57 protein-coding genes and 1 other RNA gene (2 of these 58 only partly in view) are annotated in these 55,668 nt (G+C 60.9%); 36 read left to right on the top strand and 22 right to left on the bottom strand.

Annotated elements, in window-relative coordinates; translation table 11 throughout:
• Window positions 1-309: the 3' end of a gamma-glutamylcyclotransferase gene (locus PSH66_RS28720; protein WP_003176821.1), read on the top strand. 345 nt of this gene lie to the left of the window's left edge; only the last 309 of its 654 coding nucleotides appear in the window; its start codon lies off the left edge, out of view; the stop codon is at window positions 307-309.
• Here the strand turns inward: PSH66_RS28720 and glpT are convergent.
• Window positions 306-1,643, bottom strand: coding sequence for a glycerol-3-phosphate transporter (gene glpT / locus PSH66_RS28715; protein ID WP_003176820.1), 1,338 nt, complete (start codon window positions 1,641-1,643; stop codon window positions 306-308). The genes PSH66_RS28720 and glpT overlap by 4 nt on opposite strands.
• Window positions 1,644-1,870: 227 nt before the next feature.
• Window positions 1,871-2,848: an NADPH:quinone oxidoreductase family protein gene (locus PSH66_RS28710; RefSeq protein WP_305428074.1), complete on the bottom strand. Its 978-nt coding sequence runs from the start codon at window positions 2,846-2,848 to the stop codon at window positions 1,871-1,873.
• 150 nt (window positions 2,849-2,998) lie between these two features.
• On the opposite strand from PSH66_RS28710, the gene PSH66_RS28705 reads away from it, so the two are divergent.
• Window positions 2,999-3,406: a flagellar basal body-associated protein FliL gene (locus PSH66_RS28705; RefSeq protein ID WP_003176818.1), complete on the top strand. Its 408-nt coding sequence runs from the start codon at window positions 2,999-3,001 to the stop codon at window positions 3,404-3,406.
• On the opposite strand, the gene PSH66_RS28700 is transcribed toward PSH66_RS28705, so the two are convergent.
• Both PSH66_RS28700 and PSH66_RS28695 read right to left on the bottom strand, forming a co-directional pair.
• The gene (locus PSH66_RS28700; RefSeq protein ID WP_305428073.1) at window positions 3,396-5,399 is read right to left on the bottom strand and encodes an acyltransferase family protein; all 2,004 of its coding nucleotides are present in this window, start codon (window positions 5,397-5,399) and stop codon (window positions 3,396-3,398) included. The two genes, PSH66_RS28705 and PSH66_RS28700, sit on opposite strands and share 11 nt — an antisense overlap.
• Before the next feature lie 123 nt (window positions 5,400-5,522).
• Window positions 5,523-5,972 carry an EVE domain-containing protein gene (locus PSH66_RS28695; protein WP_003176816.1) on the bottom strand — a complete coding sequence of 150 codons (450 nt, stop codon included), beginning with the start codon at window positions 5,970-5,972 and terminating at the stop codon, window positions 5,523-5,525.
• 195 nt (window positions 5,973-6,167) lie between these two features.
• On the opposite strand from PSH66_RS28695, the gene PSH66_RS28690 reads away from it, so the two are divergent.
• Entirely contained in the window at window positions 6,168-6,314 is a 147-nt protein-coding gene (locus PSH66_RS28690; protein WP_003176815.1) for a hypothetical protein, read from the top strand.
• Window positions 6,315-6,321: 7 nt separating this feature from the next.
• Here PSH66_RS28690 and PSH66_RS28685 read toward each other — a convergent pair whose 3' ends face one another.
• From PSH66_RS28685 to PSH66_RS28670, 4 genes are all read right to left on the bottom strand, one after another.
• On the bottom strand, window positions 6,322-6,951 hold the full coding sequence (locus PSH66_RS28685; RefSeq protein WP_305429664.1) for a 5-formyltetrahydrofolate cyclo-ligase: 630 nt from the start codon (window positions 6,949-6,951) through the stop codon (window positions 6,322-6,324).
• Window positions 6,952-7,010: 59 nt separating this feature from the next.
• Window positions 7,011-7,189: non-coding RNA, 6S RNA (ssrS, locus tag PSH66_RS28680), on the bottom strand.
• Between the two features lie 30 nt (window positions 7,190-7,219).
• Window positions 7,220-7,537 carry a cell division protein ZapA gene (locus tag PSH66_RS28675; RefSeq protein WP_003176812.1) on the bottom strand — a complete coding sequence of 106 codons (318 nt, stop codon included), beginning with the start codon at window positions 7,535-7,537 and terminating at the stop codon, window positions 7,220-7,222.
• Window positions 7,534-7,743, bottom strand: a complete 210-nt coding sequence (locus PSH66_RS28670; RefSeq protein ID WP_007982902.1) for a TIGR02449 family protein — start codon at window positions 7,741-7,743, stop codon at window positions 7,534-7,536. Before PSH66_RS28670 ends, PSH66_RS28675 begins: the two co-directional genes overlap by 4 nt.
• 139 nt (window positions 7,744-7,882) lie before the next feature.
• Between PSH66_RS28670 and PSH66_RS28665 the strand changes: the two genes are divergently transcribed.
• From PSH66_RS28665 to gcvH, 9 genes are all read left to right on the top strand, one after another.
• The gene (locus PSH66_RS28665; protein WP_003176809.1) at window positions 7,883-8,440 is read left to right on the top strand and encodes a YecA family protein; all 558 of its coding nucleotides are present in this window, start codon (window positions 7,883-7,885) and stop codon (window positions 8,438-8,440) included.
• A 20-nt stretch (window positions 8,441-8,460) separates the two neighbouring features.
• On the top strand, window positions 8,461-9,783 hold the full coding sequence (pepP, locus tag PSH66_RS28660) for a Xaa-Pro aminopeptidase (RefSeq protein WP_003176808.1): 1,323 nt from the start codon (window positions 8,461-8,463) through the stop codon (window positions 9,781-9,783).
• A complete protein-coding gene (gene ubiH, locus PSH66_RS28655) occupies window positions 9,780-10,967 on the top strand; it encodes a 2-octaprenyl-6-methoxyphenyl hydroxylase (protein WP_141062878.1) in 1,188 nt (395 codons plus the stop codon). Before pepP ends, ubiH begins: the two co-directional genes overlap by 4 nt.
• Window positions 10,960-11,445 (top strand): DUF4442 domain-containing protein, encoded by a 486-nt coding sequence (locus tag PSH66_RS28650; RefSeq protein ID WP_003176806.1) that lies wholly within the window; start codon window positions 10,960-10,962, stop codon window positions 11,443-11,445. Before ubiH ends, PSH66_RS28650 begins: the two co-directional genes overlap by 8 nt.
• Before the next feature lie 9 nt (window positions 11,446-11,454).
• Entirely contained in the window at window positions 11,455-12,672 is a 1,218-nt protein-coding gene (locus PSH66_RS28645; RefSeq protein ID WP_003176805.1) for a 2-octaprenyl-3-methyl-6-methoxy-1,4-benzoquinol hydroxylase, read from the top strand.
• Window positions 12,673-12,792: 120 nt separating this feature from the next.
• A complete protein-coding gene (locus tag PSH66_RS28640; RefSeq protein ID WP_003176804.1) occupies window positions 12,793-13,797 on the top strand; it encodes an extracellular solute-binding protein in 1,005 nt (334 codons plus the stop codon).
• A 67-nt stretch (window positions 13,798-13,864) separates the two neighbouring features.
• Complete coding sequence (locus PSH66_RS28635) at window positions 13,865-15,481, top strand: iron ABC transporter permease (protein ID WP_305428072.1); 1,617 nt, start codon at window positions 13,865-13,867, stop codon at window positions 15,479-15,481.
• A gap of 157 nt (window positions 15,482-15,638) precedes the next feature.
• Window positions 15,639-16,721 (top strand): glycine cleavage system aminomethyltransferase GcvT, encoded by a 1,083-nt coding sequence (gene gcvT, locus PSH66_RS28630; protein WP_305428071.1) that lies wholly within the window; start codon window positions 15,639-15,641, stop codon window positions 16,719-16,721.
• Between the two features lie 52 nt (window positions 16,722-16,773).
• A complete protein-coding gene (gene gcvH / locus PSH66_RS28625; RefSeq protein ID WP_305428070.1) occupies window positions 16,774-17,157 on the top strand; it encodes a glycine cleavage system protein GcvH in 384 nt (127 codons plus the stop codon).
• A gap of 126 nt (window positions 17,158-17,283) precedes the next feature.
• On the opposite strand, the gene PSH66_RS28620 is transcribed toward gcvH, so the two are convergent.
• The 6 genes from PSH66_RS28620 to PSH66_RS28595 form a co-directional block, all read right to left on the bottom strand.
• On the bottom strand, window positions 17,284-18,426 hold the full coding sequence (locus PSH66_RS28620) for a DegT/DnrJ/EryC1/StrS aminotransferase family protein (RefSeq protein ID WP_003176800.1): 1,143 nt from the start codon (window positions 18,424-18,426) through the stop codon (window positions 17,284-17,286).
• A 162-nt stretch (window positions 18,427-18,588) separates the two neighbouring features.
• Window positions 18,589-18,903 (bottom strand): DUF2388 domain-containing protein, encoded by a 315-nt coding sequence (locus PSH66_RS28615; protein WP_003176799.1) that lies wholly within the window; start codon window positions 18,901-18,903, stop codon window positions 18,589-18,591.
• 69 nt (window positions 18,904-18,972) lie between these two features.
• On the bottom strand, window positions 18,973-19,419 hold the full coding sequence (locus PSH66_RS28610) for an NfeD family protein (RefSeq protein WP_003176798.1): 447 nt from the start codon (window positions 19,417-19,419) through the stop codon (window positions 18,973-18,975).
• A 10-nt stretch (window positions 19,420-19,429) separates the two neighbouring features.
• A complete protein-coding gene (locus tag PSH66_RS28605; RefSeq protein ID WP_003176797.1) occupies window positions 19,430-20,350 on the bottom strand; it encodes an SPFH domain-containing protein in 921 nt (306 codons plus the stop codon).
• Window positions 20,351-20,427: 77 nt separating this feature from the next.
• The gene (locus PSH66_RS28600; protein ID WP_305428069.1) at window positions 20,428-22,107 is read right to left on the bottom strand and encodes a GspE/PulE family protein; all 1,680 of its coding nucleotides are present in this window, start codon (window positions 22,105-22,107) and stop codon (window positions 20,428-20,430) included.
• Between the two features lie 83 nt (window positions 22,108-22,190).
• A complete protein-coding gene (locus tag PSH66_RS28595; protein ID WP_003176795.1) occupies window positions 22,191-22,529 on the bottom strand; it encodes a hypothetical protein in 339 nt (112 codons plus the stop codon).
• Window positions 22,530-22,656: 127 nt separating this feature from the next.
• Between PSH66_RS28595 and PSH66_RS28590 the strand changes: the two genes are divergently transcribed.
• Entirely contained in the window at window positions 22,657-23,127 is a 471-nt protein-coding gene (locus PSH66_RS28590) for an Lrp/AsnC family transcriptional regulator (RefSeq protein ID WP_003176794.1), read from the top strand.
• 80 nt (window positions 23,128-23,207) lie between these two features.
• Here the strand turns inward: PSH66_RS28590 and PSH66_RS28585 are convergent, their stop codons facing one another.
• Complete coding sequence (locus tag PSH66_RS28585) at window positions 23,208-24,575, bottom strand: inorganic triphosphatase (protein ID WP_141062881.1); 1,368 nt, start codon at window positions 24,573-24,575, stop codon at window positions 23,208-23,210.
• Between the two features lie 158 nt (window positions 24,576-24,733).
• Between PSH66_RS28585 and argE the strand changes: the two genes are divergently transcribed.
• The 10 genes from argE to PSH66_RS28535 all read left to right on the top strand — a co-directional run bounded on the left by argE (window position 24,734) and on the right by PSH66_RS28535 (window position 35,157).
• Window positions 24,734-25,882 carry an acetylornithine deacetylase gene (gene argE / locus PSH66_RS28580; protein WP_141062882.1) on the top strand — a complete coding sequence of 383 codons (1,149 nt, stop codon included), beginning with the start codon at window positions 24,734-24,736 and terminating at the stop codon, window positions 25,880-25,882.
• 135 nt (window positions 25,883-26,017) lie between these two features.
• Window positions 26,018-27,319 (top strand): amino-acid N-acetyltransferase, encoded by a 1,302-nt coding sequence (argA, locus tag PSH66_RS28575; RefSeq protein WP_003176791.1) that lies wholly within the window; start codon window positions 26,018-26,020, stop codon window positions 27,317-27,319.
• 575 nt (window positions 27,320-27,894) lie between these two features.
• Window positions 27,895-29,295 carry an OprD family porin gene (locus PSH66_RS28570; protein WP_078735127.1) on the top strand — a complete coding sequence of 467 codons (1,401 nt, stop codon included), beginning with the start codon at window positions 27,895-27,897 and terminating at the stop codon, window positions 29,293-29,295.
• 292 nt (window positions 29,296-29,587) lie between these two features.
• Window positions 29,588-30,226 carry a peroxiredoxin gene (locus PSH66_RS28565; protein ID WP_003176789.1) on the top strand — a complete coding sequence of 213 codons (639 nt, stop codon included), beginning with the start codon at window positions 29,588-29,590 and terminating at the stop codon, window positions 30,224-30,226.
• 256 nt (window positions 30,227-30,482) lie between these two features.
• Entirely contained in the window at window positions 30,483-31,076 is a 594-nt protein-coding gene (gene ssuE / locus PSH66_RS28560) for an NADPH-dependent FMN reductase (RefSeq protein WP_003176788.1), read from the top strand.
• Window positions 31,077-31,169: 93 nt separating this feature from the next.
• Window positions 31,170-32,138 (top strand): sulfonate ABC transporter substrate-binding protein, encoded by a 969-nt coding sequence (locus PSH66_RS28555; protein WP_305428067.1) that lies wholly within the window; start codon window positions 31,170-31,172, stop codon window positions 32,136-32,138.
• A gap of 25 nt (window positions 32,139-32,163) precedes the next feature.
• A complete protein-coding gene (gene ssuD, locus PSH66_RS28550) occupies window positions 32,164-33,312 on the top strand; it encodes an FMNH2-dependent alkanesulfonate monooxygenase (protein WP_003176786.1) in 1,149 nt (382 codons plus the stop codon).
• 9 nt (window positions 33,313-33,321) lie between these two features.
• Window positions 33,322-34,110, top strand: a complete 789-nt coding sequence (gene ssuC / locus PSH66_RS28545) for an aliphatic sulfonate ABC transporter permease SsuC (RefSeq protein WP_078826507.1) — start codon at window positions 33,322-33,324, stop codon at window positions 34,108-34,110.
• The gene (ssuB, locus tag PSH66_RS28540; protein ID WP_003176784.1) at window positions 34,107-34,913 is read left to right on the top strand and encodes an aliphatic sulfonates ABC transporter ATP-binding protein; all 807 of its coding nucleotides are present in this window, start codon (window positions 34,107-34,109) and stop codon (window positions 34,911-34,913) included. The genes ssuC and ssuB overlap by 4 nt, the downstream gene beginning before the upstream one ends.
• A gap of 28 nt (window positions 34,914-34,941) precedes the next feature.
• Window positions 34,942-35,157, top strand: coding sequence for a molybdopterin-binding protein (locus tag PSH66_RS28535; RefSeq protein WP_003176783.1), 216 nt, complete (start codon window positions 34,942-34,944; stop codon window positions 35,155-35,157).
• A gap of 112 nt (window positions 35,158-35,269) precedes the next feature.
• Here PSH66_RS28535 and PSH66_RS28530 read toward each other — a convergent pair whose 3' ends face one another.
• Together PSH66_RS28530 and PSH66_RS28525 are read right to left on the bottom strand one after the other, a co-directional pair.
• Window positions 35,270-35,899 (bottom strand): TetR/AcrR family transcriptional regulator, encoded by a 630-nt coding sequence (locus PSH66_RS28530; protein WP_003176782.1) that lies wholly within the window; start codon window positions 35,897-35,899, stop codon window positions 35,270-35,272.
• Window positions 35,900-36,112: 213 nt separating this feature from the next.
• Window positions 36,113-37,489, bottom strand: a complete 1,377-nt coding sequence (locus tag PSH66_RS28525; protein WP_003176781.1) for a glutamine synthetase family protein — start codon at window positions 37,487-37,489, stop codon at window positions 36,113-36,115.
• Window positions 37,490-37,767: 278 nt separating this feature from the next.
• Here PSH66_RS28525 and PSH66_RS28520 point away from each other — a divergent pair, with 278 nt between their 5' ends.
• The 8 genes from PSH66_RS28520 (at window position 37,768) to PSH66_RS28485 (ending at window position 46,412) form a co-directional block, all read left to right on the top strand.
• Window positions 37,768-38,094, top strand: a complete 327-nt coding sequence (locus tag PSH66_RS28520; protein ID WP_176156692.1) for a hypothetical protein — start codon at window positions 37,768-37,770, stop codon at window positions 38,092-38,094.
• Window positions 38,087-39,445, top strand: coding sequence for a glutamine synthetase family protein (locus PSH66_RS28515; RefSeq protein ID WP_003176780.1), 1,359 nt, complete (start codon window positions 38,087-38,089; stop codon window positions 39,443-39,445). Before PSH66_RS28520 ends, PSH66_RS28515 begins: the two co-directional genes overlap by 8 nt.
• Window positions 39,446-39,503: 58 nt before the next feature.
• Entirely contained in the window at window positions 39,504-40,868 is a 1,365-nt protein-coding gene (locus PSH66_RS28510) for an aspartate aminotransferase family protein (protein ID WP_078735122.1), read from the top strand.
• 199 nt (window positions 40,869-41,067) lie between these two features.
• On the top strand, window positions 41,068-42,162 hold the full coding sequence (locus PSH66_RS28505) for a polyamine ABC transporter substrate-binding protein (RefSeq protein WP_042945970.1): 1,095 nt from the start codon (window positions 41,068-41,070) through the stop codon (window positions 42,160-42,162).
• A gap of 148 nt (window positions 42,163-42,310) precedes the next feature.
• A complete protein-coding gene (locus PSH66_RS28500; RefSeq protein WP_305428066.1) occupies window positions 42,311-43,405 on the top strand; it encodes a polyamine ABC transporter substrate-binding protein in 1,095 nt (364 codons plus the stop codon).
• 66 nt (window positions 43,406-43,471) lie between these two features.
• Window positions 43,472-44,614: an ABC transporter ATP-binding protein gene (locus tag PSH66_RS28495; RefSeq protein WP_003176776.1), complete on the top strand. Its 1,143-nt coding sequence runs from the start codon at window positions 43,472-43,474 to the stop codon at window positions 44,612-44,614.
• Complete coding sequence (locus tag PSH66_RS28490) at window positions 44,611-45,531, top strand: ABC transporter permease subunit (protein ID WP_003176775.1); 921 nt, start codon at window positions 44,611-44,613, stop codon at window positions 45,529-45,531. The genes PSH66_RS28495 and PSH66_RS28490 overlap by 4 nt, the downstream gene beginning before the upstream one ends.
• Complete coding sequence (locus PSH66_RS28485) at window positions 45,528-46,412, top strand: ABC transporter permease subunit (RefSeq protein WP_003176774.1); 885 nt, start codon at window positions 45,528-45,530, stop codon at window positions 46,410-46,412. Before PSH66_RS28490 ends, PSH66_RS28485 begins: the two co-directional genes overlap by 4 nt.
• 68 nt (window positions 46,413-46,480) lie before the next feature.
• Here PSH66_RS28485 and PSH66_RS28480 read toward each other — a convergent pair whose 3' ends face one another.
• Complete coding sequence (locus tag PSH66_RS28480; RefSeq protein ID WP_305428065.1) at window positions 46,481-47,122, bottom strand: HD domain-containing protein; 642 nt, start codon at window positions 47,120-47,122, stop codon at window positions 46,481-46,483.
• Between the two features lie 257 nt (window positions 47,123-47,379).
• On the opposite strand from PSH66_RS28480, the gene PSH66_RS28475 reads away from it, so the two are divergent.
• Complete coding sequence (locus PSH66_RS28475; protein WP_042945447.1) at window positions 47,380-48,345, top strand: GlxA family transcriptional regulator; 966 nt, start codon at window positions 47,380-47,382, stop codon at window positions 48,343-48,345.
• Here PSH66_RS28475 and PSH66_RS28470 read toward each other — a convergent pair.
• Window positions 48,323-48,676, bottom strand: a complete 354-nt coding sequence (locus tag PSH66_RS28470) for a carboxymuconolactone decarboxylase family protein (RefSeq protein WP_305428064.1) — start codon at window positions 48,674-48,676, stop codon at window positions 48,323-48,325. The two genes, PSH66_RS28475 and PSH66_RS28470, sit on opposite strands and share 23 nt — an antisense overlap.
• A 99-nt stretch (window positions 48,677-48,775) precedes the next feature.
• Between PSH66_RS28470 and PSH66_RS28465 the strand changes: the two genes are divergently transcribed.
• Window positions 48,776-49,678 carry an AraC family transcriptional regulator gene (locus tag PSH66_RS28465; protein WP_305428063.1) on the top strand — a complete coding sequence of 301 codons (903 nt, stop codon included), beginning with the start codon at window positions 48,776-48,778 and terminating at the stop codon, window positions 49,676-49,678.
• A gap of 29 nt (window positions 49,679-49,707) precedes the next feature.
• Here PSH66_RS28465 and PSH66_RS28460 read toward each other — a convergent pair whose 3' ends face one another.
• Together PSH66_RS28460 and PSH66_RS28455 are read right to left on the bottom strand one after the other, a co-directional pair.
• Window positions 49,708-52,062 carry a penicillin acylase family protein gene (locus PSH66_RS28460; RefSeq protein ID WP_305428062.1) on the bottom strand — a complete coding sequence of 785 codons (2,355 nt, stop codon included), beginning with the start codon at window positions 52,060-52,062 and terminating at the stop codon, window positions 49,708-49,710.
• A gap of 31 nt (window positions 52,063-52,093) precedes the next feature.
• Entirely contained in the window at window positions 52,094-52,669 is a 576-nt protein-coding gene (locus tag PSH66_RS28455) for a DUF6436 domain-containing protein (protein WP_003176768.1), read from the bottom strand.
• Between the two features lie 99 nt (window positions 52,670-52,768).
• Between PSH66_RS28455 and PSH66_RS28450 the strand changes: the two genes are divergently transcribed.
• Window positions 52,769-53,710, top strand: a complete 942-nt coding sequence (locus PSH66_RS28450; RefSeq protein ID WP_042945441.1) for an alpha/beta hydrolase — start codon at window positions 52,769-52,771, stop codon at window positions 53,708-53,710.
• A 23-nt stretch (window positions 53,711-53,733) separates the two neighbouring features.
• On the opposite strand, the gene PSH66_RS28445 is transcribed toward PSH66_RS28450, so the two are convergent.
• Window positions 53,734-54,486, bottom strand: coding sequence for a DUF2059 domain-containing protein (locus PSH66_RS28445; RefSeq protein WP_003176766.1), 753 nt, complete (start codon window positions 54,484-54,486; stop codon window positions 53,734-53,736).
• 131 nt (window positions 54,487-54,617) lie between these two features.
• On the opposite strand from PSH66_RS28445, the gene PSH66_RS28440 reads away from it, so the two are divergent.
• Both PSH66_RS28440 and PSH66_RS28435 read left to right on the top strand, forming a co-directional pair.
• Window positions 54,618-55,250 carry a 2OG-Fe(II) oxygenase gene (locus PSH66_RS28440; RefSeq protein WP_042945439.1) on the top strand — a complete coding sequence of 211 codons (633 nt, stop codon included), beginning with the start codon at window positions 54,618-54,620 and terminating at the stop codon, window positions 55,248-55,250.
• Window positions 55,251-55,252: 2 nt separating this feature from the next.
• Window positions 55,253-55,668, top strand: partial view of a DUF523 domain-containing protein gene (locus tag PSH66_RS28435; RefSeq protein ID WP_305428061.1) — the 5' portion only. It continues 70 nt past the right edge of the window; only the first 416 of its 486 coding nucleotides appear in the window; it begins with the start codon at window positions 55,253-55,255; its stop codon lies beyond the right edge, outside the window.

Genomic DNA, 55,668 nt, shown 5'->3' with positions numbered 1-55,668 from the left:
TCGCTCTACGCCTTGTGGCAGCGCGAGATGCCTTATCCTTCCTACAAGCCTCACTGGCTCAGTTGCCGTCTGGAGGATGGCAGTCAGGTACAGGCGCTGGGGTTTGTATTGGAGCGGCATTTGCCCAGCTACGCCGGCAACCTGCCCGATATCGTGCTCAACCATGTGCTGCAGAGCGCTTGCGGGCGTTACGGCACCACTCGCGATTATGTCGAGCAGACCGTAAACGCCCTGCGTAGCCACGCCATGCCAGACAAGAATCTGGAGGCGCGGCTCAAGCGTTGTGCAAAGGACTGCGCAGGCGGTTAACGCGCCGAGCTGACACTGTTGGTGTGCCACAGCGTTGGGATCAAGAACGCGATCGCCAGCAGGCACGCGCCGATCAACAGCACGAAACCGCCGTCCCAGCCGAAATGGTCCACGGTGTAGCCCATGGCCGCGCTTGCCGCCACCGAGCCACCCAGGTAACCGAACAGGCCGGTGAAGCCCGCAGCCGTACCGGCGGCTTTCTTCGGTGCCAGCTCCAGTGCCTGCAGGCCGATCAGCATCACCGGGCCGTAGATCAGGAAGCCGATGGAGAACAGCGCGATCATATCGACCATCGGGTTGCCCGGCGGGTTGAGCCAGTACACCAGGGTCGCCACGGTGACCAGCGCCATGAACACGATGCCGGTCAGGCCGCGGTTGCCACGGAAGATTTTGTCCGACATCCAGCCGCACAACAGCGTGCCCGGAATGCCCGCCCACTCATAGAAGAAGTATGCCCACGACGACTTGTCCACCGTGAAGTGCTTGGCTTCCTTGAGATAGGTCGGTGCCCAGTCCAGTACACCGTAGCGCAGCAGGTAGACGAAGACGTTGGCGAAAGCGATGTACCACAGCATCTTGTTGCGCAGCACGTACTTGACGAAGATTTCCTTGGCGCTGAATTCCTCTTCGTGGCTGGCGTCGTAGCCTTCCGGGTAGTCGTTCTTGTACTTTTCAATCGGCGGCAGGCCCACCGATTGCGGGGTGTCGCGCATGGTGATGAAGGCAAACGCCGCCACCAGCAGGGCCACGGTGGCCGGTACATAGAACGCTGCATGCCAGTCGTTGAACCAGGCCATGCCCAACAGGAACAGCGGGCCGATCAGGCCGCCGCCGACGTTGTGCGCCACGTTCCATACCGACACCACGCCGCCGCGTTCTTTCTGCGACCACCAGTGCACCATGGTGCGTCCACTTGGCGGCCAGCCCATGCCTTGGGCCCAGCCGTTGATGAACAGCAAAATGAACATCATGGTCACGCTGGATGTGGCCCAGGGCGCGAAACCGAAAATGAACATCACGCCCGCTGACACCAGCAGGCCGAAGGGCAGGAAGTAACGCGGGTTGGAGCGGTCGGACACCAGGCCCATGAGGAACTTGGACAGCCCATAGGCAATCGCGATCGCCGACATCGCCAGGCCCAGTTGGCCCCGGGTATAACCCTCGTCGATCAAGTAGGGCATGGCCAGGGAGAAGTTCTTGCGCAGCAGGTAGTACCCGGCGTAACCGAAGAAAATACCGGCGAAGATCTGCCAGCGCAGTCGTCGGTAGGTACTGTCTATTTTTTCTTCAGGCAGGGGCGCCTGGTGCGCGGCAGGACGAAAGAAAGCAAACATTCAAGAGCTCCAGATTTCTTGTTTTGACTGCGGATGCGAATGTTACAGTTTCGTTACCGAAAATAGCATCGCCTCTTAAGCGCAAACACAGGAAAAGCTGGCAAATGTATGTTCTTTTATGAACATGTCGCGAATGGATAAGTGGTGGTCGTTATCGATTTTAGGACTGCTGGAGATCAAATGTGGGAGGGGGCTTGCTCCCACATTGATCGCATTTCAAGTGACTCTCAGCGGGTCTGGACGACGACCTTGCCGACTGCCTTGCGCTGCCCCAGATCGTTAATAGCCTGTGCGGCCTGTTCCAGCGGATACACCTGCGACACCAGCGGCTTGAGTTTGCCTTCACCATACCAAGTGAACAGTTGCTGGAAGTTGGCCGCATTGTCCTGCGGCTGGCGCTGGGCAAATGAGCCCCAGAACACCCCGACCACGGCTGCGCCCTTGAGCAGCGCCAGGTTCACCGGCAGCTCGGGAATGCGCCCGCTGGCAAAACCCACCACCAGCAAGCGGCCATTCCACGCGATGGCGCGCACGGCCTGGTCAAACAGGTCACCGCCGACCGGGTCGTAGATTACATCGGCACCGTTGCCGTCGGTGAGCCGCTTGATTTCATCCTTGAGGCTGGTTTCGCTGTAGTTGATCAGCTCATCGGCACCGGCGGCCTTGGCCACGGCGAGTTTCTCGGCGCTGCTGGCGGCGGCGATCACGCGGGCGCCCATGGCCTTGCCGATTTCCACAGCGGCCAGGCCCACGCCGCCGGAGGCGCCGAGTACCAGCAGGGTTTCACCGGGTTGCAGGTGGGCCCGTTGTTTCAGCGCGTGCATCGAGGTGCCATAGGTCATGCTGAAAGCGGCGGCGGTAGTGAAGTCCATGCCCGGCGGGATCGGCAGCACGTTGTAGCCCGGCACCGCGACCTGCTCGGCAAAGCTGCCCCAGCCGGTGAGCGCCATGACCCGGTCACCGACTTTGAGGTGGCTGACCTTTTCCCCCACTTCGCTGACCACGCCCGCTGCTTCGCCACCCGGCGAAAATGGAAAGGGCGGCTTGAACTGGTATTTGCCCTCGATGATCAGCGTGTCCGGAAAATTCACCCCGGCGGCATGCACGTCCAGCAAAATTTCGTTCTTTTTGATCGCAGGGCTGGCGATCTCTTCCAGCACCAGGGTTTCGGCGGGGCCGAAGGCTTTGCACAGCACTGCTTTCATCGGGCTATTCCTTTTGGTGTCGTGGCCGATAAGTGTAGGAGGGTACGCCCGCGGGTCAACGAGCATGCCCGGGCCTGATAAGTCGCCATAAGCTTGTGCTCTGCCTTGCTAGCGTTATGCTACCCGGCAACCGAATTCGAGGAATGAACTGTGAAAGCGTGGATCCTGTTGATGCTGGCCCTGACCTTGCCGATGGCAGCCCAGGCCGAAGAAGCCAAAGAAGGCGAGGCGCCGAAGGTCAGCTATATCAGCCTGAGCCCGCCGTTCGTGGGTAACTATGGCCTGGATGGCACGGCGAAACTCAAGGTGTTCAAGGCCGATATCGCCCTGCGCGTGACCGGCGAGGAAGCGGCGAAGCTGGTCAAAGCCAATGACCCGTTGATTCGTAACCAGTTGGTGGCGCTGTTTACTCAGCAGACCAATGAGGCCATGAGCACTGTCGAGGGCAAGGAAAAGCTGCGCCAGGAAGCGCTGAAGCAAACGCAGCAATTGATGAATGACGAAACGGGTAAACCGGTGGTCGAGGACCTGTTGTTCAACAACCTGATCATTCAGTAAGCGGCGGCGTCACTCCCCAGATCTTCAGCAGTGCCGCCGTGAAGGACGGCTCCAGCACGCGGTTGCCATGGCCACTGAGGTGGTTGGTGTCGAAAAACAGCGGCTTGGCGCTTTCGTCATAGGCCGAGCAGGTCGGGCCCGGGCACAGCAGGGGCAGCGGGTCCCAGGCATACAGGGCGGGATAGTCCGCCTGCAGTTGTTGCAGCAGTTGCATCTGCGGGGCGCGCAACCTTTCCAGCTGGTCGCGCGCCATCGTCAGGCCGGGTGCGCAGACCGGGTTCATGCGGTTGAACCAGTCCGAGCAACGGTTGGGCGCAGCCTTGAATACCGGCTTTGGCGCATCGATCAGGACGTTGAACTGCGCGCCTTGCAAGCGGCTCAACAGCGTGTCTGCGGCGGACCTCGCGGCGCTCAGGTTGTCTGCGGTCAACTCGCTCAGCGCCTCATCGACGGTCGCCGCCTCGCCGTTGCGCCACTCACGACCGTTCAGTTCAGGCATCCGCAACGAGGCGAGGAAGACGATATCCCCCGGTTTGGCCTGCTCCTCGATTTGCTTGAGCTGCGCCTCTCGGGTGTTCGCACACCTTGCCGGATCGGGGCCGATAAGGCTGACCACACTGCAACCGCCCTCTTCATATTCCACCACCTGGATGCCCAGCCTCAGCGATACCAGCTTGAGCAGCGTGCGGTAGGCCGCCGTATGCGAGTCGCCGATGACGAACAGTTGGCGCCCCTGCAGGCTCGGGTCGTCGAGGGTGTCGATATCTTCCTGGGGGTAATGCCTGTAGGCGTACCAGGTGTAAGTATCGCGGGTCTGGCTGAGTGACAGCGTCGACGTGTTCTGCGTTACCCACAGCGCACTCAGCCATAGCAGCGTTGTCGCCATCGCGCCGGTTACGAAGGTCAGCCACGCATTGCGCTGAACCATCGATTGTCCGCTACGGATCGGTGTTTCGATCCAGTGATAGGAGGCTGCGGCCAGGGCAATGACCAGCAGCGGGTAGAGCAGCTGCACAACCAGCCACTCCAGGCCGGTGGTCCAGCGCAGGAATACCGCGACCGGCCAGTGCCACAAATACAGCGAATAGGACAGGCGGCCGACATAGGCCGCCAGCGGGTTTTGCAACACGCGCTGCACTGCGCTTGGCGGGCTGTCGGCGCGTAGCACTGTCCCGGCAATCATGGCCACCGCGCCTGCTACGGTGACCACAGCCCATGGAAAGGGGAACCGGCTGGGGTCGGCGAACAGAAAGCCGGTCACAACCAGGCCCAGGCCGATCGCCAGCAGTGTGGGCGCCAGGCGACAGAGGTGAGGTGTCACGGCCCGCGTGCCGATCAGTTGAAACAGGATCGCGCCGACCGCCAGCTCCCAGAAGCGCCCCGGCAGCAGGTAGAACGCCGACAGCGGCGCAGCTTCGACCTGCCATGCGCCGACGATCAACGAAACAACGGCCATCAACGGCAATGCCACCCAGGCAATGGGCGTGTGGCGTCGATAACGCAGCCAAAGGTAGAACAGCGCCGGGAATATCACATAAAACTGCTCTTCGACCCCCAGAGACCAGGTGTGCAAGTAGGGGTTGAGTTCGGTGCTGGGTGAAAAGTACGTGTCGGTGTTCCAGGCCAGCACAACGTTGCTCAGGCCAAAAAAGGCCGCGATGCCGGTGCTGTGTATGAGTTCGCTGAGCCAGAATTGCGGCATGAACATCGCTGATGCAATGAAGCTGACGCAGAGCACCGTCAGCAACGCGGGCATGATGCGTAGCAGGCGCCGCCGGTAAAAATCTTTTAGGTAGCGGCCGAAGGTCAGGTTGCGACGTTCCCACAGCGACTGGCTGATCACATACCCGGAGATCACGAAGAACAGGTCGACGCCGGTAAAGCCGCCTGGCAGCAGGTCGATGAAATCGAGGTGGAAAATGATGACGCCGAGGACGGCGATGGCGCGCAAGCCATCGATGGCGGGCTTGTAGGTGTGGGTGGGCAGGGACACGCTGGTCTCCTTGCGGAGTGGGCAAAGCCGTGATTCTGCCAAAGCGTGCCCCGCACGACGACTAGCTATTCGGACAGGTATAAGTCCGGGTGTGTCGGGATCGGTTGTGCACCGCGCGGGTATTCAACACAGCGCCAGGACGGCTGCCCATTGCTCGGCGGTGACTGGCATGACCGACAGCCGGCTGCCTTTTTGTACCAAAGGCAACTCGGCGAGGGCGGTTTGCTGCTTCAGGTAGCCGAGGCTCAGTACCTTGGGGAAGGTCTGGACATGGGAAACGTCGATAGCACTCCACGGATTTTTGTCGGATGTGGCCTTGGCGTCGAAATAGTGGCCTTCAGGCTCCAATGCGGTCGGATCGGGGTAGGCCGTCTTGACGATCTTGCCTATGCCGGCAATGCCCGGCTCGGGGCAGCTGGAATGGTAGAAGAAAAATTCATCGCCCTCGGCCATTGCCCGCAAAAAGTTGCGCGCCTGGTAATTGCGCACGCCATCCCAGCGCGCTTCACCGAGCTTTTCCAGGCCTTGGATGGAGAGTTCGTCGGGCTCGGATTTCATCAGCCAATAGGCCATTTTTGCACTCCTGAAAAAGGCAGTGGGCAAGTTGTCAGGCAATTTGATGACAAACCGACAGTCGGTTGGCGTCAAGGTTTGCGTGTTGGTTCACGTTATCGCAGAATGCCGGGATTTTAAGCTTGACGCAGCTGCAACGGACTACTTTGGAACGTTGTTGTCATCGTGTACGAGGTGCCTGAAGGGGGGCAATCGATGCAACGTAAACCGGATTTACTATGGATTTTGGTGATTTTGTTTGGTCTGGGCGTCGTGACCACCGGGTATGCGCAAAGCCTGTGGTCGAACAAGACCGATGCACCCGTTGAATTGACTCAACAGCAACAACCGTTCAAGCGCTGATACGGCTTCAAGGCGCCGCTGACTCCAGTGGCGCCTGCGCGATATACCACTTCCTGTCTGTGACGGTGCCGGCCAATGGCACATCCCAACTGGCCTGCGCCAATCGATCGACCTTCTGACATTCATGGGCCAGCCCCAGCAGCGTCGGCTTGCGCCAGCTTTGGCGGCGGGCAAGGTAGGCCAGGCTGCGGTCGTAGAAACCGCCGCCCATGCCCAGGCGGCCGCCGGCATCATCGAATCCCACCAGCGGCAGCAGCACCAGGTCCAGCGCCCAGACCTTGCGCTGGCGCTTGGCATTGACCCGTGGTTCCAGGATGCGAAAGCGATTGGGCCGCAGCGTTTCTCCAGGCCGCACGCGCTGGAACACCATCTTGGTCCGCGGCCAGGCACTCAGCACCGGCAGGTAAGTAGCCTTGCCTCGGCGCTGGGCGGCACGCAGCAGCAAGCGCGGATCGATTTCACCGTCCGTCGGTAGATATAAGGAAATATGTTTGGCCCGGCGAAACAGCGGGTGCTGTGCCAGTTGCCGATACAGGCCGAGGGCGGCCTGGCGCTGCTCGCTCGGCGTGAGGGCGCGGCGGGCCTTGCGCAACATGCGTCGAAGGTGCGGACGGGAAAGCGGCGCAGGTTCGGTCATGATTTTTCGGCTCATACAACAATGCCAGTCCGGGGACTGGCATTGAGTTTTGGGAATTCAGGCTCCCCGACAGCGCCGCTGTCGACTTAGCCCTTGAACCCGAAAGTTCAAGGTGGAAGAAGCAGTAGGCTTTAAGGCTTTCCGTCTAGCGGACATGCACACCAGCCCAACGTGCAACTTCCAGGGTAGTGCGAATCGGCTCCGGGACATCGCCGACTGGCAAACACGCCAGGGAGTGGGGCGAGTATACCTTAAACGGTCGCGGCAATCAGCCCTTGGGTGCGTCTGAGTCGCTGGACAGCACCAGGTCAACGCGTTCGAGCAGGTCGCGTACCTGCTCGCGGGTCGAGCCGCTGGCCTGTACGTCAGGGCGTTCCTGCTTGTGCAGCAAGTCGTGGGTAATGTTCAGCGCGGCCATCACAGCGATGCGGTCGGCGCCGATCACTTTGCCGCTGCTGCGGATCTCACGCATCTTGCCATCCAGGTAGCGGGCGGCGCTCACCAGGTTATTGCGCTCTTCCTGAGGGCAGATGATCGAATATTCTTTGTCGAGAATCTGCACGGTGACGCTATTGCTTGAACTCATGAGTCTTGCTCCAGGGCCTTCAGGCGCGAAATCATCGATTCGACCTTACGCCGGGCGATTTCGTTTTTTTCAATGAGGTGAGCGCGTTCCTCGCGCCAGGTCTTTTCCTGAGCTAATAGGAGTCCGTTTTGACTCTTAAGTTGCTCGACCCGAGTAATTAGCAATTCGAGTCTGGCCATCAGCGCTTGCAGGTCGGTGTCTTCCATTGGGTTCCACTGGATTTTGTCTGATGAATGGCAACTGCAGGATAAACGATCTGACGCCCTTGATAGTCTTGGTGCGTCTGCCGGTGCTAGGATACAGCGCTCCATTCTAGACATTGCGCCGTCTGGCGCCTAGCTCACCATGCCCATTCAGAACTCCCCGTACGATGCTTTCTCCAAACTGCTGAGCACCAGCGGCCATCCCTGCTCGCCTGCCGAGCTGCACGGCGTATTGCTGGGCCGCAGTTGCACCGGTGTCGGCTTTGACGCCGACAACTGGCTGGCCGATGTCGCCGAGCTGCTGGAAACCGAACCGACCGACAACGTGCGTAACGCACTGATCGGCCTGCAAGAGATGGTCAAGGGCGAGCTGACCGGTGATGACGTCACCGTGGTCCTGCTGTTGCCGACCGACGATGCGCCGCTCACCGAGCGTGCCGCCGCACTGGGCCAATGGTGCCAGGGCTTCCTCCACGGTTTCGGTGTGAACGCCGGTGGCCTGGAGTTGAGCACCGACGCCAAGGAAGTGCTGCAGGACTTGGCGGCCATCTCCCAGGTGCAGGACGCCCTGGAAGAGTCCGAAGACGGCGAAGGCGATTACATGGAAGTCATGGAATACCTGCGCGTCGCACCATTGCTGCTGTTCACCGAGACCAGGAAGTCCGCTGAGCCTGCTGCCCCCAAGCCTTCACTGCACTGAGAAAGGAAGCCCATCTGCCCATGATCCATATCCCCAAAGCGGAATACACCCGGCGCCGCAAGGCGCTCATGGCGCAGATGGAACCCAACAGCATCGCGATCCTGCCGGCCGCCGCCGTGGCTATCCGCAATCGCGATGTCGAGCACGTCTACCGCCAGGACAGTGATTTCCAGTACCTGAGCGGTTTCCCCGAGCCGGAAGCGGTGATCGTGCTGATGCCCGGTCGCCAGCATGGCGAGTACGTGCTGTTCTGCCGCGAACGCAATGCCGAACGCGAATTGTGGGACGGCCTGCGCGCCGGTACCGAAGGTGCGATTCGTGATTTTGGCGCCGACGACGCGTTTCCCATCACCGATATCGACGACATCCTGCCCGGCCTGATCGAAGGCCGCGACCGGGTGTATTCGGCCATGGGCAGCAACGCCGAATTCGACCGGCACCTGATGGAATGGATCAACGTGATCCGCTCCAAAGCGCATCTGGGGGCGCAGCCGCCGAATGAATTCGTTGCCCTGGATCATCTGCTCCACGACATGCGCCTGTATAAATCGGCGGCGGAAGTGAAGGTGATGCGCGAAGCCGCGCGGATTTCCTGCGCGGCCCACGTCAAGGCGATGCAGGCCAGTCGCGCCGGGCTGCATGAGTTCAGCCTGGAAGCCGAGTTGGATTACGAATTCCGTAAAGGTGGCGCGAAAATGCCCGCTTACGGCTCCATCGTCGCCGCCGGGCGTAACAGCTGCATCCTGCACTACCAGCAGAATGACGCGCTGCTCAAGGACGGTGACCTGGTGCTGATCGACGCCGGTTGCGAGATCGACTGCTACGCCAGCGACATCACCCGCACCTGGCCGGTCAATGGCAGGTTTTCAGCTGAACAGAAAGCGATCTACGAGATTGTGCTGGCCTCCCAGGAAGCCGCCTTTGCCGAGATCGCACCGAACAAGCATTGGAACCAGGCCCATGAGGCGACCGTGCAGGTCATCACCGCCGGGTTGGTAAAGCTGGGGCTGTTGCAAGGTGACGTCGACGAACTGATTGCCGGCGAAGCCTATAAACCCTTCTATATGCACCGCGCCGGCCATTGGCTGGGGATGGATGTGCATGACGTGGGTGAGTACAAGGTGGGCGGTGAATGGCGCGTGCTGGAAGTCGGCATGGCACTCACCGTGGAGCCGGGCATTTATATTTCGCCGGACAACCAGAACGTGGCAAAGAAATGGCGTGGCATTGGCGTACGCATCGAGGACGACGTGGTGGTGACCAAGCAAGGCTGTGAAATCCTGACCGGCGGCGTGCCCAAGACCGTCGCCGAGATCGAAGCCCTGATGGCGGCTGCCCGATGAGCCGGGTCAACCTGGCGATCATCGGCGGCGGCCTGGTGGGCGCCAGCCTGGCGCTGGCACTGCAGGCCGGGGCCAAGGCGCGCGGCTGGAAAATCGTGTTGATCGAACCTTTCGCGCCGGGTGACAGCTACCAACCGAGCTACGACGCGCGCTCGTCGGCGTTGTCGTTTGGCGCCCGGCAGATTTATCAGCGCCTGGGGGTATGGCAGGCCATCTCCCCTCGCGCCGAACCGATCAAGCAGATTCATGTGTCGGACAAAGGCCGCTTCTCTACCGCGCGCTTGTCTGCCTTGGAGGAGGGCGTGCCGGCCCTGGGCTATGTGGTGGAAAACGCCTGGCTCGGCCAATGCCTGTGGCAAGGCCTGGACAAAGATGTGGTGAGCTGGCGCTGCCCGGCGGAAGTCACGCGCATGGAGCCGCTGTCCGGTGGTTATCGCCTCACCCTCAACGATGAAACCGTGTTGGAATGCGACCTTGCGGTATTGGCCGATGGTGGTCGCTCCGGCTTGCGCGAGCAGTTGGGCGTCGGCGTGAAAACCCGGCCGTACAACCAGAGCGCGCTGATCGCCAACATCACCCCAAGCGAGTCCCACAACGGCGAAGCCTTCGAGCGCTTCACCGAGCAAGGCCCGATGGCGTTGCTGCCGCTGCCGGACAATCGCTGCGCGCTGGTGTGGACCCGTATCGGCATGGACGCCCAACGCCTGGCCGCCCTTGACGAGCGCAGTTTCCTGAGCGAATTGCAGGGCGTGTTCGGTTACCGCCTGGGCACGCTGAAACAAGTCGGCGCGCGACATCTGTATCCGCTGACCCTGGTGGAAGCCGAAGAGCAAGTACGCTCGCACCTGGCGATCCTCGGCAATGCCGCCCACAGCCTGCACCCGATTGCCGGGCAGGGTTTCAACCTGTCGCTGCGCGATGCGAATGCCTTGGCCGAGGCCCTGCTGGCCGGGCCTGCGGTGCCGGGCGACCTGGCGACGCTGCAGGCTTATCGCGAGCGCCAGCACCTGGATCAGAAGTTGACCGTGGGTTTTTCCGACCAGGTCACGCGGCTGTTTGGCAGTGCTCAACCCTTGGTCGCGCTGGGCCGCAACATGGGCCTGCTGGGCCTGGACCTGTTGCCGCCGGCCAAGCGCTGGTTCGCCCGTCAGGCGATGGGCCTGGGGACGCGTCCCGATGCTTAAGTGGTTGATCGAACGGCTGGGCAAGGCGCGGTTGTTGCGTTGGGTCATGACCCTGTACCCGCCGTACCTGGGCGCCGGGGTCAGCGTACAGCATATGAGCGCCGACTTTCGTCACGTCAAAGTGCGCATGGGCCTGGGTTGGTATAACCGCAATTACGTCGGCACCCAGTTCGGTGGCAGCCTGTATTCGATGGTCGACCCGTTCTACATGCTGATGCTCATGGAGAACCTGGGCCGTGACTACATCGTGTGGGACAAGGCCGCGAGCATCGACTTCATCTCGCCGGGCAAGGGCCCGGTGTATGCCGAATTTTTTATCGACGATGCGTTGTTGGATGAGGTACGTCGACAGACCGAAGGCGGCGAGAAATATCTGCCCCACCTCAAGGTCCAGATTCATGACGGCTCCGGCACTTTGGTCGCGCGGGTCGACAAAACCCTTTACGTGCGGCGCAAGCCGCCAGCAAGACAGGTTTAAAGCATGGACATGCGCGCAGATGTGCTGATTGTCGGGGCCGGAATGGTCGGAAGCGCCCTGGCGCTGGCGTTGCAAGGCAGTGGCCTGCAAGTGCTGCTGCTCGACGGCAGCCCGCTGAGTGTCAAGCCGTTCGACCGTGACGCGGCCTTCGAGCCTCGGGTGAGTGCCCTGTCGGCGGCCAGCCAGCGCATCCTGGAGCGCCTCGGCGTGTGGGATGGCATTGTCTCGCGCCGCGCCAGCCCCTATGGCGAGATGCAGGTGTGGGATGGCAGCGGCACCGGGCAGATCCACTTCTCGGCGGCCAGCGTGCATGCCGAAGTGCTCGGGCATATCGTCGAAAACCGCGTGGTGCAGGACGCCTTGCTCGAGCGCCTGCACGACTGCGACCTGGGTTTGCTGGCCAACGCACGCCTGGAGCAGATGCGCCGCTCCGGCGATGACTGGCTGCTGACCCTGGCCGATGGCCGAACTTTGCGCGCGCCGTTGGTGGTCGCGGCCGATGGCGCCAACTCCGCCGTGCGCCGCCTTACCGGCACGGCGACCCGTGAGTGGGATTACCTGCATAACGCTATCGTCACCAGCGTACGCAGCAGCCAGCCGCACCAGCGCACGGCCTGGCAGCGGTTTACCGATACCGGCCCGCTGGCGTTTTTGCCATTGGAGCGGGACGGGCAGCAGGATTGGTGCTCGATCGTCTGGTCGACCACGCCGGCTGAGTCCGAACGCTTGATGTCGTTGGATGACGAGGCGTTTTGCCGTGCGCTGGAGCGCGCCTTTGAAGGGCGCCTGGGCACCGTCGTCAGCGCCGATCCAAGGGTTTGCGTGCCGTTGCGTCAACGCCATGCCAAACGCTATGTGGCCGAGGGCCTGGCATTGATCGGCGACGCGGCCCATGTGATCCATCCGCTGGCCGGGCAGGGCGTGAACCTGGGTTTCCTCGATGCGGCAGTGCTTGCCGACGTGTTGTTGTCGGCCACCGAACGTGGCGAGCGCCTGGCGGATGTGAAAGTGCTCAGCCGTTACGAGCGCCGGCGCATGCCGCATAACCTGGCGTTGATGGCGGCGATGGAGGGCTTTGAGCGGTTGTTCCAGGCCGATCAACTGCCGTTGCGCTGGTTGCGCAATGCCGGGTTGAAAATGGTCGACCAGATGCCCGAAGCCAAGGCCGTTTTTGTGCGCCAGGCCTTGGGTTTGACCGGCGATCTGCCGGAGCTGGCCAAACCTTGAATTGCCATACGTCGGTTGCCTATTAAGCCGTGGTGCAACATCTGGTAACGCCTCCACCAAGCGTTACCAAATGTGAGTCCTTATCATTTGCTCTCTTTTTGCAAATGAGAGACCGCCCCCATGTTGGCACCCAAGCGCCTCCTGACTGCCCTGGCACTCACCCTGATCGGCAGCACCACCGTGCAGGCAGCCGACGAGGTGGTGGTTTACTCCTCACGCATCGACGAACTGATCAAGCCGGTGTTTGATGCCTACACCAAAAAGACCGGTGTGCAGGTGAAGTTCATCACCGACAAGGAAGCCCCGCTGATGCAGCGCATCAAGGCCGAGGGCGAAAACGCCACCGCCGACCTGCTGCTCACCGTCGACGCCGGCAACCTCTGGCAAGCCGAGCAGATGGGCATCCTGCAACCGTTCACCTCCGCAGTGATCGACAAGAATATTCCACTGCAATACCGTTCATCCGCCCACGCCTGGACGGGGTTGAGCCTGCGCGCGCGGACCATCGCCTACTCCACCGACCGGGTAAAGCCGGGTGACCTGACCACTTATGAGGCCCTGGCCGACAAGCAGTGGGAAGGCCGTCTGTGCCTGCGTACCGCGAAGAAGGTCTATAACCAGTCGCTGACCGCGACCCTGATCGAAACCCACGGCGCAGCCAAGACCGAAGCAATCGTCAAGGGCTGGGTGAATAACCTGTCCACCGACGTGTTCTCCGATGACATCGCGGTACTGGAAGCAATCAATGCCGGGCAATGCGACGTGGGGATCGTCAACACCTACTACTACGGCCGCCTGCACAAGCAGAAACCGGACCTGGCGGTGAAGCTGTTCTGGCCGAACCAGGGCGACCGTGGCGTGCATGTGAACCTGTCGGGCATCGGCCTGACCAAGAACGCACCGCACCCTGAAGCCGCCAAGGCGCTGGTGGAATGGATGACCACGCCTGAGGCGCAGCAGATATTTGCTGACGTGAACCAGGAGTTTCCGGCCAACCCGGCGGTGCCACCGTCGGCCGAAGTGGCGACTTGGGGTAAATTTGTGGCCGACACGTTACCGGTGGAAGTGGCGGGTAAGCGTCAGGCCGAGGCGATTCGGTTGATGGATCGGGCGGGCTGGAACTGACACACAGCAGGTTGAAATGTCACTGTTTTGTGTTTGTCTTTAGATACTATTCCCAGAGAGTTAACCCTTGGCCCACCCCGCCCAGCGCCGCTGGTACCTGCCGGTCTTCACCGTCGCTGCCCTGGTGCTGCTGCCGCTGAGCGTGCTGTTGCTGTCCTGGCAAAGCATTGACGCACAGATCTGGTCCCACCTCTGGGAAACCCAGATGCCACGCCTGTTGGGCAACACCCTGACGTTGGTGGTGGGCGTCGGCATCGGCGTAACGCTGCTGGGTGTAAGCCTGGCATGGCTGACCAGCCTTTGCGAATTCCCCGGACGCCGCTGGCTGGACTGGGCGTTGATGCTGCCTTTTGCCATTCCCGCGTACGTGCTGGCCTTCGTCTTCGTGGGGCTCCTGGATTTTTCCGGCCCGGTGCAGACCCTGTTGCGCGAATGGCTCGGTACGGGCTTGCGCCTGCCGCGCGTGCGCTCCACCAGCGGCGTGATCATCGTATTGGTGCTGGTGTTCTATCCCTACGTCTACTTGCTGGCGCGCTCCGCATTCCTGGCTCAGGGCAAGGGGCTGATGGAGGCGGCGCGGGTGCTGGGGCAATCGCCGTGGCAAGCGTTCTGGCGTGTGGCGCTGCCCATGGCGCGACCGGCGATCGGCGCCGGGGTCGCCCTGGCCTTGATGGAAACCCTGGCGGATTTCGGCGCGGTCTCGGTGTTCAACTTCGATACGTTCACCACGGCCATCTATAAGACTTGGTACGGCTTTTTCAGCCTGTCCAGCGCGGCGCAACTGGCCAGCCTGTTGCTGTTGGTGGTGATGCTGGTGCTCTACGGCGAGCGTCGCGCCCGAGGCGCCAGTCGGCCCGGCAATGAACGGCCGCGTGGCAAGGCGCTGTATCACCTGCACGGGGTCAAGGCAGCGGCGGCGAGCGGTTGGTGTGGCCTGGTATTCGCCTGTGCGTTTGTCATTCCAGTGCTGCAATTGGTCGCCTGGTTCTGGCAGCGCGGTCGTTTCGACCTGGATGAGCGCTATTCGGGCCTGATCGTCCACACGCTTTACCTGGGCGGGATCGCCGCGCTGTTCACGGTCAGCGTGGCGCTGGTATTGGCGTTCGCCAACCGCCTGGCGCCGACTCGCGCGATCCGCTCCGGCATCAGCCTGGCCAATGTCGGTTATGCCCTGCCGGGCTCGGTGCTGGCGGTGTCGATCATGCTGGCGTTCAGTTACCTGGACCGCGAACTGGTGGTGCCGCTGTCGGGCTGGCTGGGCGGGGCGGGCAAGCCTTTGTTGTTGGGCAGTCTGTCGGCGCTGGTGCTGGCGTATCTGGTGCGTTTTCTGGCAGTGGCCTATGGCCCGCTGGAAAGCAGCCTGGCGCGTATCCGTCCATCGCTACCGGAAGCGGCACGCAGTTTGGGCGTGAGCGGGCCGCGACTGTTTTGCAAAGTGTATCTGCCGCTTTTGCTTCCCGGCACCTTGAGCGCGGCGCTGCTGGTGTTTGTCGATGTGCTCAAGGAAATGCCTGCCACCCTGCTGATGCGCCCGTTCGGCTGGGACACCCTGGCGGTGCGGGTCTTTGAAATGACCAGCGAAGGCGAGTGGGCGCGGGCCTCTTTGCCGGCGCTGACATTGGTGTTGGTGGGCCTGCTGCCGGTGATCGGGCTGATCCGCCGCTCCGCCCGCCCCATCGGTTAGGTGCCAGTCCTACGGCTTGCGGCTACAATGCGCGGCATTCGGTGCGCTCCATCTTTCGGATAGGGTCGTTGTATGTGGCTGCAGCCCTTGTATTTCAAGGCGTTCAGCCGCTAACAGCGGCGCTGCGCACCCTCGCCAAGCCCGGAAGGAGAAACCCATGGGACAGCGTACGCCTCTGTATGACCTGCATCTCGCCCTCGGCGCGAAAATGGTCGATTTTGGCGGTTGGGATATGCCTCTGCATTACGGCTCGCAGGTTGAAGAGCACCATCAGGTGCGACGCGACTGCGGGGTGTTCGATGTATCTCATATGACCGTGATCGATGTCACAGGCCCTCAGGCCAGGGAATGGCTCCGGCACCTGCTGGCCAATGACGTCGATCGTTTGCATGGCTGCGGCCGTGCGTTGTACAGCGCGATGCTCAACGAGCGGGGCGGCGTGGTGGACGATATGATCGTGTACCGCACCGAGACCGGTTATCGGTTGGTGGTCAACGCCGCCACCCGCGACCAGGACATGGGCTGGATGCAGGCGCAACTGGGCGACTACCCCGTGCAGTTGCAGGAGCGGTCCGAGTTGGCCATGCTCGCGATTCAAGGCCCCCATGCCCGGCAAAAGATCGCTGAGCTGGTCACCCAGTCGCGCGGCACCCTGATTCGCCAGCTCAAGCCTTTTGAAGGTCAGGCCGATGGCGATTGGTTTATCGCCCGCACCGGTTACACCGGCGAAGACGGCCTGGAAATTGTCCTGCCTGCGGATCAGGCCCCCGGTTTTTTCAATGATCTGGTGGGCGCGGGCATTTCACCGATCGGCCTCGGTGCACGGGATACCCTGCGTCTGGAAGCCGGGATGAACCTGTACGGCCAGGATATCCACCAGGCCGTTTCGCCCCTGGCCGCCAACATGGCCTGGAGCATCGCCTGGGAACCGACCGAGCGCAATTTTATCGGTCGTGGGGCATTGGAAGCCGAATTGGCAACGGGTGTGCAGTCCAAACTGGTCGGGCTGGTATTGGAAGAGCGCGGCGTTTTACGCGCTCACCAGGTGGTTCGCATCGCCAATGTTGGCGAAGGGGAGATCACCAGTGGTAGTTTCTCTCCTACGCTGAGCAAATCCATTGCCCTGGCGCGTGTACCGACGGCGACTGCCGATCGGGCCGAAGTGGAAATCCGCGGCAAGTGGTACCCGGTTCGGGTGGTCAAACCGACCTTTGTGCGCCATGGCAAAACCTTGATCTAACTATTTCCGGCAGGCCTAAGGCCGCTGACATTACTTCTTGAGGACACAGACTATGAGCGATATCCCTGCGAACCTGCGTTTTGCCGAAAGTCATGAATGGGCCCTTCTCGAAGCTGACGGCACCGTGACCGTCGGGATCTCCGACCATGCCCAGGAAGCGTTGGGGGATGTGGTGTTTGTTGAGCTGGCCGAAGTCGGCGCCACGTTCGAGGCTCAAGGCCAGGCAGGCGTGGTTGAGTCGGTGAAGGCCGCTTCGGATATCTACTCGCCGATTGCCGGTGAAGTGATTGCCGTCAACGAAGAGCTGGGTGGCAGCCCTGAGCTGCTGAACTCCGACCCTTACGGCGCCTGGATCTTCAAGCTCAAGCCAAACGACAAGGCTGATCTGGATAAACTGCTGGATGCCGCCGGCTACAAAGCTGCCATCGGCGAATAAACGCACGACCCGTGTGGGAGGGGGCTTGCTCCCGATGACGGAGTGTCAGTTCACTGATCAGTAACTGATCCACCGCCATCGGGAGCAAGCCCCCTCCTACATTCAGCCGAGGTCAGCCGTGAGTGCTTAGTTTGCTCTCAGGACTGCTTTTACCGCCGCCACCGACCGCTCCACATCGGCCTCTGTCATCGCCGTGAACATCGGCAACGACACGATCAAGCGCCCAACCTTTTCCGCCACCGGGAACATGCCCTCCTTGAACCCCTGCGCCCGATACAGGCTCAGCAGGTGAATCGGTGGGTAGTGATAGCCAATGCCGACACCATGGGCCTGCATCTGCTCCATGAAGGTGGCGCGGGCGGGCAGGCCGTCCTGACGCTCCGGCAGCACCAGTTGGAACAGGTGCCAGTTGCTGTTTTCGAAATCTGCCGGCGGCAGTTGTGCGCCGTATTGCGCTTCAAAGTCGCTGCCGAAGCATTTGAAGTAATGTCGCGCCAGGTTCTGGCGGTGGGCGGTGATCTGCTCGATATGTGCAAACTGCCCCAGACCGATGGCGGCGGCGATATCCGTCATGTTGAACTTGCCGCCCAACACGTCCACATCCAGGCCGTCAAAACCGCTGCGGGTGACGCCTTGCAGGCGGTACTTCTCCGCCAGGCGCGCCTCTTCGGCGTTATTCAAAACCAGGCAGCCGCCTTCGGAACACGTGATGTTCTTATTGGCCTGGAAGCTGAACGACACGAAGTCCCCTGTGGCGCCAATGCGCTCGCCGTCCCAGCTGGAGCCCAGCGCTTGCGCGGCGTCTTCGACGATACGCAGGTTGTACTTGTTGGCCAGTGCGTAAAGCATCGGCATGTCCAGCGGCAGGCCTGCCAGGTAGACCGGGATGATTGCCTTGGTACGCGGGGTGATCGCGGCTTCTACCTGGGCCAGGTCGATATTGCGGGTAACCGGGTCGATATCGGCAAACACGGGCGTGGCGCCCACCTCCAGGATCACGTTGGCCGTGGCGACCCAGGAGATCGGCGTGGTGATGACTTCATCGCCTGGCCCGACACCGGCGATGCGCAACGCAATCTCCATGGTGCAGGTGCCTGAGTTGAATGTACGCACCGGCCGGCCGCCAAAGTACTCCGACAGTTGCGCTTCGAACGCCTGTACTTTCGGGCCGCTGGTGATCCAGCCCGAGCGCAGTACATCACCGACCGCCGAGATGGTGGCTTCATCAATGGTAGGTTTGGAGAACGGCAGGAAGGGCTGTTGGCTCATGACGACGAAGGCATCCGTTTCAGGTGGGCGATGAGAGGCTTATCAGTACCGGCATGGTTGCACGGCCTGACTGAATATAGCCTGTCGTCTGTGAATGAAACGTCACCTGGCGGGCAAAAAAATGCCGCTTGAACAAGCGGCATTTTTTTTGGGGGGCGAGTTTTACTCAGTGACAGCATTCTTCGCGAGGATAGCGTTGGCCAGTTCCATATCCGTGGCTTGCAGGCCTGGGTTATCGGCGCGGACCTTCTGCATGGCGGCTTCCAGGTACGGGCCGCGAATGCCGCCGTCGCTGGCAACGAAGCTGCCGGCGTCGTCTTGTGCGGCAACCACCAGCTTGTGGTCCTTGAAGGTCAGGTACGTCGAGCCAGTGGTGGCGCCCGACGAGATGACGTTGCGCCAGAAACTGTCGGCCATGGCTGAACCGACAGGAAGGGAAAGCACAGCGAGGGTGGCGACAGCATATTTGAGACGCATGATGGGTGACTCCGGTGGGGTTATCTGCAGGTTTTGATTGTAGATAGCCCAACCGAGTTCCATCACTGACTAAACAGTTTCAACCTTTAAAATCACCCCGTCCTGACCAACGACCCGGACTTGAGCGCCTACGGGGCTGTCGGGGCCGGTCACCATCCACACGCCATCACCGACTTTCACCTTGCCCCGGCCGTCCACAATCGCCTGGTGCACCACGAAGGTGCGACCAACCAGCTCCGAGCCTCGTTCATTCAGCCCAGGTTGGTCACTGGCCTTGGCACTGCTGCGTTGGCGTTTCCACCAGTACACGGCCGTCAGTATCGACAACACTGCGAACAACAACAGTTGCCATTCCAGGCCGAGCGGCGGTACCAGAAACTTGATCACACCCACGGCCGCAGCGGCGATACCCATCCACAACAGGTAACCGCCGGCGCCGAAGACCTCAAGGATCAACAGCACCGTGCCCAGTGCCAGCCAATCCCAAAATGACAGGTGCTGCAGGAAATCCCACATGGTGCTGGCCTCAGCCTTTCTTGTTATCGAACGTGGCCTTGACGATCTCGCCAATGCCGCCAACCGCACCAATCACCTGGCTGGCTTCAAGCGGCATGAGGATCACCTTGCTGTTGTTGGCTGATGCCAGCTTGCCCAGCGCGTCGATATATTTTTGCGCGACGAAGTAATTGACCGCCTGCACGTTGCCCGAGGCGATCGCTTCCGACACCACCTGGGTCGCGCGTGCTTCCGCCTCGGCCTGACGCTCACGGGCTTCGGATTCGAGGAATGCTGCCTGGCGGCTGCCTTCGGCTTCCAGGATCTGCGCCTGCTTTTTACCTTCGGCCGTCAGGATCGCCGACGCTCGCAGGCCCTCGGCCTCAAGAATTTGCGCGCGCTTGATCCGCTCGGCTTTCATCTGGCCCGACATGGCGGCCATCAGGTCGGCGGGCGGGCTGATGTCCTTGATCTCGATACGGGTGATCTTGATGCCCCACGGCGCGGTGGCTTCATCCACGGTTCTCAGGAGTTTTTCGTTGATGCCGTCACGCTGGCTGAGCATGGCATCCAGCTCCATGGAGCCGAGGACGGTACGAATATTGGTTTGCAGCAGGTTGCGAATGGCGTGTTCGAGGTTGTTGACCTCATAGGCGGCCTGGGCGGTATTGACCACTTGGAAGAAACACACGGCGTCGATCTGCACCGTGGCGTTGTCGGCGGTGATCACTTCCTGGGGCGGGATGTCCAGCACGCTTTCCATCACGTTGATCTTGCGACCGATGCGGTCCATGACCGGGATGATGATGTTCAGGCCAGGCTTGAGGGTATTGGTATAGCGGCCGAAACGTTCGACCGTCCACTGGTAGCCCTGGGGCACCACCTTGAAGCCCATGAAAAGGATGGCGATGGCCAAACCCACGAAAAGAAGCAGTACGGTTCCGATCTGCATAGCGATTCCCTATCTGATGGTGTCAGTGAAACGACGTTGCGCCGATTGTAACGGTGTTGCCACCGATAAGAACGGTTTCAAAGCGCCGTAATCATAGGATTTGTTACCGAATCCCCAGGCGTTACCCGCAACACTTCCGCCATCGTGGTCAGCCCTGCTTCAACCTTTGTCATGCCGGACATGCGCAGGTCATGCATGCCTTGCGCAATAGCGGCAGCCCGCAGGGACTGAACGTCGGCGCCTGGAGTGATCAGCGCCTTGAGCGCATCGTCCAGCACCATGATTTCGTAGACCCCGGCTCGCCCCCGATACCCGCTGTTTCTACATTCGGCGCACCCGGCAGCCTCATACACGTCGCCCGTTGCGCGCTTGCAGTGAGGGCACAGCAACCGTACCAAGCGTTGCGCCATCACGCCTAACAGCGTGGCCTTGATTAAATAATGCGCAATACCCAGCTCCTGCAAGCGACTGATCGCACTGGGCGCGTCGTTGGTGTGCAGGGTCGACAGCACCAAATGCCCGGTCAGTGCGGCCTGGATCGCCATTTCTGCGGTTTCCTGGTCGCGTATTTCGCCAATCATGATGATGTCCGGGTCCTGGCGCAGCAGTGCGCGGATGCCGCTGGCGAAGGTCAGGTCGATATTGTGTTGCACCTGCATCTGATTGAAGCCGGGTTCAACCATCTCGATCGGGTCTTCAACCGTGCACAGGTTGACTTCGCGGGTCGCCAGCTGCTTGAGCGTGGTGTAGAGGGTGCTGGTCTTGCCGGAGCCGGTGGGCCCGGTGACCAGGATGATGCCGTTGGTCTGGCGGGTCATGCCGTGCCAGCGTTGCTGGTCTTCCAGGGACAGGCCCAACTGGTCGAAGTCCTTGAGCAACACCTGCGGGTCGAAAATCCGCATCACCAGTTTTTCGCCAAAGGCGGTAGGCAAGGTCGACAGACGCAGCTCGACCTCCGCGCCCGTCGGGCTTTTGGTCTTGACCCGGCCGTCCTGGGGTTTGCGTTTTTCCGCCACGTTCATCCGTCCCAGGCTCTTGAGCCGGCTCACCACCGCCATCGTCACCTGGGGTGGAAACTGGTAGACATCGTGCAACAACCCATCAATGCGAAAACGCACCCGGCCCTGTTCACGGCAAGGTTCGATATGGATATCACTGGCCCGCTGGCTAAAGGCGTACTGCAGCAACCAATCGACGATATTGACGATGTGCGCATCGTTGGCGTCCGGTTCCTGGTCGCTGGCGCCGAGGTTGAGCAGGTCGAAGTTGCCGGGCACCGCCACCTTTTGATCCGCACCGCTGACGGACTTCGCCAGCCGATAAAACTCGCCGATACAGCGCGTAATCTCCTGGGGGTTGGCCACCACGCGCGTGATGGAACGCTTGAGCACCTGCGCCAGCCCGGCCTCCCAAGCGGTGACGAGGGGTTGGGCGCTGGCGATCGTGACGGACTGCGCGTCCACCGCCACGGCAAGGATTCCGTGGCGCTGGGCAAAGGCATGGGACATCAGCGGCACCACCTTCGCCACGTCGATCTTCAGTGGGTCGATGCGCAGATAAGGTTGCCCGACATGCTGGGCAAGCCATTGGGTCAGGGTTTCCAGGCAGGGCCCGAGGGTTGCGACGTGCTCCAGCGGATGCTGGATGTTGCCGGCGGGCAGTTTCGACAAGCGCTTTGCGGTGTCGTCGCTGATCAGTTCGGAACCGACCAAAGCCGGCAGCAATTGATGCAATTCCAATCGTCGATCAACAGACATGTGGGTTTTCCTGGGTAACCTCGGACGTACTCCCAGGCTAGCCACCCCCTGAATATTCGCCGCCCACCGTGTATTGCAGGCTTTTACCGGGCGGCTGCCGACACCGCCTGCGGGCCCACGGAGTCGGCCGGCCACACATCCAGCGTGCACACGCTGATCAGGTTTCGAATCTTTTCACCGATCACCTGGGCCCGATGCCAGCTCAAGCCGTCCATCACGATTTCGATGCTCAGCACGTCGTCTTGCCGAGTCACACTGACCTGCCGAGGCGTCAGAAACTGCAGCGCGAAATAGTTAAGCACCCGACACAACACATCCGGTTCAGCCTCGGCGACGATCTGGTAATGGGCCTGGCAATGGGCGTTGTTGACGGCCCATGCATCGACGCGAGTATCGGGGTGGGTAGTTTCGACGACGTGCATGTTGGCTCTCCAGTTTTGACTGAAGAAATTTTTACATTCGCTTACGGAGATTTCTTATCTAAGATGAGCTTGATTCAACATTATTCGAATCATCTAATTCAAGAGTATCGCTATAAAAGGTATTTCTATGCACAGCCAATTGGACGCTTATGACCGCCGCATCCTGGCCCTGCTGCAAGAGGATGCTTCGCTCTCGAGTGCGCAGATCGCCGAGCAGGTCGGCCTGTCCCAGTCACCCTGCTGGCGGCGCATCCAACGGCTCAAGGACGAGGGTGTGATCCGCGGCCAGGTGACCCTGCTGGACCGCAAGAAGATCGGCCTTAACACGCAGATTTTCGCCGAGGTCAAACTCAACGCTCACGGGCGATCCAACTTCACCGAGTTCACCGAGGCGATTCGTGGCTTTCCGGAAGTATTGGAGTGTTACGTGCTGATGGGCGCGGTGGATTTTCTGCTGCGCATCGTGGCGTCGGACATTGAGGCGTACGAGCGGTTTTTCTTCGACAAGTTGTCGATGGTGCCGGGGATTCAGGAGGTCAATTCGATCGTGGCGTTGTCGGAGATCAAGTCCACCACCAGCCTGCCAGTATTGCGCTGACAGGCAGGGCCTCATCGGGGGCAAGTCGAATCGTCGTACCGCCCCTCCCACGCTGGAGGGGCTTGCCGTCGATGGCGATCTTACAGACGCAGAAGAGTCTTCCAGGCGCGGTTCTGATACACCGCAATCGCCTGATGCATCCGCGCATCCAGCGACTCATCGGTGATCGGCTGATTGGCCAGTTGCACCAGCTTGTTCAGCTCGCCGTACAACCGGTCCAGTTCCGGGATGTCCACCACCTGGCGTGCATGGTGCAGCCAGGCCTGGATGCGTTCGATACGCGGCAGTTGCTCGGCCAGGTCTTCCGGCTGTTGCTGGTAGCGCGGCAGTTGCAGGGCGACGGCATCGTCGGCCAGCAGGCGCGGCAGCCAGTTGGTGATTTGCGCGGCGCCCTGACGGTTGCCCCGCACGTTACGCTCGGCGGTCCAGCTGCGGGCCAGCAGCCAGCGCGAAGTGTTCAGTGAGAACAGGCCCCAGCGCAGGTCCTCCAGTTCTTCGGCGAACTGCTCGGGTGCGGCTTTGCGAATGTCTTCGTCGTCGTCACCGGCCTGTACCAGCGGGCGCCAGTCTTCCAGCAGGGCATCCAGTGCGCTGCGCAGTTCGGCGGTGGATTGGCGCGGTGCGGCCTGGCCGAGGCTGCCGATCAGGGCGCGCAACTCACCGAGGTTGTCGACCCAGTCCTGCAGCAGGCGCCAGTGGCCATTGAAGCGGTATTGCTCGGCCAGGCGCTGGCTGCTGCCCAGCAGGTGCCACATGATTGCGGCGAAGGCGTCGTCCAATGGCATTTCGGCCTGGATCTGCGGTGCCGGCAGGCTCAGGGAGTAGCTGCCTGCATCGTACAGGCGGTAGCCGCGCTCGGCCTTGCTGATATCGCATGGCATCAGCGCCAGGGTCGCGGCCAATTCAGCGGCCAGTTCCAGCAGGGCAGCCGGTTCACCTTCGCGCAGTTCCAGTTCCAGCTCGCAGATTTCTTCTTTCTGCTTGCCGACCACTACGTGGCCCAGGTCCAACGCGGCCTCGATCACCACCTTGGCCTTGCCACGGCCCCAGGCGATTTCGGCGCGTTCGCGCACGAAATCGGTGGTGAAGATCGGCTTGAGGGTCTTTTTGTCCAGCTCGGCCAGTTGCTCGGGCCAGCATTCGCCGTCGAGTTTCTTCACGTCGAGTTTGGCTTTGGGCAGGTCCCAGTTGTACTCGTTGCGTTCCGACAAACCGGCGACGCTCTGGCCGCGGGTCTTGAGGGTCTGGATGATGGCGTCACCGTCCTTGCGCAAACGCAGGGCGACTTTGGCCTGGGCCAGGTCGCGTTCGGGGGTGTCGAAATATTGATTCATCAACTCAAGGCGTTCCCAGCCACTTTTGTTGCGTTTTTTCAGTAACGGGTGCTCACGCAGCGCGGCGAGTGTTTCGCGGCTGACGCGGAGCTTGATTTCGGTTTCTTTCTGCATGGCCGGAAAATCCAGGATCGGGAGCGCAGCCGGGGAAAAAGGTGGCTGCCAAGGCCGTGCAGTGTACAGGAGTGAGCCCGGCAACGTGCCGCAACGGTTTATTGTGTCGTGCAGATGGTTCTATAGTGGGGTTCATCCGGGAAGTTGAGAGGCCGCGCATGCCATTACCGTCCATGAAAGAGCAGTTCGCCGCGCTGATTGCCGCGCCTTCGGTCAGTTGCACCCAAGCCTCTCTCGACCAGACCAACCGCCCGGTGATCGATTTGCTCGCCAATTGGCTGGGCGACCTGGGGTTTGCCATCGACATCCAGCAGGTCAGTCCCGGCAAATTCAACCTGCTGGCAAGTTTCGGCAGTGGTCCTGGCGGCCTGGTGCTGGCGGGCCATAGCGATACGGTGCCCTATGACGCCGCGCTGTGGAAAACCGACCCGCTCAAGCTGACTGAAGTCGACGGCCGCTGGGTAGGATTGGGCAGTTGCGACATGAAGGGCTTTTTCGCTCTGGCGATTGAAGCGGTGTTGCCGCTGCTGGACCAGCCGTTCAAGCAACCCTTGCTGATCCTCGCCACCTGCGATGAGGAAAGCTCCATGTCCGGCGCCCGCGCGCTGGCCGAAGCCGGGCGTCCACTGGGCCGCGCGGCGGTGATCGGCGAGCCCACCGGGCTCAAACCGATCCGCCTGCATAAAGGCGTGATGATGGAGCGCATCGATATCCTGGGCCAGAGTGGCCACTCGTCGGACCCCAGCCTGGGCCACAGCGCTCTTGAAGCGATGCACGATGCCATCGGCGAATTGCGCGGTCTGCGCCTGGCCTGGCAGCGTGAATACCGCAACCCGCAATTCAGCGTGCCGCAGCCGACCATGAACTTCGGCTGTATCCACGGCGGCGACAACCCCAACCGCATTTGCGGTCAGTGCTCACTGGAGTTTGACCTGCGGCCGTTGCCGGGCATGGACCCGCAAGTGCTGCGCGCGGCCATCCGGCAGAAGCTCGAACCCCTGGCCGAGCGCCACAAGGTCAAGATCGACTACGCGCCGCTGTTCCCCGAAGTGCCGCCGTTCGAACAACCGGAAGACGCCGAACTGGTGCGGGTGGCGGAACGATTGACCGGTCATCGTGCCGAAGCAGTGGCGTTCGGCACCGAAGCGCCTTATCTTCAGCGCCTTGGGTGTGAAACCCTGGTATTGGGCCCTGGCGATATCGCCTGTGCTCACCAGCCGGGCGAGTACCTCGAAATGTCACGCTTGGCGCCTACAGTGCGTCTATTGCGGGAACTGATCGAACATTACTGCCTGAAACCCGCATAAATTAACCCTTGCCTGTTCGTACATAAAAGGAGAGTGAGCGTGTCGCCAAGCCTGTTCCGACGATAACCATCAGCCCGCTGTGCGCTTCCACGATTCATCCTTGTTTGGCTGCTTTTTATTACAGGCCCAGGTGTTATGCCCGAATACGTCAATTGGCTTCGTCACGCTTCGCCCTACATCAACGCCCACCGCGACTGCACCTTTGTGGTCATGCTGCCCGGCGACGGTGTGGACCATCCGAACTTCGGCAATATCGTCCACGACCTGGTGCTGCTGCACAGCCTGGGCGTGCGGCTGGTGCTGGTCCACGGTTCGCGCCCGCAGATCGAAGCGCGCCTTGAAGCGCGTGGTCTGACCCCGATTTATCACGAAGGCATGCGCATCACCGATGCCGCAACGCTGGAATGTGTGATCGACGCGGTCGGCCACCTGCGTATCGCCATCGAAGCGCGCTTGTCGATGGACATGGCCTCGTCGCCCATGCAGGGCTCGCGCCTGCGGGTGGCCAGCGGCAACCTGGTGACCGCGCGTCCGATCGGCGTGCTGGAAGGTGTGGACTACCACCACACCGGCGAAGTGCGCCGCGTCGACCGCAAGGGCATCAACCGTCTGTTGGATGAGCGCTCCATCGTGCTGCTGTCGCCACTGGGGTATTCACCCACGGGTGAGATTTTTAACCTGGCCTGCGAAGACGTCGCCACCCGCGCCGCCATCGATCTGGGTGCCGATAAGCTGCTGCTGTTCGGTGCCGATCTAGGTCTGATCGACGAAAATGGCCGCCTGGTGCGCGAGCTGCGCCCGCAACAGGTACCGGCCCACCTGCAACGCCTGGGCAGCAGCAACTACCAGGCCGAACTGCTTGATGCGGCGGCCGAGGCTTGCCGTGGCGGGGTAGGGCGCAGTCATATCGTCAGCTACGCCGAGGACGGCGCCTTGCTTACGGAGCTGTTCACCCGCGACGGCGGCGGTACGCTGGTGGCGCAGGAGCAGTTCGAACAAGTGCGCGAGGCGGCGATTGAAGACGTCGGCGGCTTGCTCGACCTGATCAGCCCACTGGAAGAACAGGGCATTTTGGTGCGTCGTTCGCGGGAAGTGCTGGAGCGTGAAATCGAGCAGTTCAGTGTGGTCGAGCGCGAGGGCATGATCATCGCCTGTGCGGCGCTGTATCAGATCGCCGATTCGGACGCCGGCGAGCTGGCCTGCCTGGCGGTGAACCCGGAATACCGCCATGGCGCGCGAGGTGACGTGTTGCTGGAGCGCATCCAGACCCGTGCGCGGGCCCAGGGGCTGAAAACCTTGTTCGTACTCACCACGCGCACCGCCCACTGGTTCCGCGAGCGGGGGTTTGTGCCAAGCAGTGTGGACCGCCTGCCGTCGGCGCGTGCCTCGCTGTACAACTATCAGCGTAATTCGAAGATCTTCGAGAAAGCCTTGTAAAACCCTCCCCTCCGACCATCGAGCAGGCTCGCGTAAGCACCGGCCTGCTCGGCGGCTCGGTCTTTCAAGTCACAACTGAAATTTAAGCATTCTTGATCTCACGCCGATAACGGGATGGCGACTGTGGGTAGATTGCGGTCGGCAAAGAAATTATTAGTGACACAAAAACTGTAACAAATTGACTGGAGGATGTGCGTTTCGCCATGATGGCGTCGCCTTTTTGATCATGGGTGACGTATGTAATGGCGCGTCCACCCTAATCGATCTAAAAAAGTGCTAACAAATACCCTTTAGGAATGAGCTTATGGAACGGTTGGTCTACCCTGACTGCTCCATGTCACGTAAAGGCTTATTCCCAAATCGTATGAAAAAGAATGAAACAATTCTTTTTGGGTGTATGAAAAACTCATTACCCTGCAGGGACCAAAACAACTGTGATTAGACGAAGGTAGTAGACACACAAGGTTACGATTGACTTGCCAGTCACTATCCGGCGCTAATCGCGCATCTGTGGATCGAGGGCGTCAGACCCGAGACCGAAGAAATACAAAAATTAGAAATGAGAGGAGCGGTACATGAATAAGTCCACCTTGGCTTTGGCTGTAGCTTTGGGCGCAATCGCCCAGCAAGCAGGCGCTGCCGGTTTCATCGAAGACAGCAAGGCCACACTGGGTCTGCGTAACTTTTACATCAATACCGATAACCGTGACGACGCTACCAAAGCGGCCGGCGCGCAGAACAAGTCGGAAGAATGGGGCCAAGCTTTCGACCTGCGCTTCATCTCCGGTTACACCCAAGGCACCGTAGGCTTTGGTCTTGACGCCATTGGGCTGCTGGGCGTGCGTCTGGATTCGGGCGGCGGCACCAACGGTGCAACCGCTGCGTCGGCTGGCAACGCTGGCTCTTATGGCGGCACGGTTTTCCCGAGCAAGTCCAATGGTGAAGCCGTTGATAACTACTCCAGCCTGGGCCTGACCGCTAAAGCCAAGATCTCCCAGACCGAACTGAAGTTGGGTACTTTGCAGCCTAAGCTGCCGGTAATCATCACCAACGATGGTCGTCTGCTGCCGCAGACTTTCCAGGGTGGCCAGATCACCACCAACGACATCAAGGACCTGACGCTGGTTGCCGGTCAGATCGAAAAGGCCAAGGGTCGTAACTCCAGCAACGTCGAGAACCTGTCTCTCGCGGGCGCCAACGGCCGTACCGCCGCTGGCCGCGACAGCAACAAGTTCATCTACGCCGGTGGCGACTACAAGATCACCAAAGACCTGACTGCCCAGTACTACTACGGCAATCTGGATCAGTTCTACAAGCAGCACTTCCTGGGCTTGCTGCACAACTGGGCGATCGGTCCTGGCGTGTTGAAAACCGACCTGCGCTACTTCAACAGCCGCGCTGACGGTGCCAACAGCAACGACGCGAACTACTTCACCACTGGTGACTACGGCACTAACGCTGCTGGCGCTAACGTCACCAAAGGTAAAGTCGACAACAACCTTTACAGCGGCTTGTTCCTGTACTCGGTGGCCGGTCACACCTTCGGTGGTGGTTACCAGGTCAGCAACGGCAACAGCGACTTCCCATGGTTGAACCAAGGTGACGGTTCGTCGGCTTACTTGACCACTGACTCGCAGATCGCCAAATTCGCCCGTGCTGGCGAGCGTACTTGGCAAGCTCGTTACGCGTACGACTTCGCCAAAGTTGGCGTACCAGGCTTGACCGCCGGTGTGGTTTATCTGCGTGGCGACAATATCGATACTCGCGGCCGGGTGGGTGTTGCTCAGGTCCAAACAAACTCCAATGGCGCGAACGAGTGGGAACGTGACATCACTGTTGCCTACGTCGTACCAGAAGGTACTTTCAAGAACGTTGGCGTGGCCTGGAAAAACGCCATGTGGCGCAACGATATTGCCGGTCAGCGTAACCAAGACGAAAACCGTGTGATCGTCAGTTACTCGCTGCCACTGCTGTAATAGCGTAATGCTGTTGTAAGACCGTAAAACCTTGCCCGGCGCAACGCCGGGCAAGGTGTCTTGCCTTTCAAGTCGGGCTAAACCCCCGCAAGCCCTTCCTGAAACCCCTCTTTGTACAGCGTCTCAAGGCCTTCTCGAACCTTGAAAGCAATGGTGCACCTCGCCCTTTCCCACGTCCAATGAACACATTTTTAATATTCTTTTATCGTCTAGATAAATCGATATTTATTCTTTTTAAATCAGCGTCAATCCATGCACAGTGGCTCCATAAGCACTCATCAGGAGCCACACCATGAGCCTAAGACTGGGCGATATCGCCCCCGACTTCGAACAGGATTCCAGCGCCGGCAAGATTCGTTTTCACGAATGGCTTGGCGACAGCTGGGGTGTGTTGTTTTCCCATCCGGCTGACTTCACCCCGGTGTGCACCACCGAGCTGGGCTTTACCGCCAAGCTCAAGGATGAATTCGCCAGGCGTGGCGTCAAGGCCATCGCCCTGTCGGTCGACCCGGTGGACTCGCATCACAAGTGGATCGAAGACATCAATGAGACCCAGAACACCGTCGTCAACTTCCCGATCCTGGCGGACGCCGACCGCAAGGTCTCGGACCTTTACGACCTGATCCACCCCAACGCCAGTGACACCCTCACCGTGCGTTCCCTGTTCGTGATCGACCCGAACAAAAAGATTCGCCTGACCATCACCTACCCGGCGAGTACCGGCCGTAACTTCCACGAAATCCTGCGAGTCATCGACTCGCTGCAGCTGACCGACAACCACAAGGTCGCTACCCCCGCCAACTGGCAGGACGGCGATGAAGTGGTGATCGTGCCGTCGCTCAAGGACGAGGAAGAGATCAAGAAGCGCTTTCCAAAGGGTTACAGGGCAGTGAAGCCGTATCTGCGGCTTACCCCACAACCTAACCGCTGACGCGGGACCTCTGCGGGAGGGAGCAAGCCCCCTCCCACAGGTTGACCGCATTTCAACGCTCACATTGCAGGGGTTTTCAGGCCGTTTCGACGGCCTTTTTTTTCGCCTGGCGATGGATGGGTGCTATATGCATTTTAAGAATAAACAAATGAATAAATAAGATTTATAGATATATAAATCTGCTGGTAAGGTCTGTTTCATCTTGGCGCCATCGCCCACCCAGCGAACCGCCGGCACTTGCTCAAGGAATACCTGCATGTTGGTCGTCACACTCGGAGGCAGTCCCAGCCAGCGTTCCCGCTCCGGGGTCTTGCTGGAAAAAACCCGTCAATGGTTGCAAGACAAAGGCGTTGAAGTGGTGAGTTACCAGGTACGGGACTTCCCGGCCGAAGACTTGCTGCATGCGCGCTTCGACAGCCCCAAGGTCATCGACCTGTTGCAGCAAGTGGCTAATGCGGATGGCTTGGTGATAGCCACGCCGGTCTACAAGGCCTCGTTCTCCGGCGCGCTGAAAACCGTGCTCGACCTGCTGCCCGAACGCGCCCTGGCGCACAAGGTCGTTTTGCCGATGGCCACTGGCGGCAGCATCGCCCATATGCTGGCGGTGGACTACGCGCTGAAGCCGGTCTTGTCGGCCCTCAAGGCCCAGGAATTGCTCCACGGGATCTTTGCCGAAGACAGCCAGATCGCCTATGGCGAAGGCAGTGCCCAGGCGCAGTTGGTGCCGGTGCTTGAACACCGTTTGCACGAGGCGCTGGAAACGCTCTACAGCGCCATGGCTCGTCGCCCGAAACCGTTGGACCCGCATGCTTTGAATGACCGTTTGCTGACGGCTCGCTGGAGCATCTGAGCCTTACCCACTCAAGAAACACTCACCTTACTCAGCCGCCAACGGCCAAGCAGGTGCAGCCAAAACCCTAAACGCATATTTGGAGAGAGCGCCATGCGCACTGTCATCTTGCGTCGTGGTCTGGTCGCACTGTTTGCTGCGGCTGTGTCCTTCGGCGCCATTGTTCAAGCCCAAGCCGCCGAGACCCTGCGGATCGGTTATCAGAAATACGGCACCCTGGTGTTGCTCAAAGCCAAGGGCACCCTGGAAAAACGCCTGGCGGCCCAAGGCGTGCAGGTGCAATGGACCGAGTTCCCCGGCGGCCCGCAGCTGCTTGAGGGCCTGAACGTCGGCTCCATCGACTTCGGCGTTACCGGCGAAACCCCGCCGGTGTTTGCCCAGGCCGCCGGTGCCGATCTGCTCTATGTGGCCTACGAGCCGCCGGCGCCGACCAGCGAAGCGATCCTGGTGCCGAAAGACTCGACGATCAAATCGGTGGCCGAGCTCAAGGGCAAGAAAATCGTGCTCAATAAAGGCTCCAACGTGCACTACCTGCTGGTACGTGCCCTGGAAGACGCCGGCCTGAAATACACCGACGTACAAACCGTGTTCCTGCCGCCCGCCGATGCCCGCGCCGCGTTCGAGCGTGGCAGCGTGGACGCCTGGGTGATCTGGGACCCGTACCAGGCCGCCGCCGAGAAACAGCTGCAAGCGCGCACCTTGCGTGACGGCACCGGCATTGCTGACAACCACCAGTTCTACCTGGCGACCAAGCCGTATGCCGAGCAACACCCGCAGGTGATCAAGGCGCTGGTGGAAGAAGTACGCGCGGTGGGCGAATGGTCCAAGGCCAATCCGCAGGAAGTCACTGAACAAGTCGCGCCGCTGCTTGGCCTGCCGGCTGACATCACCCTGACCTCGGTGAAACGCCAGGGCTATGGCGCGTTGTTCCTGACCCCGGAAGTGGTCGCCGCCCAACAGAAAATCGCCGACAGCTTCTATCAACTCAAATTGATCCCCAAACCCTTGAGCATCAAGGACGTGATCTGGACACCACCCGCCGCGGTGGCCAACGCGCCGTAATCCGATTTCTTCAGGAGACAACTCCATGAGCCTCAATATTTTCTGGTTTCTGCCTACCCACGGCGACGGCCACTACCTTGGCACCGCCGAAGGCGCACGCGCCGTCGACCACGGTTATTTGCAGCAAGTGGCCCAGGCCGCTGACCGCCTGGGTTTCGGCGGCGTTTTGATCCCCACCGGGCGCTCCTGCGAGGACTCGTGGCTGGTGGCCGCGTCGCTGATCCCGGTGACCCAGCGTCTGAAATTCCTTGTCGCCCTGCGCCCCGGGATCATTTCCCCGACGGTGGCGGCGCGTCAGGCCGCGACTCTGGATCGTCTGTCCGGCGGCCGGGCATTGTTCAATCTGGTCACTGGCGGTGATCCGGAAGAATTGGCCGGTGATGGCTTGTTCCTCAGTCACGAAGAGCGTTACCAGGCTTCGGTCGAGTTCACGCGCATCTGGCGCCGCGTGCTGGAAGGCGAAACCGTGGACTACGACGGCGAGCACATCAGCGTCAAAGGCGCCAAATTGCTCTATCCACCGATCCAGCAACCGCGACCGCCTTTGTACTTCGGTGGTTCTTCCGAAGCCGCTCAGGATTTGGCTGCCGAGCAAGTGGAAATGGTGCTGACCTGGGGCGAGCCACCGGCCGCGGTTGCCGAGAAGATCGAGCAGGTACGCGCCAAGGCCGCCAAGCTGGGGCGCACGGTGCGCTTCGGCATTCGTCTGCATGTGATCGTGCGCGAAACCAACGATGAAGCCTGGAAAGCCGCCGACAAACTGATCTCCCATCTGGATGACGATACCATCGCCCGCGCCCAGGCCTCCCTGGCGCGCTTCGATTCGGTCGGGCAACAACGCATGGCGGCGTTGCATGGCGGCAACCGCGACAATCTCGAAGTCAGTCCCAACCTGTGGGCTGGCGTCGGCCTGGTGCGCGGCGGTGCGGGTACCGCGCTGGTGGGCGATGGCCCAACCGTTGCGGCGCGGGTCAAGGAGTACGCCGCGTTGGGCATCGATACCTTTATCTTCTCCGGTTATCCACACTTGGAAGAGTCGTACCGGGTCGCCGAACTGCTGTTCCCGCACCTGGATATCGAACGTCCCGAGCTGCCGAAAAGCGCCGGTTACGTGAGCCCGTTCGGCGAAATGGTCGCCAACGATATCCTTCCCAAAGCGGCGTCACAGAGCTGAGGCGGCGTTATGAACTATGAAAAACTGAGCCATCGCGTGGCGCCCTGGGTGCTGCCGATTCTATTGCTGGCGGTGTGGCAGTTGTCGGTGTCGGCGGGCTGGTTGTCGACGCGTATTCTGCCGGCCCCCAGTGCCGTGATTGCAGCCGGGGTCCACCTGGTGGCCAGCGGCGAAATCTGGACCCACCTGGCCATCAGCGGCTGGCGTGCGGGCCTGGGTTTTGTGATCGGTGGCAGCATCGGTCTGGCGCTGGGGTTTATTACCGGGCTGTCGGCCTGGGGCGAACGCCTGTTGGACAGTTCGGTGCAGATGATCCGCAACGTGCCGCACCTGGCGCTGATCCCGCTGGTGATCCTGTGGTTCGGGATTGACGAGACCGCAAAGATTTTCCTGGTGGCCCTCGGCACGCTGTTCCCGATTTACCTCAATACCTACCACGGCATCCGTAACGTCGACCCGGCGCTGGTGGAAATGTCGCGCAGCTACGGCTTGTCCGGTTTCAGCCTGTTCTGGCAGGTGATCCTGCCGGGGGCGCTGCCCTCGATTCTGGTGGGCGTGCGCTTTGCCCTGGGCTTTATGTGGTTGACGCTGATCGTGGCGGAAACCATCTCCGCCAGCTCGGGCATCGGTTACCTGGCGATGAACGCCCGTGAATTCCTGCAAACCGACGTGGTGGTGCTGGCCATCGTGATGTACGCGATCCTCGGCAAGCTGGCCGACCTGGCGGCGCGTGGCCTGGAGCGTGTGTGGCTGCGCTGGCACCCGGCGTATCAAGTGAAAAAAGGCGGTGCGGCATGAGTGCTCAAGAACCTGCGCGCTTGCTGAAGGGGATTCCCCTGGCGGTGCGCAAATTGCGCAAATCGTTTGGCACACGGCAAGTGCTCAAAGAGATCGATCTGCACATTCCGGCGGGCCAGTTCGTGGCGGTGGTCGGTCGTAGCGGGTGCGGCAAAAGCACTTTGCTGCGCCTGCTGGCCGGCCTGGACAAAGCCAGCGGCGGCGAGTTGCTGGCCGGTTCCGCGCCGCTCGGCGAAGCGATTGAAGATACGCGGCTGATGTTCCAGGAAGCGCGTTTGCTGCCTTGGAAAAAAATCATCGACAACGTGGGCCTGGGCCTCAAGGGCGACTGGCGCCCCAAGGCTCTGCAGGCCTTGGAAGCGGTCGGCCTGGCCGAGCGCGCCAATGAATGGCCGGCGGCACTGTCCGGCGGCCAAAAACAACGGGTGGCTCTGGCCCGCGCGCTGATCCACCAACCGCGCTTGCTGTTACTCGATGAACCCCTGGGCGCGCTGGATGCCCTGACCCGCATCGAGATGCAGCAACTGATCGAAAACCTGTGGCGCAAGCACGGCTTCACCGTGTTGCTGGTGACCCACGACGTCAGCGAAGCCGTGGCGATTGCCGACCGAGTGATCCTGATCGAAGACGGCGAAATCGGCCTCGACCTGATCGTCGACCTGCCACGCCCACGGGCCCGTGGCTCCCATCGCCTGGCGGCGCTGGAAGCCGAAGTGCTCAACCGTGTGCTGTCGTTGCCCGGTACCCCGCCGGAACCCGAACCTGTTTCACCGCTGCCTACGCAACTGCGTTGGGCGCAATAACTCACTTGTCCCACGAAGGAAGAACACCATGACTATTAAAGCCATCAACGTGCGTAACCAGTTCAAAGGCACCATCAAGGAAATCGTGGTCGGCGACGTGCTGTCGGAAATCGACGTGCAGACCGCCTCCGGGATCGTCACTTCGGTGATCACCACGCGCTCGGTCAAAGAGTTGGAACTGGTGATTGGCAGTGAAGTGATTGCCTTTGTGAAATCCACTGAGGTGTCGATCGCCAAGTTGTGATTGGCCTTGAGGCCGCCATCGGGTGCAAGCCCCCTCCCACATTTGAATGTTCACAGATCAAACTGTGGGAGGGGGCTTGCACCCGATGAGGCCGGCCCAGTTAACGCAAGACTCAGCGTTTGGGCAGGTAGGGCGGCAGGTATAGCCCCACATACGCATCAAACACACGCATCCCTTCCTCCGCCATGCGCGGCGTAATCAGCCCATGCTGATGCACCGAGCGCGCATACACGCGGTCGCTCAATTCCAGCGCCAGGGCAAACACATCCACGTCCGTGGGCAGGGTCGGCACTTCGAAGTGGCGGTTGAACACCGTGAGCATCAAATCCCCTAATTCCAGATCATGCTGGCGGTCGGCCTGGGTCACCTCGGTGAGGCCATGCTGGGCCAGAATTAACTGACGCGCGGCGGCGTCCTGGTCATAGATGGAGAGCATGCGCTGCTCGACGATGTAGGACAGGTCGCGCCAGTGCTTGAGTGACTCATGCTCAATGGGGGTCTGAATCGCTGCCCGGAACGCCGCGTGCACATCGGCCGTCAACGCTTGCAGCAACGCCGGTACGCTGGCGAAAAAGTGGTACACCGACGATGGCGGAATCTGCGCGCGCTCGGCCACGCTGTAGATCGACAGACCGGCCACGCCTTCGGCGGCGAGCAAGGTGCGGGCGGCGTCGAGAATCGCGTCGATCCTGGCCTGGCTGCGGGCGCGAGGTTTGCGCGGGGAGGCGGGGCGGGTGGTCATGGAAGTCTCCTACAAGGCAGCGGGCATTGTACGCAGAGGTCCATAGTTGGGTAGGGGGCTTTTGTGGCGAGCGGGCTTGCCCCGCGCTGGGCTGCGCAGCGGCCCCAATAAAAACGCCGCATTCTGACAGGCAGAATGCGGCGTCTGGTTTCAGGGCGGCTTCGCCACCCAGCGCGGGGCAAACCCGCTCACCACAGTCAATGCAACCGCCGGTTAAACGGTATGCAGGTACCAGTTGTACTCAAGGTCGGAGATGGAGTGTTCGAACTCTTCCAGCTCACTTTCCTTGCAGGCGACGAAGATATCGATGTATTTAGGATCGATGTACTTGGCCATCACCTCGCTGTCGTCCAGCTCGCGCAGGGCATCGCGCAGGTTGTTCGGCAGGCTTTGCTCGTTCTGCTCGTAGCTGTTGCCTTCCACGGGCGCGCCCGGTTCGATCTTGTTGGTCAGACCGTGATGCACACCCGCCAGGACCGAAGCCATCAGCAGGTAAGGGTTGGCATCGGCGCCGGCCACACGGTGTTCGATACGTACGGCGTCGGACGAGCCGGTCGGTACGCGAATCGCCACGGTGCGGTTGTCCAGGCCCCAGCACGGCGAGTTGGGCACGTAGAACTGTGCGCCGAAACGACGGTAGGAGTTGACGTTGGGGCACAGGAACGCCATCTGGGCGGGTAGGGTCTCCAGCACACCGCCGATCGCGTGACGCAATGCGGCGTTCTGCTCGGGATCCTCGCTGGCGAAGATGTTCTTGCCGTCCTTGTCCAGGATCGAAATGTGCACGTGCAGACCGTTGCCCGCCTGGCCTGGGTAAGGCTTGGCCATGAAGGTGGTGTCCATCTCATGGTCGTAGGCGATGTTCTTGATCAGGCGCTTGAGCAGTACCGCGTAGTCGCAGGCCTTGATCGGGTCGGCCACGTGGTGCAGGTTCACTTCGAACTGCGCCGGGGCACTTTCCTTGACGATGGCGTCGGCCGGGATGCCTTGCTCTTTGGCACCTTCCAGGATGTCCTGGAGGCAGTCGACGTATTCGTCGAGGTCGTCGATCAGGTAGACCTGTGTCGAGTGCGGGCGTTTGCCGGAGATCGGCGAGCGTGGCGGTTGTGGGCGGCCGTTCACGTTCTCCTGGTCGATCAGGTAGAACTCAAGCTCGAAGGCGGCGCAGATGGTCAGGCCCATGTCATCGAACTTGCTGACGACTTGGCGGAGTACTTCGCGCGGATCGGCGAAGAAGGGTTCACCTTCAAGTTCGTGCATGGTCATCAGCAATTGCGCGGTAGGGCGCTTTTGCCAGGGCTCATTGCACAGGGTGTCGGGGATTGGATAACAGATTCGGTCAGCATCACCGATGTCCAGGCCCAGGCCGGTGCTTTCCACCGTCGAGCCGTTGATATCCAGGGCAAATAAAGAGGCAGGCAGGTTAATGCCCTTCTCGTAAACCTTGTGGAGGCTGGTGCGTTCGATGCGCTTGCCGCGCACCACACCATTCATATCCGCAATTAGAAGGTCTACGTACAGAACCTCAGGATGATCCTTAAGGAACGCGTTCGCTTCGTTAAGCTGAACGGCACGCGGGGGTACCGACATGATGCAACACCTTTGTTGTTAAAAATATCAATCATTGATCTTTTCTGGTTTCAGTCAACCCGAACGGCATGCCGAAGTCAAGCGAGGCCTTTTTTGCCCTAAAAAAGCGCTGCGAAGGCTTTTTTGGGGCTTTTTAGGGCGATTTTTTGGGTTCGATGGGCTTGGGACTCGCAGGCTTGAGCGGGCCGTGTTGTATTTTTTACGGGGGTGTTGTGTAAAAAAATGAACAAGGCTAAGCTCGATTCAAACCCATAACAGCAATAATACCGGGGTGCTTCATGTTTCACCTGCCGCCACTCGGCGTCTGCGCCTGCTTCAGCCAGGCGTTGTCCGCAGTCCGTTCATCCCGCGTGAATGCTCATGCACCGGCCAATATTCTTGACGGCCAGTCCCGCCTCTCCGTTGCCCTCTCATTCGTCACTGACCGGCCCTCATCGAGCGCGCCGATCAAGATTACGCACAACTTTGGCGTGAGGAATGCAACGCTGCAGCAAATGGCAGGTAAGCTCCTACCTCGAACGAAAAAACGACGCGGATGCTGCGTCAACCAACGCCTGGCCTTTAATGGATGCCAGGAAACCCAGCCCAGAGGCATTTATGAGTAACAACCTCGACCAGCTCACCGATTGGTTGAAAGACCACAAGATCACAGAAGTCGAATGCATGATTGGCGACCTCACCGGCATCACCCGGGGCAAGATCTCGCCGACCAACAAGTTCATCGCCGAAAAAGGCATGCGCCTGCCCGAGAGCGTGCTGTTGCAGACCGTGACCGGCGACTATGTCGAAGACGACATCTATTACGAATTGCTCGACCCGGCCGACATCGACATGATCTGCCGCCCCGACCAGAATGCGGTGTTCCTGGTGCCCTGGGCCATCGAGCCGACCGCCCAGGTGATCCACGACACCTACGACAAGCAAGGCAACCCGATCGAGCTGTCGCCGCGCAACGTACTCAAGAAAGTCCTCAAGCTCTACGCCGACAAAGGCTGGCAGCCCATCGTGGCGCCGGAGATGGAGTTCTACCTGACCAAGCGCTGCGAAGACCCGGACTTCCCGCTGCAACCGCCGATCGGCCGTTCCGGGCGCCCGGAGACCGGCCGCCAGTCCTTCTCTATTGAAGCCGCCAACGAATTCGACCCGCTGTTCGAAGACGTCTACGACTGGTGCGAACTGCAGGAGCTGGACCTCGACACCCTGATCCACGAAGACGGCACCGCGCAGATGGAAATCAACTTCCGTCACGGCGACGCGCTGTCCCTGGCCGACCAGATCCTGGTGTTCAAGCGCACCATGCGTGAAGCCGCGCTCAAGCACGACGTGGCCGCCACCTTCATGGCCAAGCCGATGACCGGCGAGCCCGGCAGCGCGATGCACCTGCACCAGAGCATCATCGACATCGCCACCGGCAAGAATGTCTTCTCCAATGAAGACGGGACCATGAGCCAGCTGTTCCTCAACCACATTGGCGGCCTGCAGAAATTCATTCCCGAATTGCTGCCATTATTTGCACCCAACGTGAACTCGTTCCGCCGCTTCCTGCCCGATACCTCGGCGCCGGTGAACGTGGAGTGGGGCGAAGAAAACCGCACCGTCGGCCTTCGCGTACCGGATGCCGGCCCGCAGAACCGCCGTGTGGAAAACCGCCTGCCGGGCGCTGACGCCAACCCGTACCTGGCGATTGCCGCCAGCTTGTTGTGCGGCTACATCGGCATGGTCGAAGGCCACAACCCAAGCGCGCCGGTAGTGGGCCGGGGTTATGAGCGACGCAACCTGCGCCTGCCGTTGACCATCGAAGACGCCCTGGAACGCATGGAAAACAGCAAGACCATCGAGAAATACCTGGGTCAGAAATTCATCACAGGCTATGTCGCGGTCAAGCGGGCCGAGCATGAAAACTTCAAGCGCGTGATCAGTTCGTGGGAGCGGGAATTCCTGCTCTTTGCCGTCTGATGCGCCGGGCGCGCTGCCTGCACAGCGCGCCCTTCACTGAAAAGTCTAGGAGATCGGTATGTCCAGCAACAACCCGCAAACCCGTGAATGGCAAGCCTTGAGCAGTGATCACCACCTGGCGCCGTTCAGCGACTTCAAGCAATTGAAAGAGAAAGGCCCACGGATCATCACCAAAGCCCACGGCGTGTACTTGTGGGACAGCGAAGGCAACAAAATCCTCGACGGCATGGCCGGCCTATGGTGCGTGGCGATCGGTTACGGTCGCGATGAACTGGCCGACGCCGCCGCCAAACAGATGAAAGAACTGCCGTACTACAACCTGTTCTTCCAGACCGCTCACCCGCCGGTGCTGGAGCTGGCCAAGGCCATTGCAGGCGTTGCGCCCGCCGGCATGAACCACGTGTTCTTTACCGGTTCCGGCTCCGAAGGCAACGACACCATGTTGCGCATGGTCCGCCACTACTGGGCGATCAAAGGCCAGCCGAACAAGAAAACCATCATCAGCCGCAAGAATGGCTACCACGGCTCCACCGTGGCCGGCGCCAGCCTGGGTGGCATGACGTATATGCATGAACAGGGCGACTTGCCGATTCCGGGCATCACCCACATCGCCCAGCCGTACTGGTTCGGCGAAGGTGGCAACATGAGCCCCGACGAATTCGGCACCTGGGCCGCCAACCAGTTGGAAGAAAAGATCCTGGAACTGGGCGTGGACACCGTCGGTGCCTTTATTGCCGAGCCGATCCAGGGCGCCGGTGGTGTGATCGTGCCGCCCGACACCTACTGGCCGCGCATCAAGGAAATCCTCGCCAAGTACGACATCCTGTTTGTCGCCGACGAGGTGATCTGCGGGTTCGGCCGTACCGGTGAGTGGTTCGGTAGCGACTTCTACGACCTCAAGCCGCACATGATGACCATCGCCAAGGGACTCACCTCGGGTTACATCCCCATGGGTGGCCTGATCGTGCGCGACGACGTGGTAGCCGTGCTTAACGAAGGCGGTGATTTCAACCACGGCTTCACCTACTCCGGCCATCCGGTGGCGGCGGCGGTGGCCCTGGAAAACATCCGCATCATGCGCGATGAAAAAATCGTCAGTCGGGTTCATGACGAAACGGCACCGTATTTGCAAAAGCGCCTGAGGGAGCTGGCTGATCATCCGTTGGTGGGCGAAGTTCGCGGTGTGGGCATGCTCGGTGCAATCGAGCTGGTTCAGGACAAGGCCACCCGCAAACGTTATGAAGGCAAGGGCGTGGGCATGATTTGCCGCAACTTCTGCTTCAACAACGGGCTGATCATGCGCGCCGTCGGCGACACCATGATCATTTCTCCGCCGCTGGTGATCAGCAAGGCCGAAATCGATGAGCTGGTGACCAAGGCGCGTACGTGCCTGGACCTGACTTTGGCGGCGTTGCAGGGCTAAGTGCTAGGCTCAGTGCGCGGTGGCTTTTGATGCTGCGTCTGGGCAGTTAGAAATGTTGGGGGCCTTGGTTGAAAGCCAGCCCCTGAACTTGCCAGACTGTCGCCCTGTTTTGTTGCCCTCTGGAAGGGCCGCTGAACATAAAAGAATGTGGCCCAAAAAAGAAAAAAATTGGAGCATCACCATAATGAAGGCATTAGGTTTGAAGAACGCTGGCAAGACTCTCCTCGCCTTGTCCCTGATGGGCGCAATGGCGGGCGCGGCCCAGGCGGACGATAAAGTGCTGCACGTCTACAACTGGTCCGACTACATCGCGCCGGACACCATCGCCAACTTTGAAAAAGAGTCTGGCATCAAAGTGGTGTACGACGTATTCGACAGCAACGAAACCCTCGAAGCCAAGCTGCTGGCAGGCAAGTCCGGCTACGACATCGTCGTACCGTCGAACAACTTCCTCGCCAAGCAGATCAAGGCCGGTGTCTATCAGGAGCTGGACAAGTCCAAGCTGTCCAACTACCGCAACCTGAACACCTCCTTGCTCAAGGCCGTGTCGGTCAGCGACCCGGACAACAAGCACGCCTTCCCGTACATGTGGGGTTCGATCGGCATCGGCTATAACCCGGAGAAGGTCAAGGCCGCGCTGGGCGTGGACAAGATCGACTCGTGGGATGTGCTGCTCAAGCCTGAAAATATCGCCAAGCTCAAAAGCTGCGGCGTGAGCTTCCTCGATTCGCCTACCGAAATGCTGCCGGTGGCGCTGCATTACCTGGGCCTGCCAACCGACACTCAGGATAAAAAACAGCTCAAGCAAGCCGAAGACCTGTTCCTCAAGATCCGTCCTTCGATCGGCTACTTCCACTCCTCCAAGTACATTTCCGACCTCGCCAACGGCAACATCTGCGTGGCCGTGGGTTACTCGGGTGACATCCAGCAGGCCAAGTCCCGTGCGGCTGAAGCCGGTGGCAAGGTCAAAGTGGCCTACGACATTCCGAAAGAAGGCGCCGGTAGCTTCTTCGACATGGTCGCCATCCCTAAGGATGCCGAAAACGTCGATGCCGCTTATACGTTCCTGAACTACCTGCTCAAGCCGGAAGTCATGGCTTCGATCACCAACAGCGTGCGGTTCCCGAACGGTAACGAGAAGGCCACCGCACTGGTCGACAAAGACATCACCAGCGACCCGGGCATCTACCCACCCGCTGATGTGCAGGCCAAGCTCTACGCCATTGCTGACCTGCCCGCTGCCACTCAACGTGAAATGACGCGCAGCTGGACCAAGATCAAGTCCGGTAAATAAGCCGTGATACCTGTGGGAGGGGGTTGCTCCCTCCCACACATTAAATGACAGAAAGTTTTGCCGGATCGGTTTATCGAGGGTAAGTTGCGCGCCGGTTTTGTTGCCGGGCAACAACTGTTAAGGCCCAACTATTTAAGAGGACCTCCACTTGCCAATTTCTTTATTTCGCCAAGCCTTGCTGGTGGGCGCGGGTATCACGCTGGCTGTCAGCGTGCAGGCCGCCCCTACGGTGCATATTTATAACTGGTCGGACTACATCGGCCCCGACACCCTGGCCAACTTCGAAAAGGCCACCGGTATCAAGCCCGTGTATGACGTGTTTGACTCCAACGAAACCCTGGAAGGCAAGTTGCTGGCCGGGCGTACCGGTTACGACGTGGTGGTGCCGTCCAACCACTTCCTCGGCAAGCAGATCAAGGCCGGGGCGTTCCAGAAGCTGGACCGGTCGCTGCTGACCAACTACGCCAACCTTGACCCGACGCTGCTCAAGCGTCTGGAGAAGAACGACCCAGGCAACCAGTACGCAGTGCCGTACCTGTGGGGCACCAACGGCATCGGCTACAACGTCGACAAAGTGAAGCAAGTGCTGGGCGTCGACCATATCGATTCCTGGGCGGTGCTGTTCGAGCCGGAAAACATGAAGAAGCTGGCCACCTGCGGCGTGTCCTTCATGGACTCGGCCGATGAAATGCTGCCGGCGGTGCTCAACTACATGGGGCTTAACCCTAACAGCACCAACCCGGACGACTACAAAAAAGCTGAAGAAAAGCTGCTCAAAGTGCGGCCCTACGTGACCTACTTCCATTCCTCCAAATACATCTCGGACCTGGCCAACGGCAACATCTGCGTAGCCGCCGGGTTCTCCGGCGATGTGTTCCAGGCCAAGGCGCGCGCAAGCGAAGCAGGCAAAGGCGTGAACATCGCCTATGTCATTCCGAAAGAAGGCGGCAACCTGTGGTTTGACGTACTGGCGATTCCCAAGGATGCGACCAACGTCAAGCAAGCCCATGCCTTCATTAACTATTTGCTGCAACCTGAGGTCATCGCTCAGGTCAGTGATCAAGTCGGTTACGCCAACCCTAACCTAGGGGCGGACAAACTGATGGAGCAATCGATACGCACCGACGCAGCGGTTTACCCACCGCAGGCGGTTCTCGATCGGACATTCGTCAACTTCGAGCTACCCCCGAACGTGCAACGCTTGATGACCCGTAGCTGGACCAAGGTCAAGACGGGCAAGTAAGGCTCAAACTATCCTGGGTTCGCCCGCCTCGGGCGAACTGCACTGTTTTTTTTGGGAGTTTCGTAAATGGCAGTTGCCTCCGGCGCCTATAAGAAAGCCCTCGAAGGCGACCAGACACCTAAGAAGGTGCTGGTCAAAATCGACCGGGTCACAAAGAAGTTCGACGAGACGATTGCCGTGGACGACGTGTCCCTGGAAATCAAGAAAGGCGAGATTTTCGCCTTGCTCGGCGGTTCGGGTTCGGGCAAGTCCACCTTGTTGCGCATGCTCGCAGGCTTCGAGCGCCCAACCGAAGGTCGTATCTACCTCGACGGTGTGGACATCACCGATATGCCGCCCTACGAGCGGCCGATCAACATGATGTTCCAGTCCTACGCCCTGTTCCCACACATGACCGTGGCGCAGAACATTGCCTTCGGCCTGCAACAGGACAAGATCCCCAAGGCCGAGGTCGACGCCCGCGTGGCCGAGATGCTCAAGCTGGTGCAGATGAGCCAGTACGCCAAGCGCAAGCCGCACCAGTTGTCCGGCGGCCAGCGTCAGCGGGTGGCCCTGGCGCGTTCCCTGGCCAAACGCCCGAAACTGCTGCTGCTCGATGAGCCGATGGGCGCATTGGACAAGAAGCTGCGCTCGCAGATGCAGCTTGAGCTGGTAGAGATCATCGAGCGCGTCGGCGTGACCTGCGTGATGGTGACCCACGACCAGGAAGAGGCCATGACCATGGCCGAGCGCATCGCGATCATGCACCTGGGCTGGATCGCGCAGATCGGCAGCCCCATCGACATCTACGAAACGCCTACCAGCCGCCTGGTGTGCGAGTTCATCGGCAACGTCAACATCTTCGACACCCAGGTGGTGGACGACGCCGAAGGCCACGCGGTGCTCAAATGCCCGGACCTGGACCGCGACATCTACGTGGGCTACGGCATCGCCACTGCGGTGGAAGACAAGTCGGTGACCTACGCGATCCGCCCGGAAAAGCTGCTGGTAACCACCGAAATGCCGACCTGCGAGCACAACTGGTCCAGCGGCAAGGTGCACGACATCGCCTACCTGGGCGGCCACTCGGTGTTCTACGTGGAGTTGCCGAGCGGCAAGCTGGTGCAGTCTTTCGTGGCCAACGCCGAGCGCCGTGGCCAGCGGCCGACCTGGGGTGACCAGGTCTATGTGTGGTGGGAAGACGACAGCGGCGTGGTACTTCGCTCATGAACACAAAAAAGCTCAAGCGGCGCTTGCAGCGCATCGTCCCCAGCGGCAAGCAGGTGGTCATCGGGATACCGTTCCTGTGGCTGTTCCTGTTTTTCGCCCTGCCGTTTTTCATCGTACTGAAAATCAGCTTTGCCGAAGCCGACGTGGCTATCCCGCCGTATACCGAGATCTACACCTACGTCGAGCAAAAGCTGCAGGTGGTACTGAACCTGGCCAACTACAGCCTGTTGGCGGGGGATGAGCTGTACATCTCCGCCTACCTGGGCTCGCTGAAAATGGCGTTCTTCAGCACGTTGCTGTGCCTGCTGATCGGCTACCCGATGGCCTACGCCATTGCCACCGCGCGCAAAGAGATGCAGACCGTGCTGGTGCTGCTGATCATGATGCCGACCTGGACCGCGATTCTGATCCGCGTGTATGCGTGGATGGGCATCCTCAGCAACAACGGTTTGCTCAATGGCTTCCTGATGTCCATGGGGCTGATCAGCGAGCCGCTGCAGATCCTCAACACCAACATCGCGGTGTATATCGGCGTGGTCTATTCGTACCTGCCGTTCATGATCCTGCCGCTGTACGCCAACCTGGTGAAGCACGACCAGAGTCTGCTGGAAGCTGCATCAGACCTGGGTTCGAGTACCTTCAACAGCTTCTGGAAGATCACCGTGCCGCTGTCCAAGAACGGCATCATCGCCGGTTGCATGCTGGTGTTTATCCCGGTGGTGGGCGAGTTCGTGATCCCGGAACTGCTCGGCGGGCCGGAAACCCTGATGATCGGTAAAGTGCTGTGGCAAGAATTCTTCAACAACCGTGACTGGCCGGTGGCGTCTGCCCTGGCGGTGGTGATGCTGGCGATCCTGATTGTGCCGATCATCCTGTTTAACCGCAGCCAAGCCAAAGAGATGGAGGGCAAGATATGAAGCGCGTCAGTTTCTCAAGCTTCATGCTGGTGGCGGGGTTGTTGTTTATCTACCTGCCGATGCTGATTCTGGTGATCTACTCGTTCAACGAATCCAAACTGGTGACGGTGTGGGGCGGCTGGTCGATCAAGTGGTACGTCGGCTTGCTGGACAACACCCAACTGATGGGCTCGGTGGCGCGCTCCCTGGAAATCGCCTGCTATACGGCGGTCGCAGCGGTAGCGCTGGGTACCTTGGCCGCGTTCGTGCTGACGCGCATCAGCCAGTTCAAGGGCCGCACGCTGTTCGGCGGCCTGGTGACCGCGCCGCTGGTGATGCCGGAAGTGATCACCGGTCTGTCGCTGTTGCTGCTGTTCGTGGCCATGGCGCAGATGATCGGCTGGCCCCAGGAGCGTGGCATTGTCACCATCTGGATCGCCCACACCACGTTCTGTGCGGCGTATGTGGCGGTGGTGGTGTCGGCGCGTTTGCGTGAGCTGGACCTGTCGATCGAAGAAGCGGCGATGGACCTGGGCGCGCGGCCGTGGAAGGTGTTCTTCCTGATCACCATCCCGATGATCGCGCCGTCGCTGGCGGCGGGCGGGATGATGTCGTTCGCGCTGTCCCTGGATGACCTGGTATTGGCCAGCTTCGTGTCGGGCCCGGGCTCGACCACCTTGCCGATGGAAGTGTTCTCGGCGGTGCGTCTTGGGGTCAAACCCGAGATCAACGCCGTGGCCAGCCTGATCTTGCTGGCGGTGTCGCTGGTGACCTTCCTGGTGTGGTTCTTCAGCCGTCGTGCCGAAGAGCACCGCAAGAAGGCCATTCAGCAAGCCATCGAAGAAGCCGCCGCCGATGGCTGGCAGCAACCGGACAAGCGCCGGGCTCCAGCGCCGGTCTAAAGGCCTGCGCTATCCAAATGTGGGAGGGGCAAGCCCCCTCTCACAATTTTGGCCGCATTCCAGAGTGGTTATGCAGCCCACGGCGACTTGCGAATCACCTGCACAAAATTCATCGGCTTGAACCCCGGCTCCTGATCCACCAGCACATCGGTCTTCACGTTACCGAACGTAGTCTGCGGGCGATGGCGTAAACCGTCGGCAAAGGCGCAGATGATGCACTCCTTGAACCCTTCGCCGCGTGGATGCGCATGCACCACGGCTTGACGCTGCTCGGTGGTAAACGCGGCGTAGTCCATGCCCAGCACATCCATCTCGACGCCCGCGGTTACCAGGGCTACCGTTGGGCGCAAGTATTGCGGTACGCCGGGCGTGGTGTGCAGAGCGATGGACAGCCACACTTGTTCGATATCGTCATCGCTCAACCCGTAAGGCCTGAGGAACGCCGCTGCCGCGTTGGCGCCGTCCACTTCGAAGCGGTCGTTGTCACTGCGATGACCTGCCACCAGGCCAAGGTCATGGAACATCGCGCCGACGTAGAGCAACTCGGGGTTGTAGGCCAACTGCTTGCGTTCACCGCTCAATGCACCGAACAGAAAGACTCGGCGTGAGTGGTGGTAGAGCAGGTCGGATTCGATGTCGCGAATGTACTCGGTGGTGGCCTTGGCCAGGGTGCTGTCAGGGATCTTGATACCGGCGATGGTGGTGCTCATGGTGGTTCTCCTCTGGAAAGTATCCAGTCTGGTCGCGCGCCCACGAAGCGGCCATGGCGACGAGGGTGCGATCCCGGCCAATCTGCCGCCACATCGTGCCAAGTGGAACGCGCAAAGGAGATCATTGTGGGAGCGGGCTTGCTCGCGAAAGCGGTATGTCAGTTAATGCATGTGTTGACTGAACAACCGCATTCGCGAGCAAGCCCGCTCCCACAGGTGTTTTGCCTCTATTCAGTCAGGTAAAGGTATTTGTGAGCATGCACAAGGCTGTCGCCATCCTGATCTTCCCCGGCGTCCAGTCACTGGATGTGACCGGGCCCATGGACGTGTTCTGCGAGGCCAACCGCTTCCTGGCGCCGCAAGACCATTACCAACTGGAAGTCATCGGCTTCGGGCATGGCAGCATGGCCGCTTCCAATGGTTTGTCCTTGCAGGCTCATAGGCATTACAGCGAAGCCCTGCAGGCCTACGACCTGTTGCTGGTGGCCGGCGGCCCGCAACTGCCGTTCGAGGATTTCGGCGCTCAATTCGACGATTGGCTGCGTGGCGCCGCCGCTCGGGCACGGCGTTTCGGTTCGATCTGCAACGGCGCCTTCACGCTGGCGCGCGCCGGGTTACTGGATGGAAAAACCGTCACGACGCATTGGAATGATGCGCCGGGCCTGGCGCGCCTGTGCCCCTCGGCTCAGGTCGACGCCGACCGTCTCTACATCCAGGACGGCAACCTCTATACCTCGGCCGGGGTGACGGCGGGCATCGACTTGTCGCTTTACCTGCTGGCCCAGGACCATGGCCCGGAAGTGGCCTTGAGCGTGGCCAAGCGCCTGGTGGTGTTCACCCAGCGTTCGGGTGGGCAGTCGCAGTTCAGCCCGTTTCTTTCGCCCCACGCCGAAACCACCTCGGCGGTAGCGCGGGTGCAATTGTATGTATTGGCAAACCTGACGGGCGACCTGACCATCGGCGACTTGGCCAAGGCAGCCAATATGAGCGCACGCAATTTCTCCCGAGTGTTTGCCCGCGAGGCACGCATCACGCCAGCAGAGTTTGTCGAAAGAGCACGGGTGGACGCGGCGCGAGTGATGCTCGAAAGCCCCCACGCGCCGCTGAAAACCGTTGCCTATCAATGTGGCTTTCGCGATGCCCAGCACATGCGCAGTGTGTTCAATCGCCGGCTGGGCGTGACACCGCAACAGTTCAGGCTCAATTTTGCGGCGCCGGTTTGAGCGTGTCGTAGGCTTCCAGCGCGCGCAGCGAGTAGATGTACGCCGCGCCGGCGTTCAGTGAGATCGCGGTGGCGAGGGTGGCGGCGACTTCTTCGCGGGTGGCGCCGGCCTTGATCGCGGCGTCGGCATGCACGCCGATGCAGCCGTCGCAGCGGGTGGTGATGGCCACGGCGATGGAGATCAGCTCACGGGTCTTGGCGTCGAGTACGTTGTTTTCCTCGGAGGCTTCGCCCAGCGCCATGTAGGCTTTGACCATCTTCGGGTTGCTCTTGCCCAGCGCGCCAAAGGCTTTCTTCACGGTAGGCAGCAAGTCGGACCAGTTATTGAACATTGCGGTTACTCCTGAACAGGTTGGGTGTGAAGCCAGTGTGTGCCGTTCGGGATTCGCGTTATTGTTCAATCCGCTCATCTTTTTGACCGATGCTCGCAAATGAACTCGATCGACACCCTTATCGCGCTGGCCAACCTGCGCGGCAGTCTGGATTTGCGCTGCCAGTTCCAGGGCGAGTGGGCACTGGACCATGCGCCGGAAAACCTCGGCGTGGCGCCGTATCACATCGTGCTCAGCGGCACTTGCCGCGCCGAGTTATCGGGCGGGCAACAGGTGACCCTGGAGGAGGGCGATATCCTGCTGATGCCCGGCGGTGCCACGCATTTACTGCGCAGCCAGGGCGCACGGATTCGGCCGATGCAGCCGCGGGTGATCGACGGCGGGTTGCTGCCGATTCATCGCCTGGGCGGCGACCGGCCGGAGGTGGACATGCTCTGCGGCAGCTTTCACTACAACCGCCAGTCGCTGTTGTTCGCGGCGTTGCCGCAGTTTCTGGTGGTGTCCAGCCGTCAATGGCAGGCCGACGGGCAACTGGCGGCCTTGATCGCCTTGCTGCGCAGTGAGGCGGACGGCCAGCAACTGGGCGCCCGGACCTTTATCGATGCGCTGTCGTCGGCGTTGTTTACCCTGATCCTGCGCGGCTGGCTGGCCCGCGAGACGCCGCTGGCGGGCACGCTCGGGCTGCTCGTCGACAAACGCCTGAGCAAGGCCTTGCAGATGATGCTGGCCGATCCCGGGCACGCGTGGAGCATCGACAGCCTGGCCGAAGCTGCCAGCATGTCGCGGGCCACATTTATGCGGGCGTTCGTCAACGTCGCGGATGTATCGCCGTGGGTGCTGCTGACGCGGTTACGCATGGAGCTGGCGTTCAACCTGCTGCGCCAGTCACACCTGAGCCTGCTGGATATCGCCGCCCAGGTGGGTTACCAGTCCCAGGCGGCGTTCAGCAAGAAATTCAAGGAGATCTACGGCGAGGCGCCGGGGCGTTTGCGGGCGCGGTAGTCGCCTCGACGCCGCTCCCACAGGTTGGGTTAGCGGGCAGGCAGCAGCTTTAACGTGCCACGGGCGTTCGCGGTGACTTCCTCATCAGTGAAGTGTGCCTGTTCGTAACCGCCCTCGATGTAGGTTTGCGCCTGGTCGCTGTAGTGGCGGTCAAACGGCACACCGCTTTGCCCCACCGGGTTGATGGTCAAGGCGTGGGCCGCGTCGGCGAAGTCGATCAGGCGGCGAGTCGAGGGGCCATAGGTCACCGGCCACGGTGCCGGGCCGATAGCGGCAGACTGGTTGTTCGGTACTTCGTGGGTGCCGGGGGCCGGGAAGGGGCCAACATTGAAGATCATGTCCAAGGGCGTTTGTGAACCCAATGGATGGCCATGGGTGAGGGTATGCGCCGTGCCCCATTGCCATTGGGCGGGGTCGTCGCCGAACGTGGCCTTGAGATGGGCGAGGCTGTTGTCCCAGGCGAGCTTGACGGCGTCGGCGCGTTTGCCGTCCCACCAGGGCGAGGCCGGATCGGCGGCCAGGCGGGGCAGGGCGGCGTCGATCACGCGGGTGCCGAGCAGGGTCTTGAACAGGTTGTCGCCAAGCTTGGGGTGGAAGGCGGCATCGGTCAGGTTGAACAGGAACTGGTTGAACAGCGTGGCGCTGATGGAATCCAGCGGGTAGTCACCCTTCCAGCTTGCAAGCTGTTCCACCAGTTTGCGCTGCGCCGGGTCCTTGACCACTTCGCGCAGCACCGGCAACAGCGGCGCCAGCAGGCGCGGGCCGAAGGCGGTGGTGGTGCCCAGTTGCAAGGCCTGGCTGTTGTTCACGTCCCACTTCACGCTTTTGTCGCTCAATTGCGCGTTCAACTGCTGGCCTCGGTCGGCCAGGTTGTAATAGCCGGGGATCTCAATGCCGGCGGGCGATACGGGCTGGGCATTGGCCGATACCACATAACCGCGCGCCGGGTTCTCTTCCTGAGGGTTGGCACTGAAGGGGTAGAAGCCCAGCTTGTCGGCCTGGGCGGTGCTACCGTCGAGGATAAACCCCGGGTTGGCGCCGGCCGGGCGGATTGGCAATTGCGCCGCTGCCCACCAGCCGATATCGCCCTTGGCATTGGCCCATACGATATTCAACCCAGGAGCGGAGACCTTGGCCGCGGCCGCCCGGGCCTTGGCCAGGGTATCGGCGCGGTTGAGCTGGTAGAAACCTTCGAGGATCGGGTTCTGGGTGTCGAGGAACGCCCACCACATGGCGATTGGCGTGTTGCCGGCGTTCTCGCCGAGTACGTCATTGATGATCGGCCCGTGGGGCGACCGGCGCAGGGTAAGCGTGACCGGTGCCTGGCCCTTCACCGCGATCTGTTGTTCGCTGCTGGTCATGTCGACCCACTGGTCGTGGTACCAGACCTGGTTGGGGTTGGCCGGGTTGACCTTTTCAGCGATCAGGTCGAGGTCGTCGTTCTGGAACATGGTCAGGCTCCAGCCGAAGTCCAGGTTGTGCCCCAGGAACGCCACCGGCACCAGCGCGTTGTGATAGCCATACAGCTCGAAGCCCGGCGCCGACAGTTGGGCTTCGTACCATACCGATGGCACCGAGAAGCGAATATGCGGATCGCCCGCCAGCAATGGTTTGCCGCTTTTGGTGCGGCTGCCGCTGATGGCCCAGGCGTTGCTGCCTTCGAACTGCGGCAAGCCATTGTCGGCCAGGGCCTGGTCGCTCAGGGCTGCAAGGGCGCCAAGGGTTTGCCAGTCGCTGGCGGCCAGGTTCAACGCACCTTTGGGTTGCCAGTCGAGGTCGAAGACTTTCAGGTAATCGCTGCCCAATTGATCGCGTATGTAAGTCAGCAACGGCTCGGTACGAAACGCGGCGGCAAAACTGTAGGCCAGGTAACCGGCGACGCTGATGGTGTCTTCGGCGGTGAATCGGCGCTTGGGGATGCCCAGCACGTCGAACTCCATCGGGCTGACGTGGCTGTCCTGATACTGATTGATACCGTCCAGATAGGCTTGCAGAGCCTTCCACGCGGGGGACTCGTGGTCCATGTGTTCGACGTAGCTCAAGGCGCGCTCACGTATGCGCAGGCTGCGAAACAGCTTGTCGGTCTCCAGCAGCTTGGGCCCCAGCACCTCGGCCAGTTCGCCACGCGCCAGGCGCCGCATGATCTCCATCTGGAACAGACGGTCCTGGGCCTGCACGTAGCCGAGCGCGCGATACAGGTCGGTCTCGCTCTCGGCACGGATATGCGGGACGCCACGGTCGTCATAGCGCACGGTGACCGAGCCTTGCAGATTGGCCAGCATGACCGTGCCCTGGCGGGTCGGTTGCTTGCTGTAGACGTACCAGCCGGCGCCGAGGGCGATCAGCACCAGCAGGACTGCGAGAATCCGCAAGACGCGCTTCATGAACTTTCCTTACCTGGATGGGGACCGCGGGCTACTCCCCTTTGGGCCACGAACAATAACAGCCCACCGCCAGGGTGTGCGTGGCATTCACCTCGCGCCCGGCGGCAAGGGCTTTCAAGATCGGTTCTATAAAGCTGTTATTGGCGTTGCACGTCAATCCTTCGCTGTAGGGCCCGAAATACGCAAGCTTGCCCGAACGGTCCCAGATGCCCACGGCAGGGCTGGCCGGCACTTGGTCGGCGCCGGGCAGGGCGGTGAGGATTTTCATGTTACGAAGGTTGTCAGGCAATTGGCCGTGGCTGCCGGGTTTTCGCAGGGCATAGAAGTCGACCCCCTGGGGGGCGTACTGCTCGATCAGCTCGCCCAAGTGCTGCTGGTTGCCGACATTGCACGGGCAGGCCGGGTCCCAGAAATGCACCAGGCGGATCGGGCCTGGGCCGGCGAGCTCGGCGGGCAGCGTCAAGGGGTCTCCGGAAAACACCGCGGTGTGTTCGCTGAAGGCGCGCAGGTAGCGGCCCTGGAACCAGTCATACGCGGCCCACAGCACACCGGCGCAGAGGAGCAGGATCAGGCTGGCGAACAGGGTGGTACGGTAAGGCTGTCGCATTCGGATCTATCCTCGCAGGTCGCGTAGCTTGCCATGCTTGCCTCGACAGATGAATATCGCAGCTCGATATTCATCTTCACCGTCAGTCTGGAAGCCTTTATGCCCGTCACTTTTGACCCCGATCATCTGCGCGACAGCTTGCGACCCCTGGTGGATGCGCAACCGCTCAGCGCCGAGGCGCGGGTCTATCAGCGCTTTTATGGATTGGATCTGACGGCGCGCAAGGTGCCGGCCACAAGCCGCCTGGGGCGTTTCGAGGTGGATGGGTTCGAGGTGGTGGCACAGGTGTGGTCGCCACCCGCTCCAGTGGCGACGATGTTCATGTTCCACGGTTTCTACGACCATATGGGCCTGTACCGCCATGTGGTGGACTGGGCCTTGGACCAGGGCTTCGTGGTGATCGCCTGCGACCTGCCGGGCCATGGTTTGTCCAGCGGCGCACGGGCCAGCATCGATGATTTTGCGGTGTACCAGAACGTGGTGCAGGCGCTGTTCGCCCAGGCCCAGGCACTGCAACTGCCGCAGCCCTGGCACCTGTTTGGGCAGAGCACCGGCGGCGCGGTGGTGGTGGATCATTTGCTCCACCATGGCGCCGACAGCCCGGCCCAGGGCAAGACCTTCCTGTTATCGCCGCTGGTACGTCCACGTGCCTGGGGCTGGTCGCAAGTGAGTTATTACCTGCTGCGGCCGTTCGTCAACGGTATTGCGCGGCGGTTCAGCGAGAACACCAACGACCCTGCATTCAAACCCTTTCTGGAGGCCGACCCGCTGCAGCCGCGCCAACTGCCCACCGCCTGGGTGGGCGCGCTGTTGCGCTGGATCAAGCGGATTGAAGCCGCACCGCGCAGCCCCCGGCGGCCAGTGATCGTGCAGGGCGAGGAAGATATGACGGTGGACTGGCAGCACAATTTGCGGGTGTTGCGGAGTAAGTTTGATCAGCCTGAGGTGTTGATGCTCAAGCGCGGTCGGCACCATTTGGCGAATGAGATTGCGCAAATTCGCGATGAATATTTCAGCTTTCTCACGGATCAACTGAAGTAACACAATCCAAATGTGGGAGAGGGTTACTGCGTCAGGCTTGAAGTGCTCTGGCCCACGGCCAAGCCTGCACGAATCGCCGCCAGCGCCGCCTGGTAATACGCCTTACCCTCCGGTGACTCCGCAAACGTTGCGAATTCTTCCAGCTCCGGATCGGACAAATCCCGATAGACGTACAGCAGCGTGTTGTTCAGATCATTGCCGATCTGCTGCATCAACCGCTCGCGTTGACCATTCAACATGCCCTGTGCCTGACCGCCGCCCAACAGGCCCGGGATCATCTGGCTCAAACTGTCAGCGGCCACACCGGCAATCGCCAGGCTCACCTCTGCGCCGGCTTCGCGGGCGGGCAGGGCCTGGGCCAGGTGGCCGATGATCAGGCTGCGGGTGGCGTCGGCCTGGATTTTCGGCAGGCCCTGGGCGTTTTTCGCCAATTGGTCGCGGCGGGTGGCGAGCAACTCGGCGGCAACGATCTTGCGGCCCAGCGGCGACTGGAAGAACGCGAGGGCGGGTGCGGGGTCCGCCAGGTGCTTGCGCAGCTGCGCTTCGGCCCGTTGGTCCATGGCTTGTGCGGCAAAGCGTGTATTGCTGTTGTCCACCAGCGCCTGATACACCGCCGGCGGCAGGCTATTGCGGTAGCGCTGCTGGGCGGCACTCAGGGCGTCATTGAAATGCGCACGTTGTTCGGCCCAGCCGGCGACCTTGTACAACTGGTCATGGCCGTCTGCCCAAGCGGGCAAAACGCAGAACATCAGCAAGGAAAAAAACAAACGACGCATATGGACTCCTGTCAGTCGGCCACTATTGTCCGTGTCGGGCGTAGGATTTGTCGAGAAGTCCTATCAGTCACCTGACTAAAGTGTGTTTGGGTGCTCGACGGCGCTGTCGGATTTATGGGTGTATGGATACTATGCGCGCCATGCACATACCCCTTGATCACCCTCTGCTGCAACGCATTGTCGACGACCTCGCCGAAAAAGGCTGGTCGCAGCAAAACGGCTTCCTGCCCCAGGCTCTGACCCTGGAACTGGCGGCTGAGTGCCGTAAACGTGCAGCTGAAGGTGAGTTGGCCCCGGCGGCAGTAGGGCGTGGCCCGGCCCAGGAGATTCGCGAGGGCATTCGCGGCGATCATATCCAGTGGCTGGAAGAGGATGATGCCGCCGTCTGCGGGACCTATATGGCATTGATGGACAGCCTGCGCCTGGCGATGAACCGTGACTTGTTCCTCGGCCTGGAAGATTTCGAAAGCCACTTCGCCCTGTACCCGCCAGGGTCGTTCTATCTCAGGCACCTGGACCGCTTTCGTGACGATGACCGGCGCACGGTGTCGGCAGTGGTCTACTTGAACGACGCCTGGCTGCCCGAACAGGGTGGCCAGTTGCGTATGTACCTCAAGGACGGCGTTGAATACGATGTAGTGCCCACGGGGGGATGCCTGGTGGTGTTCCTGTCCGGGGAAGTGCCCCACGAAGTCATGCCTGCGACGCGCGAACGCCTGTCCCTCACCGGCTGGTTTCGTCGGCGGGGCAACGAGCCCTTTTAAACATGCAAAAGATACTGGTCAGCCGCTGCTTGCTCGGACACAAAGTGCGCTATGACGGCGGCGCCAGTGGGCCGTTCGATCAACTGGCGGCGTGGCAGGCCGAAGGCCGCGTGGTTGCGATCTGCCCGGAAGTGGCGGGCGGCTTGCCAACGCCCAGGCCCGCTGCCGAGATTCTCGGTGGGCAGGGCGTCGAGGTGTGGCAGGCGCGCGCCAAAGTACTCACCGCCGAGGGCGAAGACTTCAGTGCCGCCTTTCTCGACGGCGCTCGCCAGGCCTTGGCGCTGGTGCAACGCCACAACATCCGTATCGCCATCCTCAAGGCCAACAGCCCGTCCTGCGGCAACCTGCTGACGTATGACGGCACCTTCAGCGGCGTGAAGGTGACTGGCGAAGGCGTTACGGCGGCCCTGCTCAGGCG

Source organism: Pseudomonas sp. FP597 (genome assembly GCF_030687435.1).
Classification (GTDB): Bacteria; Pseudomonadota; Gammaproteobacteria; order Pseudomonadales; family Pseudomonadaceae; genus Aquipseudomonas; species Aquipseudomonas lactucae.
This window is presented reverse-complemented; position numbering and strand designations above follow the sequence as displayed.

Bases quoted from the DNA above. Each gene is read 5' to 3' on its own strand.
- glpT (WP_003176820.1), bottom strand. From the start codon at position 1,643: ATGTTTGCTTTCTTTCGTCCTGCCGCGCACCAGGCGCCCCTGCCTGAA.
- PSH66_RS28710 (WP_305428074.1), bottom strand. From the start codon at position 2,848: ATGAAAGCAGTGCTGTGCAAAGCCTTCGGCCCCGCCGAAACCCTGGTG.
- PSH66_RS28695 (WP_003176816.1), bottom strand. From the start codon at position 5,972: ATGGCCTATTGGCTGATGAAATCCGAGCCCGACGAACTCTCCATCCAA.
- PSH66_RS28690 (WP_003176815.1), top strand. From the start codon at position 6,168: ATGCAACGTAAACCGGATTTACTATGGATTTTGGTGATTTTGTTTGGT.
- PSH66_RS28685 (WP_305429664.1), bottom strand. From the start codon at position 6,951: ATGACCGAACCTGCGCCGCTTTCCCGTCCGCACCTTCGACGCATGTTG.
- PSH66_RS28675 (WP_003176812.1), bottom strand. From the start codon at position 7,537: ATGAGTTCAAGCAATAGCGTCACCGTGCAGATTCTCGACAAAGAATAT.
- PSH66_RS28670 (WP_007982902.1), bottom strand. From the start codon at position 7,743: ATGGAAGACACCGACCTGCAAGCGCTGATGGCCAGACTCGAATTGCTA.
- PSH66_RS28665 (WP_003176809.1), top strand. From the start codon at position 7,883: ATGCCCATTCAGAACTCCCCGTACGATGCTTTCTCCAAACTGCTGAGC.
- pepP (WP_003176808.1), top strand. From the start codon at position 8,461: ATGATCCATATCCCCAAAGCGGAATACACCCGGCGCCGCAAGGCGCTC.
- ubiH (WP_141062878.1), top strand. From the start codon at position 9,780: ATGAGCCGGGTCAACCTGGCGATCATCGGCGGCGGCCTGGTGGGCGCC.
- PSH66_RS28650 (WP_003176806.1), top strand. From the start codon at position 10,960: ATGCTTAAGTGGTTGATCGAACGGCTGGGCAAGGCGCGGTTGTTGCGT.
- PSH66_RS28645 (WP_003176805.1), top strand. From the start codon at position 11,455: ATGCGCGCAGATGTGCTGATTGTCGGGGCCGGAATGGTCGGAAGCGCC.
- PSH66_RS28640 (WP_003176804.1), top strand. From the start codon at position 12,793: ATGTTGGCACCCAAGCGCCTCCTGACTGCCCTGGCACTCACCCTGATC.
- gcvT (WP_305428071.1), top strand. From the start codon at position 15,639: ATGGGACAGCGTACGCCTCTGTATGACCTGCATCTCGCCCTCGGCGCG.
- gcvH (WP_305428070.1), top strand. From the start codon at position 16,774: ATGAGCGATATCCCTGCGAACCTGCGTTTTGCCGAAAGTCATGAATGG.
- PSH66_RS28620 (WP_003176800.1), bottom strand. From the start codon at position 18,426: ATGAGCCAACAGCCCTTCCTGCCGTTCTCCAAACCTACCATTGATGAA.
- PSH66_RS28615 (WP_003176799.1), bottom strand. From the start codon at position 18,903: ATGCGTCTCAAATATGCTGTCGCCACCCTCGCTGTGCTTTCCCTTCCT.
- PSH66_RS28610 (WP_003176798.1), bottom strand. From the start codon at position 19,419: ATGTGGGATTTCCTGCAGCACCTGTCATTTTGGGATTGGCTGGCACTG.
- PSH66_RS28605 (WP_003176797.1), bottom strand. From the start codon at position 20,350: ATGCAGATCGGAACCGTACTGCTTCTTTTCGTGGGTTTGGCCATCGCC.
- PSH66_RS28600 (WP_305428069.1), bottom strand. From the start codon at position 22,107: ATGTCTGTTGATCGACGATTGGAATTGCATCAATTGCTGCCGGCTTTG.
- PSH66_RS28595 (WP_003176795.1), bottom strand. From the start codon at position 22,529: ATGCACGTCGTCGAAACTACCCACCCCGATACTCGCGTCGATGCATGG.
- PSH66_RS28590 (WP_003176794.1), top strand. From the start codon at position 22,657: ATGCACAGCCAATTGGACGCTTATGACCGCCGCATCCTGGCCCTGCTG.
- PSH66_RS28585 (WP_141062881.1), bottom strand. From the start codon at position 24,575: ATGCAGAAAGAAACCGAAATCAAGCTCCGCGTCAGCCGCGAAACACTC.
- argE (WP_141062882.1), top strand. From the start codon at position 24,734: ATGCCATTACCGTCCATGAAAGAGCAGTTCGCCGCGCTGATTGCCGCG.
- argA (WP_003176791.1), top strand. From the start codon at position 26,018: ATGCCCGAATACGTCAATTGGCTTCGTCACGCTTCGCCCTACATCAAC.
- PSH66_RS28570 (WP_078735127.1), top strand. From the start codon at position 27,895: ATGAATAAGTCCACCTTGGCTTTGGCTGTAGCTTTGGGCGCAATCGCC.
- PSH66_RS28565 (WP_003176789.1), top strand. From the start codon at position 29,588: ATGAGCCTAAGACTGGGCGATATCGCCCCCGACTTCGAACAGGATTCC.
- ssuE (WP_003176788.1), top strand. From the start codon at position 30,483: ATGTTGGTCGTCACACTCGGAGGCAGTCCCAGCCAGCGTTCCCGCTCC.
- PSH66_RS28555 (WP_305428067.1), top strand. From the start codon at position 31,170: ATGCGCACTGTCATCTTGCGTCGTGGTCTGGTCGCACTGTTTGCTGCG.
- ssuD (WP_003176786.1), top strand. From the start codon at position 32,164: ATGAGCCTCAATATTTTCTGGTTTCTGCCTACCCACGGCGACGGCCAC.
- ssuC (WP_078826507.1), top strand. From the start codon at position 33,322: ATGAACTATGAAAAACTGAGCCATCGCGTGGCGCCCTGGGTGCTGCCG.
- ssuB (WP_003176784.1), top strand. From the start codon at position 34,107: ATGAGTGCTCAAGAACCTGCGCGCTTGCTGAAGGGGATTCCCCTGGCG.
- PSH66_RS28535 (WP_003176783.1), top strand. From the start codon at position 34,942: ATGACTATTAAAGCCATCAACGTGCGTAACCAGTTCAAAGGCACCATC.
- PSH66_RS28530 (WP_003176782.1), bottom strand. From the start codon at position 35,899: ATGACCACCCGCCCCGCCTCCCCGCGCAAACCTCGCGCCCGCAGCCAG.
- PSH66_RS28525 (WP_003176781.1), bottom strand. From the start codon at position 37,489: ATGTCGGTACCCCCGCGTGCCGTTCAGCTTAACGAAGCGAACGCGTTC.
- PSH66_RS28520 (WP_176156692.1), top strand. From the start codon at position 37,768: ATGTTTCACCTGCCGCCACTCGGCGTCTGCGCCTGCTTCAGCCAGGCG.
- PSH66_RS28515 (WP_003176780.1), top strand. From the start codon at position 38,087: ATGAGTAACAACCTCGACCAGCTCACCGATTGGTTGAAAGACCACAAG.
- PSH66_RS28510 (WP_078735122.1), top strand. From the start codon at position 39,504: ATGTCCAGCAACAACCCGCAAACCCGTGAATGGCAAGCCTTGAGCAGT.
- PSH66_RS28495 (WP_003176776.1), top strand. From the start codon at position 43,472: ATGGCAGTTGCCTCCGGCGCCTATAAGAAAGCCCTCGAAGGCGACCAG.
- PSH66_RS28490 (WP_003176775.1), top strand. From the start codon at position 44,611: ATGAACACAAAAAAGCTCAAGCGGCGCTTGCAGCGCATCGTCCCCAGC.
- PSH66_RS28485 (WP_003176774.1), top strand. From the start codon at position 45,528: ATGAAGCGCGTCAGTTTCTCAAGCTTCATGCTGGTGGCGGGGTTGTTG.
- PSH66_RS28480 (WP_305428065.1), bottom strand. From the start codon at position 47,122: ATGAGCACCACCATCGCCGGTATCAAGATCCCTGACAGCACCCTGGCC.
- PSH66_RS28475 (WP_042945447.1), top strand. From the start codon at position 47,380: ATGCACAAGGCTGTCGCCATCCTGATCTTCCCCGGCGTCCAGTCACTG.
- PSH66_RS28470 (WP_305428064.1), bottom strand. From the start codon at position 48,676: ATGTTCAATAACTGGTCCGACTTGCTGCCTACCGTGAAGAAAGCCTTT.
- PSH66_RS28465 (WP_305428063.1), top strand. From the start codon at position 48,776: ATGAACTCGATCGACACCCTTATCGCGCTGGCCAACCTGCGCGGCAGT.
- PSH66_RS28460 (WP_305428062.1), bottom strand. From the start codon at position 52,062: ATGAAGCGCGTCTTGCGGATTCTCGCAGTCCTGCTGGTGCTGATCGCC.
- PSH66_RS28455 (WP_003176768.1), bottom strand. From the start codon at position 52,669: ATGCGACAGCCTTACCGTACCACCCTGTTCGCCAGCCTGATCCTGCTC.
- PSH66_RS28450 (WP_042945441.1), top strand. From the start codon at position 52,769: ATGCCCGTCACTTTTGACCCCGATCATCTGCGCGACAGCTTGCGACCC.
- PSH66_RS28445 (WP_003176766.1), bottom strand. From the start codon at position 54,486: ATGCGTCGTTTGTTTTTTTCCTTGCTGATGTTCTGCGTTTTGCCCGCT.
- PSH66_RS28440 (WP_042945439.1), top strand. From the start codon at position 54,618: ATGCGCGCCATGCACATACCCCTTGATCACCCTCTGCTGCAACGCATT.